This window comes from Bradyrhizobium sp. USDA3010, assembly GCF_056429065.1.
Window position 1 is genome coordinate 1 of record NZ_JBWJZD010000012.1, and the last position, 57,087, is coordinate 57,087.

53 protein-coding genes (1 of these 53 only partly in view) are annotated in these 57,087 nt (G+C 65.1%); 37 read left to right on the plus strand and 16 right to left on the minus strand.

The annotated features are described in order from the left end of the window. Positions 1-316: 316 nt before the first annotated feature. Both AC066Y_RS19640 and AC066Y_RS19645 read right to left on the minus strand, forming a co-directional pair. The gene (locus AC066Y_RS19640) at positions 317-1,375 is read right to left on the minus strand and encodes a helix-turn-helix domain-containing protein (RefSeq protein WP_478275332.1); all 1,059 of its coding nucleotides are present in this window, start codon (positions 1,373-1,375) and stop codon (positions 317-319) included. A 53-nt stretch (positions 1,376-1,428) separates the two neighbouring features. After that, on the minus strand, positions 1,429-2,004 hold the full coding sequence (locus tag AC066Y_RS19645; protein WP_478275333.1) for a GNAT family N-acetyltransferase: 576 nt from the start codon (positions 2,002-2,004) through the stop codon (positions 1,429-1,431). Positions 2,005-2,238: 234 nt separating this feature from the next. Between AC066Y_RS19645 and AC066Y_RS19650 the strand changes: the two genes are divergently transcribed. The 5 genes from AC066Y_RS19650 to AC066Y_RS19670 all read left to right on the plus strand — a co-directional run bounded on the left by AC066Y_RS19650 (position 2,239) and on the right by AC066Y_RS19670 (position 7,410). Then, the gene (locus AC066Y_RS19650) at positions 2,239-3,156 is read left to right on the plus strand and encodes a pirin family protein (protein WP_050406223.1); all 918 of its coding nucleotides are present in this window, start codon (positions 2,239-2,241) and stop codon (positions 3,154-3,156) included. Between the two features lie 85 nt (positions 3,157-3,241). Further along, the gene (locus AC066Y_RS19655) at positions 3,242-4,156 is read left to right on the plus strand and encodes a phosphoribosylaminoimidazolesuccinocarboxamide synthase (RefSeq protein ID WP_478275334.1); all 915 of its coding nucleotides are present in this window, start codon (positions 3,242-3,244) and stop codon (positions 4,154-4,156) included. Between the two features lie 239 nt (positions 4,157-4,395). Beyond that, entirely contained in the window at positions 4,396-5,436 is a 1,041-nt protein-coding gene (locus tag AC066Y_RS19660) for a zinc-dependent alcohol dehydrogenase (RefSeq protein ID WP_478275335.1), read from the plus strand. A gap of 49 nt (positions 5,437-5,485) precedes the next feature. Further along, positions 5,486-6,292: a crotonase/enoyl-CoA hydratase family protein gene (locus AC066Y_RS19665; RefSeq protein ID WP_478275336.1), complete on the plus strand. Its 807-nt coding sequence runs from the start codon at positions 5,486-5,488 to the stop codon at positions 6,290-6,292. Between the two features lie 71 nt (positions 6,293-6,363). Continuing rightward, entirely contained in the window at positions 6,364-7,410 is a 1,047-nt protein-coding gene (locus AC066Y_RS19670; protein ID WP_478275337.1) for an alpha/beta fold hydrolase, read from the plus strand. 98 nt (positions 7,411-7,508) lie between these two features. On the opposite strand, the gene AC066Y_RS19675 is transcribed toward AC066Y_RS19670, so the two are convergent. Next, a complete protein-coding gene (locus tag AC066Y_RS19675) occupies positions 7,509-8,876 on the minus strand; it encodes an NAD(P)/FAD-dependent oxidoreductase (RefSeq protein ID WP_478275338.1) in 1,368 nt (455 codons plus the stop codon). 57 nt (positions 8,877-8,933) lie between these two features. Further along, complete coding sequence (locus AC066Y_RS19680; protein WP_478275339.1) at positions 8,934-9,635, minus strand: GntR family transcriptional regulator; 702 nt, start codon at positions 9,633-9,635, stop codon at positions 8,934-8,936. A gap of 143 nt (positions 9,636-9,778) precedes the next feature. On the opposite strand from AC066Y_RS19680, the gene AC066Y_RS19685 reads away from it, so the two are divergent. After that, complete coding sequence (locus tag AC066Y_RS19685; protein WP_478275340.1) at positions 9,779-10,678, plus strand: amino acid ABC transporter substrate-binding protein; 900 nt, start codon at positions 9,779-9,781, stop codon at positions 10,676-10,678. A gap of 103 nt (positions 10,679-10,781) precedes the next feature. On the opposite strand, the gene AC066Y_RS19690 is transcribed toward AC066Y_RS19685, so the two are convergent. From AC066Y_RS19690 to AC066Y_RS19705, 4 genes are all read right to left on the minus strand, one after another. Next, entirely contained in the window at positions 10,782-12,830 is a 2,049-nt protein-coding gene (locus AC066Y_RS19690; protein ID WP_478275341.1) for a TonB-dependent receptor, read from the minus strand. Between the two features lie 273 nt (positions 12,831-13,103). Then, entirely contained in the window at positions 13,104-13,418 is a 315-nt protein-coding gene (locus AC066Y_RS19695) for a hypothetical protein (RefSeq protein ID WP_478275342.1), read from the minus strand. A 44-nt stretch (positions 13,419-13,462) separates the two neighbouring features. Next, complete coding sequence (locus AC066Y_RS19700; RefSeq protein WP_478275343.1) at positions 13,463-14,959, minus strand: NAD-dependent succinate-semialdehyde dehydrogenase; 1,497 nt, start codon at positions 14,957-14,959, stop codon at positions 13,463-13,465. Positions 14,960-15,177: 218 nt separating this feature from the next. Further along, positions 15,178-15,501: a hypothetical protein gene (locus tag AC066Y_RS19705; RefSeq protein WP_097671264.1), complete on the minus strand. Its 324-nt coding sequence runs from the start codon at positions 15,499-15,501 to the stop codon at positions 15,178-15,180. Between the two features lie 344 nt (positions 15,502-15,845). Between AC066Y_RS19705 and AC066Y_RS19710 the strand changes: the two genes are divergently transcribed. Both AC066Y_RS19710 and AC066Y_RS19715 read left to right on the plus strand, forming a co-directional pair. Next, positions 15,846-17,039: a serine hydrolase domain-containing protein gene (locus tag AC066Y_RS19710; RefSeq protein ID WP_478275344.1), complete on the plus strand. Its 1,194-nt coding sequence runs from the start codon at positions 15,846-15,848 to the stop codon at positions 17,037-17,039. 310 nt (positions 17,040-17,349) lie between these two features. Beyond that, on the plus strand, positions 17,350-19,068 hold the full coding sequence (locus AC066Y_RS19715) for an AMP-binding protein (RefSeq protein ID WP_478275345.1): 1,719 nt from the start codon (positions 17,350-17,352) through the stop codon (positions 19,066-19,068). A gap of 163 nt (positions 19,069-19,231) precedes the next feature. Here the strand turns inward: AC066Y_RS19715 and AC066Y_RS19720 are convergent, their stop codons facing one another. Then, entirely contained in the window at positions 19,232-20,233 is a 1,002-nt protein-coding gene (locus tag AC066Y_RS19720) for an adenosine kinase (RefSeq protein WP_478275346.1), read from the minus strand. A gap of 267 nt (positions 20,234-20,500) precedes the next feature. Here AC066Y_RS19720 and murJ point away from each other — a divergent pair, with 267 nt between their 5' ends. The 16 genes from murJ (at position 20,501) to AC066Y_RS19800 (ending at position 35,562) form a co-directional block, all read left to right on the plus strand. Beyond that, the gene (murJ, locus tag AC066Y_RS19725; protein ID WP_478275347.1) at positions 20,501-22,039 is read left to right on the plus strand and encodes a murein biosynthesis integral membrane protein MurJ; all 1,539 of its coding nucleotides are present in this window, start codon (positions 20,501-20,503) and stop codon (positions 22,037-22,039) included. Positions 22,040-22,105: 66 nt separating this feature from the next. Beyond that, a complete protein-coding gene (gene trpS / locus AC066Y_RS19730) occupies positions 22,106-23,158 on the plus strand; it encodes a tryptophan--tRNA ligase (RefSeq protein ID WP_478275348.1) in 1,053 nt (350 codons plus the stop codon). Positions 23,159-23,245: 87 nt separating this feature from the next. After that, entirely contained in the window at positions 23,246-23,740 is a 495-nt protein-coding gene (locus tag AC066Y_RS19735; protein ID WP_092120638.1) for a universal stress protein, read from the plus strand. Between the two features lie 200 nt (positions 23,741-23,940). Continuing rightward, positions 23,941-24,510, plus strand: coding sequence for a NifU family protein (locus tag AC066Y_RS19740; protein WP_478275349.1), 570 nt, complete (start codon positions 23,941-23,943; stop codon positions 24,508-24,510). A gap of 88 nt (positions 24,511-24,598) precedes the next feature. Then, positions 24,599-25,294: a tRNA (adenosine(37)-N6)-threonylcarbamoyltransferase complex dimerization subunit type 1 TsaB gene (gene tsaB / locus AC066Y_RS19745; protein WP_478275350.1), complete on the plus strand. Its 696-nt coding sequence runs from the start codon at positions 24,599-24,601 to the stop codon at positions 25,292-25,294. Further along, positions 25,291-25,776, plus strand: coding sequence for a ribosomal protein S18-alanine N-acetyltransferase (gene rimI / locus AC066Y_RS19750; protein WP_478275351.1), 486 nt, complete (start codon positions 25,291-25,293; stop codon positions 25,774-25,776). The genes tsaB and rimI overlap by 4 nt, the downstream gene beginning before the upstream one ends. Before the next feature lie 67 nt (positions 25,777-25,843). After that, entirely contained in the window at positions 25,844-26,296 is a 453-nt protein-coding gene (locus tag AC066Y_RS19755) for a Fur family transcriptional regulator (RefSeq protein ID WP_092120651.1), read from the plus strand. A gap of 5 nt (positions 26,297-26,301) precedes the next feature. Further along, positions 26,302-27,000 carry an HAD family hydrolase gene (locus AC066Y_RS19760; RefSeq protein ID WP_478275352.1) on the plus strand — a complete coding sequence of 233 codons (699 nt, stop codon included), beginning with the start codon at positions 26,302-26,304 and terminating at the stop codon, positions 26,998-27,000. Positions 27,001-27,059: 59 nt separating this feature from the next. Further along, positions 27,060-28,448, plus strand: coding sequence for a tRNA (N6-isopentenyl adenosine(37)-C2)-methylthiotransferase MiaB (gene miaB / locus AC066Y_RS19765; protein ID WP_478275353.1), 1,389 nt, complete (start codon positions 27,060-27,062; stop codon positions 28,446-28,448). Positions 28,449-28,453: 5 nt separating this feature from the next. Continuing rightward, positions 28,454-29,524 carry a PhoH family protein gene (locus AC066Y_RS19770; protein ID WP_092120660.1) on the plus strand — a complete coding sequence of 357 codons (1,071 nt, stop codon included), beginning with the start codon at positions 28,454-28,456 and terminating at the stop codon, positions 29,522-29,524. Positions 29,525-29,592: 68 nt separating this feature from the next. Beyond that, entirely contained in the window at positions 29,593-30,090 is a 498-nt protein-coding gene (gene ybeY / locus AC066Y_RS19775) for an rRNA maturation RNase YbeY (protein WP_478275354.1), read from the plus strand. A 1-nt stretch (position 30,091) separates the two neighbouring features. Continuing rightward, positions 30,092-31,204, plus strand: a complete 1,113-nt coding sequence (locus tag AC066Y_RS19780) for a hemolysin family protein (protein ID WP_207834320.1) — start codon at positions 30,092-30,094, stop codon at positions 31,202-31,204. Beyond that, on the plus strand, positions 31,201-32,814 hold the full coding sequence (gene lnt / locus AC066Y_RS19785) for an apolipoprotein N-acyltransferase (RefSeq protein ID WP_478275355.1): 1,614 nt from the start codon (positions 31,201-31,203) through the stop codon (positions 32,812-32,814). The genes AC066Y_RS19780 and lnt overlap by 4 nt, the downstream gene beginning before the upstream one ends. Positions 32,815-33,076: 262 nt before the next feature. Next, positions 33,077-33,493, plus strand: a complete 417-nt coding sequence (locus tag AC066Y_RS19790; protein ID WP_021082652.1) for a helix-turn-helix domain-containing protein — start codon at positions 33,077-33,079, stop codon at positions 33,491-33,493. 207 nt (positions 33,494-33,700) lie between these two features. After that, entirely contained in the window at positions 33,701-34,825 is a 1,125-nt protein-coding gene (locus AC066Y_RS19795) for a M20 family metallopeptidase (protein ID WP_478275356.1), read from the plus strand. After that, entirely contained in the window at positions 34,822-35,562 is a 741-nt protein-coding gene (locus AC066Y_RS19800; protein ID WP_478275357.1) for a tRNA (guanine(46)-N(7))-methyltransferase TrmB, read from the plus strand. Before AC066Y_RS19795 ends, AC066Y_RS19800 begins: the two co-directional genes overlap by 4 nt. A gap of 49 nt (positions 35,563-35,611) precedes the next feature. Here AC066Y_RS19800 and AC066Y_RS19805 read toward each other — a convergent pair whose 3' ends face one another. Together AC066Y_RS19805 and AC066Y_RS19810 are read right to left on the minus strand one after the other, a co-directional pair. Then, complete coding sequence (locus AC066Y_RS19805) at positions 35,612-36,454, minus strand: phytanoyl-CoA dioxygenase family protein (RefSeq protein ID WP_478275358.1); 843 nt, start codon at positions 36,452-36,454, stop codon at positions 35,612-35,614. Between the two features lie 144 nt (positions 36,455-36,598). Then, a complete protein-coding gene (locus tag AC066Y_RS19810; protein WP_478275359.1) occupies positions 36,599-37,669 on the minus strand; it encodes a DUF2336 domain-containing protein in 1,071 nt (356 codons plus the stop codon). A gap of 347 nt (positions 37,670-38,016) precedes the next feature. Here AC066Y_RS19810 and rimP point away from each other — a divergent pair, with 347 nt between their 5' ends. From rimP to AC066Y_RS19865, 11 genes are all read left to right on the plus strand, one after another. Beyond that, the gene (rimP, locus tag AC066Y_RS19815) at positions 38,017-38,793 is read left to right on the plus strand and encodes a ribosome maturation factor RimP (RefSeq protein ID WP_456719828.1); all 777 of its coding nucleotides are present in this window, start codon (positions 38,017-38,019) and stop codon (positions 38,791-38,793) included. 3 nt (positions 38,794-38,796) lie between these two features. Beyond that, positions 38,797-40,410 carry a transcription termination factor NusA gene (gene nusA / locus AC066Y_RS19820; RefSeq protein ID WP_207834312.1) on the plus strand — a complete coding sequence of 538 codons (1,614 nt, stop codon included), beginning with the start codon at positions 38,797-38,799 and terminating at the stop codon, positions 40,408-40,410. Between the two features lie 15 nt (positions 40,411-40,425). After that, on the plus strand, positions 40,426-41,112 hold the full coding sequence (locus AC066Y_RS19825; protein WP_478275360.1) for an RNA-binding protein: 687 nt from the start codon (positions 40,426-40,428) through the stop codon (positions 41,110-41,112). Positions 41,113-41,219: 107 nt separating this feature from the next. Then, positions 41,220-43,922, plus strand: a complete 2,703-nt coding sequence (gene infB, locus AC066Y_RS19830) for a translation initiation factor IF-2 (RefSeq protein ID WP_478275361.1) — start codon at positions 41,220-41,222, stop codon at positions 43,920-43,922. 176 nt (positions 43,923-44,098) lie between these two features. Continuing rightward, entirely contained in the window at positions 44,099-44,509 is a 411-nt protein-coding gene (gene rbfA / locus AC066Y_RS19835; protein ID WP_478275362.1) for a 30S ribosome-binding factor RbfA, read from the plus strand. Beyond that, positions 44,509-45,618: a tRNA pseudouridine(55) synthase TruB gene (gene truB, locus AC066Y_RS19840; RefSeq protein WP_478275363.1), complete on the plus strand. Its 1,110-nt coding sequence runs from the start codon at positions 44,509-44,511 to the stop codon at positions 45,616-45,618. The genes rbfA and truB overlap by 1 nt, the downstream gene beginning before the upstream one ends. 2 nt (positions 45,619-45,620) lie before the next feature. Further along, on the plus strand, positions 45,621-45,890 hold the full coding sequence (gene rpsO / locus AC066Y_RS19845; RefSeq protein ID WP_016844725.1) for a 30S ribosomal protein S15: 270 nt from the start codon (positions 45,621-45,623) through the stop codon (positions 45,888-45,890). A gap of 315 nt (positions 45,891-46,205) precedes the next feature. After that, a complete protein-coding gene (gene pnp / locus AC066Y_RS19850; RefSeq protein ID WP_478275364.1) occupies positions 46,206-48,362 on the plus strand; it encodes a polyribonucleotide nucleotidyltransferase in 2,157 nt (718 codons plus the stop codon). Between the two features lie 190 nt (positions 48,363-48,552). Beyond that, complete coding sequence (locus AC066Y_RS19855) at positions 48,553-49,287, plus strand: superoxide dismutase (protein ID WP_478275365.1); 735 nt, start codon at positions 48,553-48,555, stop codon at positions 49,285-49,287. A gap of 126 nt (positions 49,288-49,413) precedes the next feature. Continuing rightward, entirely contained in the window at positions 49,414-49,875 is a 462-nt protein-coding gene (locus AC066Y_RS19860) for a GNAT family N-acetyltransferase (protein WP_478275366.1), read from the plus strand. Positions 49,876-49,993: 118 nt separating this feature from the next. Continuing rightward, positions 49,994-50,590 carry a glutathione S-transferase family protein gene (locus AC066Y_RS19865; RefSeq protein ID WP_478275367.1) on the plus strand — a complete coding sequence of 199 codons (597 nt, stop codon included), beginning with the start codon at positions 49,994-49,996 and terminating at the stop codon, positions 50,588-50,590. A 114-nt stretch (positions 50,591-50,704) separates the two neighbouring features. Here the strand turns inward: AC066Y_RS19865 and fabV are convergent, their stop codons facing one another. The 3 genes from fabV to fabA all read right to left on the minus strand — a co-directional run bounded on the left by fabV (position 50,705) and on the right by fabA (position 53,744). Beyond that, positions 50,705-51,877 (minus strand): enoyl-ACP reductase FabV, encoded by a 1,173-nt coding sequence (fabV, locus tag AC066Y_RS19870; protein ID WP_478275368.1) that lies wholly within the window; start codon positions 51,875-51,877, stop codon positions 50,705-50,707. Positions 51,878-51,955: 78 nt separating this feature from the next. Continuing rightward, complete coding sequence (gene fabB / locus AC066Y_RS19875) at positions 51,956-53,179, minus strand: beta-ketoacyl-ACP synthase I (RefSeq protein ID WP_092120717.1); 1,224 nt, start codon at positions 53,177-53,179, stop codon at positions 51,956-51,958. A 43-nt stretch (positions 53,180-53,222) separates the two neighbouring features. Then, positions 53,223-53,744, minus strand: a complete 522-nt coding sequence (fabA, locus tag AC066Y_RS19880) for a bifunctional 3-hydroxydecanoyl-ACP dehydratase/trans-2-decenoyl-ACP isomerase (protein WP_092120720.1) — start codon at positions 53,742-53,744, stop codon at positions 53,223-53,225. A gap of 328 nt (positions 53,745-54,072) precedes the next feature. Between fabA and irrA the strand changes: the two genes are divergently transcribed. Then, complete coding sequence (irrA, locus tag AC066Y_RS19885; protein WP_478275369.1) at positions 54,073-54,564, plus strand: iron response transcriptional regulator IrrA; 492 nt, start codon at positions 54,073-54,075, stop codon at positions 54,562-54,564. Positions 54,565-54,692: 128 nt separating this feature from the next. Here irrA and AC066Y_RS19890 read toward each other — a convergent pair whose 3' ends face one another. Continuing rightward, entirely contained in the window at positions 54,693-55,217 is a 525-nt protein-coding gene (locus AC066Y_RS19890; RefSeq protein WP_478275370.1) for an SH3 domain-containing protein, read from the minus strand. A 357-nt stretch (positions 55,218-55,574) separates the two neighbouring features. Between AC066Y_RS19890 and AC066Y_RS19895 the strand changes: the two genes are divergently transcribed. Further along, complete coding sequence (locus AC066Y_RS19895; RefSeq protein ID WP_212312485.1) at positions 55,575-56,579, plus strand: 2-hydroxyacid dehydrogenase; 1,005 nt, start codon at positions 55,575-55,577, stop codon at positions 56,577-56,579. A 297-nt stretch (positions 56,580-56,876) separates the two neighbouring features. On the opposite strand, the gene AC066Y_RS19900 is transcribed toward AC066Y_RS19895, so the two are convergent. Then, a protein-coding gene (locus tag AC066Y_RS19900; protein WP_478275371.1) for a LysR family transcriptional regulator crosses the window boundary here: on the minus strand, positions 56,877-57,087 show its 3' portion. 710 nt of this gene lie beyond the right edge of the window; only the last 211 of its 921 coding nucleotides appear in the window; its start codon lies off the right edge, out of view — the gene reads right to left on this strand; its stop codon occupies positions 56,877-56,879.

Genomic DNA, 57,087 nt, shown 5'->3' on the forward strand with positions numbered 1-57,087 from the left:
CAAATCTTCGAAGCACTCGGCAAATCGTTGCATCGGCCGCTCCCTCTAGATCAGGAGCGACCTTCAGAATCTCTTTCTCCCGATTTGGCAACTACTTGCAGCCGCGCACGTGCGATTCCCCTGCCCTGCGGGGGAGGGTTGGGGAGAGGGGTGAGCCCTGGGCGAGACGGCCAATGCAAGCAGTGTCGTCACAACTCGCTGCACAACACCGAAACTCAAAGTGAGAGACCACCCGTGTGGTACCCCTCTCCCTAGCCCTCCCCGCAAGGGGGCGAGGGAACCCTGCCGCCTATGCGTCCCTCACATCGGCGGCCCCCTACACCGCGCTGGCCTTCAGTTTCCGGTACTCCGTCGGGGTCACACCGGTCGTCGCTTTGAACGCTCGGTTGAAGGGGCCGAGCGACTGGAAGCCGGCGTCCATCGCGATGGTGATGACGGGAACTGCGGACTGGGTCGGATCGGCGAGCGCGGCCTTGGCCTCCTCGATCCGGTGGTTGTTGAGGAAGACGTTGAAATTGCGGTAGCCGAGCCGCTGGTTGATCAGCCGCCGGAGACGATATTCGGGGATCTTCAACCGGGTTGCCAGCGTGCCGATCGTGACGTTGTCGTGGCGATAGATGCGCTCGTCCGCCATCAGCCGCATCAGGGCATCGACCAGTCTCTGGTCCGCCGCCTCCTCGACCGCGGCGGGCTTCGTCAGGACGACGGCCTCCGCCGGCACCGTGAACAGGTCGGCACCGTCGACGCGCATCATCGCCCAGGTGATTGCGGCCGCGATGGCGGTGAGCACGGCCGCGTTCAGCAAATTGGCCCCTTCCACGGTCACGCGGCTGCCGGCATAGGCGATCTGAAGCAGCGCGTTCATGCCGCCGTACAGCGCAGATGCGGCGACGATGAAGACGCGGACACGGCGGCGACGCTCGACCAGATCTGCCGACCACGATCCGATGGTTTGCGCCACCGCGAGCGCAACGAAGACGAGCGTGAGCGAATTGACCATGATGATCGCGATCCGCGCGTGACCGGCCGGTGCGATCCACATGCAATTGACGAAGCTGTAGGCCACGACCGCAGCCCAGATCAGGCCGTGCCACCAGCGCAGCTGAAACGCGTCATCGAACAACGCGCGCGTGAACAGCCAGAACACCACGATATCGCCGGTCGAGAGCGCGATCAGTGGCGCATGCCAGTCCGAGACCGGCGGCCCGGCACCCATCGACGCGGTCACCGCATGCGCGGCCGAGCCGAGCGCGAAGGCGATCGCGAGCCGCCCGGCCAGCACCTTGCGGAAATCTGCGAACATCGAGGCCGCAAGCACCAGCAGCAGCGTCACGGTGGCGGCGCGCAGGCACAGTTCGGTTGCGGCAAAGGTCATCGGTCGATGCGATCTCCAAGGTCAGCAGAGAATCGTCCGTCAGGCGAGATTTTTCAAGAACCATCGCGCGGCCAGCGGCTGCGCTGCGTGACCCAGATATCGACGACATCGCCCTCGAGCTTGCCCGGGCCCTCATTGACAGCACCCAGCCGCCGCGCCACGGCCTGCGAGGCGACGTTGGCCGGATCGATGCAATGGATGATGCGGTCGACCGTGAAGTTGGCGAACACAAAGTCGATCGCGGCGCGCGCGGCCTCCACCGCATAGCCCTTGCCGCGATACTCCTTGGCGATGCCCCAGCCGACCTCGAAGCCCGGCCATTCCGGCGGATAATATGGCCCGACGCGGCCGACATAGCGGGCGGAAGACTTCTCCTCGACCGCGAACATGCCGAAGCCGTGCAGCGCCCAATGGCCCGAGATGACCGCCGCATTGCGCCAGCCCTTCAGCTCCGACGTGACAGGCTGATGATCCGGCGTGATGAAGCGCGCCGTCTCGGGATCGGACAGCATTTTCGTGTTGTCGGCGATATCGGACGCGCGCCACGGCCGCAGGATGAGGCGCGCGGTCTCGATCACGGGACCATCGACACCCAACAGCTTCGCGCCTGGCTTGATCAGAGAAACCATGACGTCCTCCAGTTTCCAAGTTTGTACTTGCTGCCATCGAGAGCAGGTGCAAGCCACAAGTAATTCGTCGTCCCTGCGAAAGCAGGGACCTATAACCACCGATGTGTGTTGCTAGCGAAAGCTGGGGCCCCAGCCTTCGTAACATAAGCATCGGTGGTTGGGTCCCGCTCGCGCTTCGCTTGGCCGGGACGACGATTGGAGTATGATCGCTACACCACTGTTAAGGAGTCCGACATGAGCTGGCAGCCCTCGACCGATCCCGAACTCGGCGATCCCAAGACCTGCGACGCGCTGGATCTGATCATCGTGCCGCGCACCCGCGATCTCGGTGACGGCTTCGCGGTGCGCCGCGCGCTGCCGCATGGCAAGCGGCAGATGGTCGGGCCCTTCATCTTCTTCGACCATTTCGGTCCGGTGCAATATCTCGCCGGCAAGGGCATGGACGTGCGGCCGCATCCGCATATCGGGCTCGCCACGGTCACCTATCTGTTCGACGGCAGCATCATGCACCGCGACAGCGAGGGCAACATCCAGGAGATCCAGCCCGGCGCGATGAATTTGATGACCGCGGGGCGCGGCATCGCGCATTCCGAGCGCACGCCCGACGTGCAGCGCCGCGACGGCCAGAAGATGCTCGGGCTGCAAAGCTGGATCGCATTGCCGGCCGGAAAGGAAGAGATCGCACCGTCGTTCCAGCATTATGGCGCGGGTGACCTGCCGATGATCTCGGAACGCGATTTCACCGCGCGCGTCATCGCAGGCTCGGCGTTCGGCATCAGCTCGCCGGTCAGCATGGTGTCGCCGTGGTTCTACACCGAGGTGACCGCGCAGGCCGGCACCTCGGTGCCGCTCGACCCTGATCACGAGGAGCGCGCGATCTATCTCGTCGACGGCGAGGTCGAGATCGCGGGCGACCGCCACGAGGGCCCGCGGCTCCTGATCTTCCGGCCCGGCGACCGCATCACCGTGAAGACGCTGCGGCCGACCCGCATGATGTTTTTGGGCGGCGACGCCCTGGAAGGGCCGCGCCACATCTGGTGGAATTTCGTCTCCTCCTCGAAGGAGCGGATCGAGCAGGCCAAACAGGACTGGAAAACCGGGCGCTTCGCGCAGGTTCCGCACGAACACGAGTTCATTCCGCTGCCGGAGTGAGCTATTTCCTGTGATAATCTCTCACGCCCGCACGCCTCGTGTGCGGGCGCTCGTGTTTGCAAAGCCACCCGGAAAGACCCCGCCCATGACCGCAATGCTATCCAGCGATTTGCCCCTGCCCCGGATCGGCCGCGGCAAGGTGCGCGATATCTACGCCGTCGGCGACGACCGCGTGCTGCTGCTCACCACCGACCGCATCTCGGCATTCGACGTGGTGATGGCGGAAACCATTCCGATGAAGGGCGCAGTGCTGACCCAGATCAGCGCCTGGTGGTTCCGGCAGCTCGAAGGCACCGTGCCGCACCACATGATCAGCGCCGATGCCGACGAGATCATCCGCGCAGCGCCTGAACTCAAGAACCATCACGCCGACATCCTCGGTCGCGCGATGCTGTGCAAGCGCACCACTGTGTTCCCGATCGAATGCGTGATCCGCGGCTACATCTCCGGCTCGGCCTGGAAGGAATACGCCGCCGAGGGCACCCTCGCCGGCGAGAAGCTGGCGCCGGGCCTGGTCGAAAGCCAAAAGCTCGAGCCCGCGATCTTCAGCCCGGCGACCAAGGCCGAGGCCGGCCATGACGAGAACATCACGGTTAAGCGGGTGCGCGAGATCGTCGGCGCGGACGTTGCTGCGACGCTGGAGAAGATGGCGCGCGACGTCTACGCTTACGGCGAACAGACCAGCCGCGCCCGCGGCATCATCATCGCCGACACCAAGTTCGAATTCGGCCGCGACAGTGACGGCCGCATCATCCTGATCGACGAGGTGATGACGCCGGATTCGTCGCGGTTCTGGGCGGTCGATGCCTACAAGCCCGGCCAGCCGCAGCCGAGCTTCGACAAGCAGCCGCTGCGCGACTATCTCGACGTCGAACGCCACGCCGGCCGCTGGAACGGCGACGCCCCGCCCCCACCGCTGCCGGCGAGCGTGGTGGATGCGACCAGCAAGCGCTACCTCGAAGCGTATCGCCGCGTGACCGGGACCGAACTGAAGGTCTAGCGGCATCGTCGGCGCGTTCGCTCTATCACCGTCACCCTGAGGAGGCCGCAACGCGGCCGTCTCGAAGGGTCGACGGCCACCAGCGGGGCCGTGCATCCTTCGAGGCTCGCCGCGCTCACACCTCAGGATGACGGAAAAGAGAGAGAGACCAGGTGAATCCCATTCACCCCTGTTGAAGACATACCTTTTGTCGGTACATCCGCCTCCCTGCATTCTCGGCGCAAAGCGGAGAGTGCACGATGCGGCAATTGACTTATATCGGCGGCAACAAGGTTGAATGGTGGGACGTTCCCCCGCCGAGGCTTCAGGATGACCGCGACGCGCTGGTGCAGCCGCTCGCGGTGACGCGCTGCGATCTCGATCTTGCGATCGTGCACGGCCGATCGGGCCTCGCCGGCCCATTTGCGCTCGGACATGAGACCGCGGGCCGCATCGTCGACATCGGCGGCGCCGTGAGGAATTTCGCGCCCGGCGATCTCGTCATCGTTCCGTTCCAGATCAGTTGCGGGGCCTGCGACCGCTGCCGGCGTGGCCACACCAATGCCTGCACGGCGGTGCCGTTCCGCTCCTCCTACGGGCTGAAGCCGGTCTGCGGCGTGGAGTACGGCGGCGGCCTGTCCGACCTCATCCGCGTGCCGTTTGCCGATCACATGCTGGTGCGCCAACCGAACGGCCATGCCCTCTCGCAAACCGCGGGACTGGCCGACGGCGCGACCGACGGGTTCAGCGCGGTGGCGCGCTGGCTCGCGCAACGGCCCGGCGCCGATGTCCTCGTGATCGGCGGCTTCGCGCAGTCGCTCGCACTGTTTGCGGTGCAGGCGGCGGTGGCGCGCGGCGCGGGCCGCGTCGTCTATCTCGACGACCACGCGCCGCGCCTCGCCAAGGCGAAGTCGCTCGGTGCCGACATCATCGAAGCCCCTAGCGGCCTGTCGATGGAGCCGCCCCGCCTGTTTCCGATCGTGATCGATGCGGCCGCGACCGGCGCCAGCATCCTGCTGGCATTCCGCGCGACGGAACCGAACGGCATCTGCCAGCGCATGTATGGCGACTTCGCCGAGACCACGCCGGTGCCGCTGCGGCATATGTATGGAGTCGGGATCACGCTGAAGGTCAGCCGCGTCAATGTGCGCGCCGAACTGCCCGACTGCGTTGCGCATGTGACGGCAGGACATTACCACCCAGAACATGTCATCACCCGCCGTGTCCGTTTCGAGGATGCGCATGAGGCGATCGGGGACCCGACCATCCGCGTCGCCTTTGTTCGCGATGGCATCGCGTGATCAACAGGGTTAGGCTCGGCTCAACCAACAAGCCCAAGGGAGCCAGCCCATGACCGAAGCCGATAGCGTGCTCGTCGAGCGCGATGGTGACATCGCCATCATCTCCATCAACCGTCCGCATTGCCGCAACGCCGTCAACGGCGCGACCGCGCGCAAGCTATATGACGCGTTCCTGGCATTCGATGCGGATGCGAGTGCATCGGTCGCCGTGTTCACCGGCACCGGCGGCTATTTCTGCGCCGGCGCCGACCTGAAGGCTGTGGCAGCAGGCGATCCCGAGAAGAAGCGCGAGGTTCGCGGACACAACACGATCGCGCCGATGGGACCGAGCCGGCTGCGGCTGTCGAAGCCGGTGATCGCCGCGATCGAAGGCTTCGCGGTCGCCGGCGGCATGGAGCTTGCGCTGTGGGCCGACATGCGCGTCGTCGCCGAGGACGCAACCTTCGGCGTGTTCTGCCGCCGCTTTGGCGTGCCGCTGATCGACCTCGGCACCATCCGCCTGCCGCGGCTGATCGGCCATTCGCAGGCGATCGATCTGATCCTCACAGGACGTCCGGTCGCAGGCCCCGAGGCGCTTCGCATCGGGCTCGCGAACCGCTTGGTGCCGAAGGGCGAGACGCGCGCGCACGCCATCGCGCTCGCCAAGGACATCGCGAAATTCCCGCAGACATGTTTGCGCGCCGACCGGCTCTCGGCGTTGCGGCAATGGGACCTCGACGAGGAAGAGGCGATCCGGAACGAAATGCGTGGCGGGCTCGAGGTCATCGCTTCAGGCGAGACGCTATCCGGCGCGGCGCGCTTCGCCTCCGGTATCGGCCGCCACGGCGCATTCGGCAATGAGGGCGGCAATGGGTAGTCCCACAGCGCCAGCCTTTGCGTTCCTGCTGCCGACGTGCTGAGCTGTCGTACCATTCCGAAAGCAAGACGATGCCCGCGCAATCGATCGCAACCGAGCTGAAGAACTTCACGACATCTAATTTCCGCCTGGAGAACGGCAGCGTGCTGGGCGAAGTCACCGTCGCGTACCGCACCGTCGGCACGCTGGCGCCTGACCGCGACAATGTCGTGCTAATCACCCACGGCAACACCAGCGGGCCGCAGATGATCGATCCCGGAGGATCGACCGGCGAAGGCAGCTGGAACGAGATCGTCGGCCCCGGCAAGGCTGTCGACACCAACCGCTACTTCGCGATCTGCCCGAACATGCTGGGCTCGTCCTACGGCTCGACCAATGCGGCGAGCATCGATCCGCGGACCGGCCGGCGTTACGGGCCGCGCTTCCCGGACATCACCGTCAGCGACATCGTCGCCACCCAGCGCGCGATGCTCGATGATCTCGGGATCGACAAGCTCGTTGCGATCGTCGGTCCGTCCTATGGCGGTTTCCAGGCGCTGCAATGGGCGGTGAACTATCCCGACGCCATGCGCGGCATCGCCGCTGTCGTCACCGCGCCGCTGGTGCCGCGCGAGCGCGCCGAAGGCAATGTCGCGCGCCTGATGGCGGTGCTGTCGCAAGATCCGAACTGGAACGGCGGCGACTATTACGATCACGGCGGCGTGCTCGAAAGCATGATCCAGATCCGCGCCGCGACGCTGAAGAGCTACGGCATCGAAACGCGGCTGCGCGACACGATGACCGATCCCGCTGACATCGAGGCCGCGATCCGCGCCGAGGCGGCGGAATGGGCCAGGGGGTTCGACGCCAATTCGCTGCTGACTCTGGCCAAGGCGCTGCGCGGCTTCGACGTCACGGCGCGGTTCGGACAGATCAAGGCCAAGCTGCTCTATGTCCTGTCGCGGACCGACAGACTGTTCCCGCCGGAGCTTGCGCCGCAGGTGATGCCGGCACTGAAGGCCGCCGGCGTCGACGCCGATTATTTTCTGCTCGACAGCGACTACGGCCATTCGGCATCGGGCCGCGACGCGCACAAATGGGCGCCGCGGTTGCGCGCATTCATGGACAGCCTCGGCTAGAGCGTTTTCGAGCGAAGTGGACACCGGTTCGCGTGAAGAAAACGCGTCAAACAAGAGTCTAGAGCTTCGGTTCTGATTCAATCAGAACCGAAATTGCTCTAGAGCAAGCCGCTGGCGGTCGCCTCAAGTTGCTCCATCAGCGCCTTGTCCTGGTACCGCGCGAGCGAGAGGCCGCGGGCGAATTCGGGCACGGGCGCACCGACCACGGCGCGGGCGCAGAGATCGCCGGTGGCGCAGGCGCCCATCGTGCCGTAACCCGACAGCGCGGTGGCGAGGAAGACGCCCGGCGTCTTCGCCGGGCCGATTAACGGCCAGTTTTCCTTCGTCATCGGGTAGTAGCCGCCGTAATGCACGCGGTCGCGCGGCAGCGCGCCGAGATATTGCGCGAGGCGCGGCTGCAGCCGGCTCGCCGCGCGCAGCACGACTTCGGGGAAATATGGATTGAGCTCCGGCTCGCGCACCGGCGCCGTGGTCTGCTCGGCATTGAAGGCCCAGCCGAGCTTGACCCACTCGCCGTGATCGCCGCCGTCAGGCCGGCAATGGATGCTGCCCGGCATCGGCGCCAGCAGCCGCGCGAATTCCGGCGCCGCGGACAGCGCCTCGCGCTCGTCATCGGACCAGGCCAGCGTCTGGCCGTCGAGGTCGATCGCAAACGGCATTTTGCGATCGACCGCGCGGTTGCGATCGGCGAACGCGATCTTCTGCTGCAGCACGTTGACGACCGGAAGCGCTTCGCCATGCATCGCCGCGACATGCGCGGCGAACGGGCCCGCGGCGTTGACGATGATGTCCGCCTTGATGGTCCGCCTCGCGCCATCGGCCAGCACGTCGACGGCGAAGCGATCGGTCTTCGCGATGCCGACCACCTTGGCCTGCTGGAATTGCGCGCCCAGCGGCCGCATCGTCTCCAGCATGTACTGGCCGAGCTGCTGACCGCTGATGTCGCCCGCCCGGCGGATGTGCAGCGCAGTCGAGATCTCCTTGTCGAAGGTCGGGTAATGCGCCGCAATCAGATCGCGGCCGAGCAGAACGTCGACGCCGTCGGGTGCGTTTTGCCAGTCCGCCGAATGCGGCGGCACGTAGCCGCGGCTCGATCCTTCATGCAGGCGGATCAGCTTCGCGGCTTGCTCGCCATAGCCGGCGTAGAGCTGCTGCAGCAATTCCTCAGGTTTCTCCTCGCGCGTGACCAGCAGATATCCGCGTCGCGTCATGTGGATGCGGTTGTCGCTGCGGCGTGCGATCTCCTCCATCAGGTCGGTGGAATGATCGGTGAAATCGGCCATCGTCGGATGCGGCCACCAGTTGCGGTAGTTCTCGCCCGACTGCGCCGAGGTCAGCGCCATCGGCTGGCCTTCGTCGACGATCAAAAGACGCGCACGCTTGTGCTGAACGGCGAGGTAGTACGCCGTGGCGATGCCGACGATGCCCGCACCGATCACCAGGATTTCGACGTCATTGGTCTTCACGCGTGGTCTCCCAAAGGCCCGCAGTGGGGCCTGCGATGATTTGAATTGTCACAGCGATCAGACCGGGCGTTCGGGGCCCGCATCGCGCAACGCCTGGCGCTGCGCCGAGCGCAGCGTCTTCTGCGTCTCCTCGATGTGATCGCGCAGCAGGCGGACGGCCTTCTTGACCTCGCCGTCGCGGCAGAATTCGAGCAGCCGGTAGTGCTCGCGCTGCGGACGCTCCTTGCCGGTCGCCTGCGACACCAGCGCCCGCGTGAAGCGGCCAACGTGGCCGTAATTCGCCTCGATCATGCTGAGCAGCCGCGGACGATTGCACGGCGCGTAGAGCGTGGCGTGGAATTTCCAGTTGAAAGCGCCCCATTGCGCCGGATCAGGCTCGGCGTCGTAAGCACGAAGGATTTTCGTCGCCGCCTCGAGATCGATCTCGCCCATCGCGGGGATCGCCAATCGCAAGGCGTGGCATTCGAGCGCAATACGTATCTCGAGCAGCTCGATCACCTCGTCGATCGACAGGTCGGAGACGACGGCGCCGCGGTTGGGCAGGAAGGTCACAAAACCCTCGGCCTCGAGCTGGCGCAGCGCCTCGCGCACCGGGATGCGGCTGGTGCCGAACCGGGCAGCGAGCTCGTCCTGACGCAGCTGCAGTCCGGGCGCGAGCTCGCCGGAACTGATCGCGGCCCGCAGCGCCTCACGCACGGCGTCCGGCGCGGAACCGTGAGGTCCGGGCCCTCGATGGCTGGCGGCGGTCGCTGGTTCCATCCGACTTTCTCTTCTCGCTGGTGAGCCAAGCCAAGATATCCGGCTTGGTCATGATTGTATAAAATCAGATTGCCGATTATGCAATCCTATGTATAAAATCTTGATCGATCGTATCCAATTCTGCCGGCGTCCGCGAGCACCTGATGAACAAAGCATTCGAGCAATTGATCTACCTAGCCTTTCTTGCGACGACGGCATCAACACAGGCGCATGCCCAATCGCCCGGCGGGACGCTGGCCAAGATCCGCGACATCGGCGAAATCCGGCTCGGACACCGCGACGTCTCGGTCCCATTCTCCTATCTCGACGACAACCAGAAGCCGGTCGGCTTCGCGATGGACCTCTGCGCGCGGATCGTCGAGGTGGTGAAGAGCGAGCTCAAGCTGCCGGCGCTGCAGACCAGGCTGCAGCCGATCCAGCTCTCCACCCAGATACCGCTGATCGAGAACGGCACCATCGACATTGTCTGTGGTCCCGCCACCAACACGCTGGAGCGGCAGAAAGTCGTCGCCTTCAGCACCACGATCTTCGTGTCGAGCATCCGCGCGGTGGTGCAGAAGGACGCGCCGATCAAGACCTTCGAGGATCTCGGCGGAAGGCCGGTCTCGCTGACCTCGGGCTCGACCTCGATCGGTCTATTGAGCGCACGCGCCCAGGCGAAGAACTTTCAGACCAAGAACATCCTGACCCCGGATCATGCCGCATCGTTCCTCGCGCTGACCACCGGGCGCAGCGACGCCTTCGTGATGGACGACATCCTGCTCGCCAGCCTGATCGCGGGCAGCCCCAATCCGTCCGACTGGCGCATCATCGACGACAGCCTGCGCACCGAGCCGTACGGGCTGATCATCCGCAAGGGCGATCCGGAGTTCAAGGCACTGGTTGACCGAACGCTGGCTGCCATGATGAAGAGCAACGAATTCCAGGAGCTCTACGCAAAATGGTTCACGCGGCCGATCCCGCCGAAGAACGTGAACCTGAATTTCCCGATGACGGCGCCGCTGAAGGACGCGGTCGCCGATCCGAACGACAAGGGCGTGTGATCGGCAATCGCGGGCGCGCGGCGGATGTTTCGCAGCGAAATCGCGACAACGAATGGCCGCCGCGGCACCAGCTTGTAGCGCGCGACGGCCTTTCGACGCTTCCCTAGAAGTCGACCGTCATGGAGAGCCACAGCGTGCGCGGCATGCCGCTGATCACATAGCCGGTTGGATTGCCGATCCAGTAGTGCTTGTCGAACAGATTGGTCAGTGACGCCCTGAACGTGGTCGGGCGTCCCGCGAGGGTCGTGGCGTAACGCGCACCGATATCGAAGGTCGCCCAGGCGGGGACGCTCTGGAAATTGTCGGCGCTGACATAGGCCCGGCTGGTGTAGATGGCGCGCGCCGTCGCGGTGAGGCCCGGCACGAAGGGCGTATCCCATTCGACGCCCAGATTGCCCTGCAGGTCGGGCGCGCCGATCGCCCGATTGCCGTCGTAGAGGTGGCCTTGCGTCTGGGTGAGCCGGGCATCGAGCCAGGTCACGCCGCCGAGGACGCGGACGCCGGGCGCGACCTCGCCAAAGGTATTGAGCTCAACGCCGCGGTTTCTCTGTTCACCATCGAGGCTGTAGATCTTGGTGATGGGATCGATCACGCCGCTCGGCAGGCTGATCTGGAATGCCGAGAGGCTCGCGCCGAAGCCTCCGAGATCGAGCTTCGTGCCGACTTCGGCCTGCCGGGTCTTGAAGGGGGCGAACACCGCATTGGTGTTCACCGCGCCGGACGGCGGCGTCGGCCCCGGCGTCAGGCCTTCGATGTAGTTGGCATAGAACGAGAGCTGTTTGATCGGCCGCACCACCAGCGCGATCGAAGGCGACGTTGCGCTGTCGTCGTAGTGCGTCGTTTCCAGCCCGGTGACAGGATTGAAGCTGTTGGCGATCACCTGCTGTTGGCGTGCGCCCACGATCACTTGCAGAATGCCCCCCATGGTCGTGATGGTATCGGCAACGCCGACGCTGCGCAGCCCGAGGAAGTCCGACTTGCCCTCCGGGAACGCCGATACCGGGATGCCAGCGGTCGCCAGCAAGGTCGGCCGGTAGATGTTAGTCAGGTAGGTCGCGTAGTTGGTCTGGCCGAGCCAATCGGTCCGGTCGAGCGCGCTGCCGCTGACGACGACCTCGTGGCCGACGGGCCCCGTGTCGAAACGCGCACGGACGCCCGCCTCGCCGGAGACGCCCTCCGACTTGCCGGTCTGGAATCGGGATGTGCCCAAGGCATCGCCCGCGGTATTGAGAATCGTTGCGCCGGGATCTTCCTGCTTGTCGTAGCGGAACTGGTTGGCGCCGATCGCGCCAAACACGGTGACGCTGTTGCTGAGATCGTATTCGGCCCTGGTCAAGCCGGTCAGGCTCTGCGAGCGCGCACGATCGAACGGCTGCGCGAGATTGATGCGCGGATCGGGGGCCTTCGGCATGGCGATGCCGGGCACCGGCGTGTAGCCGCGCTGGGCCGCCTTCATCCAGTCGTCCTGGGAGATGATGTCCGCGGACCAGCGAAAGCGTTCGCCATGATAGTCGACGCCGAGCGAACCAACGCCGTTGCGCGTGGACTGCCGATCGATTGAGGTGTTGCCGCCGTCGATTCCGCCGTTGAAGCGAACGCCCCACTCCTTCTGTTCGCCATAGCGGCGGGCGAGGTCGAGCTCCGTTCCGAAACGTCCATCCGAAATGTAGCCCGCGGTCAGGCGCGTGAGGTCTTCCGCGGCCCGCTTGGTCACGACATTGACGGTCCCGCCGATGCTGCCTTGCGGGGCCATACCGCTGAGGAAGGCACCCGGCCCCTTGAGCAGCTCAATGCGTTCGATCGGCGCCGGGTTGACGCGATAGGCCGGAACGAGGCCGTAAAGTCCGTTCAAGGCGATTTCGCTGTTCTCGACCCGGAAGCCGCGGATGGTCAGCGCGTCGTAACGGTTGCTGCTGCCGATCGCAGCGCGCACCGACGGATCGGAATTCGTCAGCACTTCGGCAACGCTGGTTGCCTGCTGATCGCGGATCGTCTTCTCGGTGTAGCTCGTCAGGCTGTACGGCGTGTCCATATAATCCCTGTTGCCGAGCAGGCCGAGTTGTCCGCCGCGCGCGACCTGGCCGCCGATATAGGGCACGGGCAACGCCGCTTGCTGCGCACCGGCCGTGGGCGTGGCCGCGGGTGCCTGCACGTGCTCACGCCTGCTCGCCTGATGCGATGCCGACGAACGCGCCGACCGTGACGATGACGGCCTCCGAACCGGCGTGGCGCGATGCTGTGGCGCGGCCACGACGACCGGCGGAAGCGGCGCAGCACCGCTTGCGGGTGGTTGCTCCGGCGACTGCGCGAGCGAAGGGACCGCGGTCAGGAGGAGCGACGCGCACACGAGTCGGAATGCGCACGGAACGTTTGAAGTGACGAGCATGAGGTCCCCGGGTTCTTCTTGGTTTCGTCTCGAACATCGTCAGAGTTCGAGCGCGACCACCGGGGCATAGGCATCACGCAGTGTGACGCCAACTAGAACGCATCTAAGAGAGGGGATGAAGCTTGCTGCGCGAGGCGACATCGATGCGGTAGATTCCGCGTTTCGATTATTCCTTCGTTGGGTGGCGGCGCGCGTATGCAGCTTGATTCTGACGGCGAACCTCAGATTAGAAAGGTTCCTGGCGCGATCGTCGTCGCGATGAGAACGATCCATTCGGCGATCGCGGTGAATTGTCGCAGCCTGATAAATGCCGCCGGGAGCGATCGACAATGACGACTGACGGATCTCCGGCATGTGTCCCCTCGCCCATGAGAGCGAAGGGACACAGTACTCCGCGATCAGACGCCGGCCATCATCACGTATTTGATCTCGACATACTCATCCATGCCGTGGCGCGAGCCTTCGCGGCCGAGGCCGCTTTCCTTGACGCCGCCGAACGGTGCGACCTCGGTCGTGATCAGGCCGGAGTTGACGCCGACCATGCCCGACTCCAGTGCCTCGGCGACACGCCAGACGCGGCCGATGTCACGCGAATAGAAGTAGGAGGCGAGACCGAACGGCGAAGCGTTGCACATCGCGATCACGTCGGCCTCGTCCTTGAAGCGGATCACCGGCGCGAGCGGGCCGAAGGTCTCCTCCTGCGCGACCAGCGCGTCGGGTCTCACATCCGACAGCACGGTCGGCTCGAAGAAGCTGCGGCCCAGCGCCGACCGCTTGCCGCCGGTCACGATCTTCGCGCCGCCCTTCACGGCGTCGGCAATGTGCCGCTCGACCTTTTCGATCGCCTTCATGTTGATCAGCGGCCCCTGGGTCACGCCGGCCTCGGTGCCGTCGCCGATCTTCATCTCGGCGACCTTCTTCGACAGCTTCTCGACGAACTGGTCGTAGATCTTGTCCTGCGCGTAGAGACGGTTGGCGCAGACGCAGGTCTGGCCCATGTTGCGGTATTTGGAGACGATAGCGCCTTCGACCGCGGCGTCGATGTCGGCATCGTCAAACACCACGAACGGCGCATTGCCGCCGAGCTCGAGGCCGAGCTTCTTCACGCCGACCGATGCTTGCCGGTACAGTATCTTGCCGACATTGGTCGAACCCGTGAAGCCAACGAACCGCACCGCCGGATGCTCGCACAGCACCTTGCCGATCGGCGGCGCATCACCGGTGATGATGTTGAGTACGCCCTTCGGCACGCCAGCCTTTTCGGCCAGCACAGCGAGCGCGAGCGCGGACAGCGGCGTCTCGTTGGCGGGCTTCAGCACCACGGTGCAGCCGGCGGCCAGCGCCGGCGACACTTTTCGCGTGATCATCGAGTTCGGGAAATTCCACGGCGTGATGGCGCCGCAGACGCCGATCGGCTGCCGGATCGCGAGCAGGCGGGCATCCGGACGCTGGGTCGGGATCGTCTCGCCATAGACGCGGCGCGCTTCCTCCGCGAAGAACTCGACATAGGCCGCGCCGATATCGACCTCGCCGAGCGCTTCCGCCAGCGGCTTGCCCTGCTCGGAGGTCAGGATCAGCGCGAGGTCCTCGCGGTTGGCGATGATCAGGTCGAACCATTTACGCACGATGTTGGAGCGCTGCTTGGCGGTCAGCTTGGCCCAGGCCGGAAACGCGCGCTGGGCGGCCTCGACGGCCCTGGTCGCGTCGTCGGCGCCCAGCTGCGGGATCCTGATCAGCTCGATGCCATTGGCCGGATTGTTGACGGCGAACTCCGGCGTGCCGACCCAGGCGCCGTCGATGTAGCAGCGGTCGCGCAGCAGCGAGGGGTCCTTCAGGCGGCTTTGCAGGGAGGATGCTGCGGATTGCGTGGCGCGTGCGGCAACGGGCGGGGTCATGGCGTTACTCCTGGAATTTCTTTGGAGGGGTATTCGCCGCCTATATAGGCGGAAAGCCGCGGTAATGCACTGGCGGCCAGCGCGACCCTGCTTGGACGCAAACGCGGCGCCGTTACGGAACACTATCATTTGGGATGGTCCGAAGGAACGGACCTCAGGTGCGCCCTTGTTCATCCGAGGTTCGATGCTGGGCATCGCCCCGGAATGACAGCAGCGCGTCAGATCGCGCCGCCCGACATGTAGGTTTCGCGGCGGCCGATCATGCGCTCGGCCGCAGCCTTGGCGTCTGCCTTGGTCGAGGTTGCGCAGGTCCGGTATTCGAGGTCGGCTTGCGCCCGCGCATCGCGGCGGCCGAACCAGGACTTGGCGCCGGTCTGCAGCAGCGCCAGCGCCTGGGCGACATTGTCGACCGCCTCGAACGAGTGCAGCGCACCGGTACCCGCGTAGCGAACTTCGTAGAGACCTGGGCTGATCGGCGCCTCGATATTCTCGCCACGGCCCGGCCGCGGATAGCGCTTCCATTCACTCCATGTCGAAATCATTGCTGCGTCCCCGCAAGGCGCGAAATGACGAATCTTTTCGTCAAATCCATCCCAATTCGCTGCACCGTTTATGCAGCGATCTGAATGCGTTAATGCAAATAATCAGGTACGAAAATCATTCCTTGATCACGTTACCGTGGCCGTCGTCGGAGGTCACCGGGACTTGTGCGGAGTCCACTGCAAAATCTGCGCGCGTGGTGAACATCCCCTGATCATGGCATCTCGATGGCCCCGGCTGTCACGACATCGCGACAGCACCGCATCGCGCCCGCCTTGCAGGAGCGGAAAAGCGGGAGGATGATCCCCGCACTTCAAAACAATAAACCCACCGGAGGACGCCCCCAATGCAGAGCAAGGCTCAGATCGATCAGGTATTGCGGCAGAAGAGCGAGGCAAAGGAGATTCCCGGCGTGGTCGCCATCGCGGCCACCGGCAAGGACGTGATCTACGAGGGCGCGTTCGGCAAGCGCGACCTCTCCAAGAGCGATCCCATGACCGCCGACAGCGTGTTCTGGATCGCCTCGATGACCAAGGCGGTGACCTCCGCGGGCGCGATGCAGCTCGTCGAGCAGGGCAAGCTCTCGCTCGATGAGCCGATCGGCAAGCTGCTGCCCGATCTCGCCGCCGTGCAGGTGCTCGACGGCTTCGACGCCAAGGGCGAGCCGAAGCTGCGGCCTGCCAAGGGGCCGATCACACTGCGCAAGCTCATGACCCACACTGCCGGCTTCTGCTACGACCTGTGGAACGCCGACATGGGGAAATATATGGAGAAGACCGGTACGCCCGGGATCATCTCCTGCTCGAATGCCGCACTGAAGACGCCGCTGGCAAGCGATCCCGGCACGCGCTGGGAATACGGTATCAATATCGACTTCGTCGGCAAGGCCGTGGAGGCAGCATCCGGCAAGAAGCTCGATGAGTACTTGCGCGACCACATGTTCGCGCCGCTCGGCATGAGCGACACCGCCTTCAAGATCTCCGACGACATGCGCAAGCGACTGGTCGGCATGCACGCCCGCGGCGAGGACGGCACGCTCGCCGCGATCCCCTTCGAGCTCGAGCAGAACCCTGAATTCCACATGGGTGGCGGCGGCCTCTATTCGACCGCGGCCGACTACATCAAGTTCTGCCAGATGATCCTCAACAAGGGCAAAGGCAACGGCAATCAGGTGCTGAAGGCTGAGACCGTAGCTTTGATGGGGCAGAACCACATCGGCGATCTCACCGTCGGCAAGATGACGACGGCGGCGCCGATGTATACCAACGACGTCGATCTCTGGCCCGACATCGTCAAGAAGTGGGGCCTGAGCTTCCTGATCAACACCGCCAAGACGCCGGAAGGCCGCAGCCCTGGCAGCCTCGCCTGGGCGGGCCTCGCTAACACCTATTACTGGATCGATCCGTCGCGTGACGTCTGCGGCGTGATCCTGACCCAGCTATTGCCGTTCGCGGACAAGCACAGCCTGGAGGCCTTCGCAGGCTTCGAGAAGGGCATCTATGCCGGCCTCGATGCCGGCAGCGGACAGCGGGCGGCTTAGGGACGCGAGCGCGATCAACTCCCTCTCCCCGTTCTTACGGGGAGAGGGTTGGGGTGAGGGGCTGCTTCCGAGAGTTGTGATCGCGGTGAGACCTGTACCCCCTCACCCGGAACGCATCTTCGATGCGCTCCGACCTCTCCCCGCAAGCGGGGCGAGGTGAAGCGGAACCTGCTATTCGAATCGATCCAATCCCTCCCCTCACAGGGAGGGATTTTTCATACCCGCCATAGGTCGGGCCTGTCCTGCCGGCGCCAAACGACTAAGATCGCGCAAAAAAGCGCGACGACACGAAGACGACACGAACACGACCATGAGGAGGACGATCTTGGCACCCCCAGCACCCAAGGCAGACAGCTATGTCTGCGGCATTTCCGATACGCCGCTGCTCGGTGAAACCATCGGCCGCAGCCTCGACCGCGCACGCGCGCGCTGGGGTGATCGCGAGGCACTGGTCTCGCCCAGCCACAATGTGCGCTGGACCTGGAACGAATTCGCCTGTCACGTCGAAGCGCTGGCGGCGGGCTTCCTCGCGCTCGGGCTGCAACGCGGCGAACGGATCGGCATCTGGTCGCTGAACCGGCCGGAATGGACGCTGACGCAATTCGCCGCCGCGAAAGCCGGCCTGATCCTCGTCACCATCAATCCGGCCTATCGGCTGAGCGAGCTCGAATTCGCGCTCGGCAAGGTCGGCTGCGCCGCGATCGTGACCGCGACCGCGTTCAAGACCTCGGCCTATATGGAGATGCTGAACACGCTGCTGCCGGAGCTTGCGAGCTCGGAGCCCGGCCATCTGCGATCGGCGCGGCTGCCGCAGCTGCGCGCCGTGATCCAGATCGGCGGACCGGCGGCACCAGGCACGATTCCGTTCGAGCAGGCGTCGCAGATGGGCGGGGAGCGCCATCGCGAGCAGCTCGCGGCGCTCGGCGACAGCCTGCAATTCGACGATCCCGTCAATATCCAGTTCACCAGCGGCACCACCGGCTTGCCCAAGGGCGTGACGCTGACCCATCACAACATCCTCAACAACGGCTACTTCACCGGCCGCGCCATGCGCCTGACCGAACAGGACCGCATCTGCATTCCGGTGCCGCTCTATCACTGCTTCGGCATGGTGATGGGCAATCTCGCCTCGGTCACGCTCGGCACCACCATGGTGTATCCCGGCGAAGGTTTCGATCCGCTAGCGACGCTTGCGACGATCGCGCAGGAGAAATGCACGACGCTGTACGGCGTGCCGACCATGTTCATCGCCGAGCTCGACCATCCCGAGTTCAAGCGCTTCGATCTGTCCTCGCTGCGCACCGGCATCATGGCCGGCGCGCACTGCCCGATCGAGGTGATGAAGCGCGTCAACACCGAGATGAACATGCGCGAGGTGACGATCGCCTACGGCATGACCGAGACCAGCCCGGTGAGCTTTCAGAGCGCGACCGACGATCCGCTGGAGCGCCGCGTCTCCACCGTCGGCCGCATCCATCCGCATGTCGAGGTCAAAGTGGTCGACCTCGACGGCAAGGTGGTGCCGCGCGGCGAACGCGGTGAGCTCTGCACCCGCGGCTACAGCGTGATGCTCGGCTATTGGGACGAGAAGGAAAAGACAGGCGAGGTGCTCGACGCCAATGGCTGGATGCACACCGGCGATCTCGCCGTGATCGACGACGAGGGCTATTGCAACATCGTCGGCCGCATCAAGGACCTGGTGATCCGCGGCGGCGAAAATCTCTATCCGAGAGAGATCGAGGAATTCCTCTATCGCCATCCGAAGATCCAGGACGTGCAAATCTTCGGCGTCGCCGACGCGCGCTATGGCGAGGAGCTGTGCGCCTGGGTCCGTGTGCGGGCTGGCGAAGCGCTCACCGCGGACGAGGTCCGCGCCTTCTGCCAGGGCCAGATCGCCCACAACAAGATCCCGCGCTATGTGGAATTCGTCGACGAATTCCCGATGACGGTGACCGGCAAGATCCAGAAATTCGTGATGCGCGACGCGGTCGAGCAGCGGCTGGGATTGAAGGCGGCGAAGACGGCGTAATCTTTCTTCCCCCTCGCCCCGTTCTTACGAGGAGAGGGTCGGGGTGAGGGGCTGTCTACGCGAATGCGATACAGATGCGTGTGCGGAGACTCCCCCTCACCCGGAACGCATCTCTGATGCGTTCCGACCTCTCCCCGCGAGCGGGGCGAGGTAAGAGGCGCCCTTACACCAGCAGCCCCTTCTCCTTCGCCAGATCCTTCAGCGAGACCAGCGGCCGGGCGCCGATGTGCTGGATCACTTCGGCGGCGGCGAGCGCGCCGAGGCGGCCGGCATTCTCATGGCCGACATTGCGCACGAGACCAACCAGGAAGCCCGCGGCGAACAGGTCGCCGGCGCCGGTGGTGTCGACGAGCCTGTCGATCGGGGAGGCGGGCGCCGATACGACGCCATCACCTGAGATCACCACGCAGCCTTTCTCGCTGCGGGTGACGACGCCGAGTTTCGTATCCTTGCCGAACTGCTTCAGCGCGGTGTCGAAATCCGAGGTCTGGTACAGCGAGTGCAGCTCAGACTCGTTGGCGAACACGAGATCCACCGTGCCCTTGCGCATCAGACCGAGGAATTCGTCGCGGTAGCGATCGACGCAGAACGAATCCGACAGCGTCAGCGCGACCTGGCGGCCCGCGCCATGCGCGATATCGGCCGCCTTCACGAAGGCGTCCTTGGCGTTCTTCGGATCCCAGAGATAGCCCTCGAGATAGATGATGCCGGCAGCTGCGATCTGGGCCGGATCGATGTCGTCGGGCGTCAGGTCCTGCGCCGCGCCGAGATAGGTGTTCATGGTGCGCTCGCCATCCGGCGTCACCAGGATGTAGGAGCAGCCGGTGGCCGGGCCGGACTTGGCCGGCGCGGTGTCGAAGGTGACGCCGGCGGCGCGGATGTCATGGACGTAGAGCTTGCCGATCTGGTCGTCCTTGACCTTGCCGACATAGGCGGCGCGGGCGCCGAGATTGCCGACGCCGACGATGGTGTTGGCAGCCGAACCGCCCGACATCTCGGTCGCCACGCCCATGTCGCTGTAGATCGCGGTGGCGCGCGCCTCGTCGATCAGCTGCATCGAGCCCTTGGTCATGCCATGACGGGCAAGGAATGCCTCGTCGGTCTGCACCAGCACGTCGAAGATCGCATTGCCGATCCCGAGAACGTCGTATTTTGCGTCAGCCATAGACCTGCCCTGTGTTAACGCCACCCAACAAGAGCCGCGACCTATCACGTTAGGCCTCGGGGCAGCAAGGGAAGCTGTTTGGATGAAACCTGTCCGAGCCTCCTGCCAATCCGTCATCCTGAGGAGCCTGCGAAGCAGGCGTCTCGAAGGATGAATCGGCCCCGCTCGTGGCCGTCGACCCTTCGAGACGCGCTTCGCGCTCCTCAGGGTGACGGGTTTAGTAGGGCGGCCGCTGGCAGCAAAGCGCGCGGCTGCTATACAGGCCCGATGTTCCGCTCCTTCCTCACGGTCTCCACGGGAACGCTGGCCTCGCGACTGCTCGGCTTCGTGCGCGATTCCGTGATCGCGGCGCTGCTTGGCGCGGGGCCGGTGGCGGATGCCTTCCTGGCGGCATTCCAGCTTGTGAACGTGGTGCGACGGCTGCTGGCCGAGGGTGGATTGAATGCCGCTCTGGTGCCGGCGTGGTTGAAGACGCGCGACGCCGACGGCATGGCCGCGGCGACCGCCTTTGCCGGCCGCGTGCTCGGCACCGTCAGCGCCGCGGTCATTGCGGCCGCGCTCCTGATCGGCGTACTGATGCCGCTGGTGATCGCGGCAATCGCGCCGGGCTTCGTCGGCCGCGACACGCTGCAATTCGCCGTCGACGACGCCAGGCTGATGCTGCCCTATCTCGCCTTCGCCGGCCCTGTCACCGTGATGATGGCGCTGCTCAATGCGCAGGGGCGCTTCGCGCTGACGGCGTTCTCGCCGCTGCTGTTCAACATCGCGCTAATATCAGTGATGGCCGTGCTGCTGGTGCGGCAGCAGGAGCCGGTGCAGGCCGCGCTTGTCATGGCCGCAACGATTGGCGTCGCCGGCTTCCTGCAACTCTCGATGCTGACGCTGCGCGGGATAAAACTCGCCGCGCCGCTCCGCATCTCCTTCGCCCTCGAGATGCGCGGCTTTCTTGGCCGCGCGGTCCCCGGCATGGTCGCGAGCAGCGCGCCGCAATGGCTCATGGTGGCGGGCGCGGTGATCGCATCGACCTCGCCATCGGCGGTGTCCTGGCTCTATTTCGCCAACCGCCTGCTCGAGCTGCCGCTCGGCATCGTCGGCGTCGCCATGGGCACCGTGCTGATCCCGGAGATGACCCGCGCGGTGCGCAGCGGCGAATCTATTGCGATCACGCATGCGGAATCGCGCGGGCTCGAACTCGCGGTCGGGCTGGCGCTGCCGGCAACGCTCGGCCTGATGGTGCTGAGCGAACCGATCGTGCGGATGCTGTTCGAGCATGGCGCGTTCACCGGGCAAGATACCGCGGCCACCGCGCAGGCCCTGATCTGGCTGACGCTTGCCCTCCCGGCGCATGTGCTGGTGAAGGCGCTGTCGCCGGCGTTCTTTGCGCGCGAGGACACGCTGACGCCGCTGTTTGCGACGTTGAAGGCCATCATGGTCGCGATCGCGGCGGCCTTCCTGCTCGGTCATGTGTTCGGCGCGAGCGGAATTGCCGCCGGCATTGCGCTCGGCGCCTGGAGCAATGCGCTGGCGCTGATCCGCAAGGGCGCTGCGACCTTCGGCTTTTCGATCGATGCCGGGGCGCGCCGCCGGCTGCCACGCATCCTGGCCGCAGCGCTCGCGATGGGCGGCCTGCTCTGGCTCGCGGCAGGCGCGCTGCCGGCCGCCGGCCGCCACGATTTCGTGCAGGCGGCCTCCCTTCTCGTGCTGATCGCGGCCGGGATCGCCAGTTACGGGCTCCTCTTGCAGCTTTTCGGCGTCACAGGCTGGCGGGAGGCGGTTAACGCCGTCAGGCAAAGACGCCCGGCCTGACTTGCGCACCCGGGGCTTAAGTGGCAAACGACGCCGCCAAAGCCGCAATTTCCGGGAATCGAGACCATGGCGTTCGTTGAACGGGTTTTCTCAGGCGTCCAGCCGACGGGCAATCTGCACCTCGGCAACTATCTCGGCGCCATCGTCAACTTCGTGAAGATGCAGCAGACCCATAACTGCATCTATTGCGTCGTCGACATGCACGCGATCACGCAAGGCGTCGAGGTCTGGGGCGGTCCGGCCGAGCTCGCGCGCAACACCCGCGAGGTGACCGCGGCCTTCATCGCCGCCGGCATCGACGCCAAGAAGCACATCGTGTTCAACCAGAGCCAGATCGCCGGCCACGCCGAGCTGACCTGGATCTTCAACTGCGTCGCGCGCATCGGCTGGCTGAACCGCATGACGCAGTTCAAGGAGAAGGCCGGCAAGGACCGCGAGAACGCCTCCGTCGGCCTCTACGACTATCCGGTGCTCATGGCCGCCGACATTCTCTTGTACCGCGCCACCCATGTGCCGGTCGGCGAGGACCAGAAGCAGCATCTGGAGCTGTCCCGCGACATCGCGCAGAAGTTCAACAACGACTTCGGCGATTCAATCCGTGGCCACGGCTTTGCCGACGGCCTGTTCTTCCCGCAGCCGGAACCGCTGATCACGGGGCCCGCGACGCGGGTGATGAGCCTGCGCGACGGCACCAAGAAGATGTCGAAGTCGGATGCCTCGGACAATTCGCGCATCAACCTCACCGACGACGCCGACACCATCGCGCAGAAGATCCGCAAGGCGAAGACCGATCCGGAGCCGCTGCCGTCGGAGAAAAAGGGCCTCGAGACCCGCCCCGAGGCCGACAATCTGGTCGGCATCTACGCGGCGCTCGCGGGCGTCTCCAAGCAGGAGGTGCTGACGCAGTTCGGCGGCGGCCAGTTCTCCAGCTTCAAGAACGCGCTGGTCGAAGTTTGCGTCGCAAAACTGGCGCCGATCGCCTCCGAGATGAAGAAGCTGGTCGCCGATCCCGGCCATGTCGATTCGATCCTGATCGACGGCGCTAACCGCGCCCGCGGCATCGCCGACGAGACCATGCGCATGACCAAGGACATCGTCGGCTTCATCCGCCCGCGCTGACATCACCGGCAGAACTGCGCGCGCCCTCTCCCCAACAGGGAGGGAGTGTGGCAGCATGGGTTGGTTTGGTTCAGCACCGGGACATGCATGACCGCCCAGCGACGAAGTTACGAGACAGGTCACAAGCCGAAATGCCTCGTCATCGTTGACGACACCGCGGAATGGGACCGTGCGGTCTATTACGCCAGCCGGTGGGCCATCCGGGTCGGCGGCGGCGTCCTGATGCTGCGGGTGATCGAGACCGAGGACCAGAACCAGCAATGGCTGGGGGTCGCCGACATCATGCGCGCGGAGGCCGAGGAAGCCGCCAATGAGGCGCTCGATCGCGCCGCAGGCCGCGCCAACGGGATCGCCGCGATCACCCCGGAGCGGGTGATTCGCGAGGGCGACCCGACCGAGCAGATCCTCGACGTGATCGACAAGGACGTCGATATCGCGATGCTGGTGCTGGCCGCCAATCCGGGCGCCGAGGGGCCCGGACCGATCATCACCACCATGGCCAAGACCATGGGGGCATTCCCGATCCCGGTGACCATCGTGCCCGGCGGCCTGACCGACGCCGAGATCGACGCCCTGTCCTAGCGTTATCGGCCTCGAAGCCGCTCCAGAGCATGGATTGGGGCCTGGAACCGCGGTTTTGCAGCTTGATCGCGGGCTTTTTGATTGCCATCTGACTCCTTGATTTGACGCGTTTTCTTCACGCGACCGGTGTCGTTTCGCTCGAAAGCGCTATAATGGAACCCAACGCGCCGGCCTTGAACCGGCGACGCCGGAGACAGCAAATGTTCATTCAGACCGAAGCCACGCCCAATCCCGCCACCCTGAAATTCATCCCGGGCCGCACGGTGCTCGACAGCGGCACCATGGAATTCTCCTCGCCCGAATCCGCCGCGCGCTCGCCGCTCGCCGAACGGCTGTTCGCCGTGTCAGGCGTCACCGGCGTGTTCTACGGCTCCGACTTCGTCACCGTGACCAAAGCCGACGGCGACTGGCAGCACCTCAAGCCCGCGATCCTCGGCGCCATCATGGAGCACTACATGTCCGGCGCGCCGCTGCTCGCCGACGGCACCGCCGGGAGCGACGACGCCCGTGACGAGGAAGGCGAGTTCTTCGACGAGGCCGACGCCGAGACGGTCGAGCAGATCAAGGACCTGATCGAGACCCGCGTTCGTCCGGCGGTTGCCAATGACGGCGGCGACATCACTTTCCGCGGCTTCAAGGACGGCATCGTCTATCTCAACATGAAGGGCTCCTGCGCCGGCTGCCCGTCATCGACCGCGACCCTGCAACACGGCATCCAGAACCTGCTGCGGCACTTCGTGCCCGACGTGCAGGAAGTCCGGCCGATGTGATGGAGCGGCGAATGGCGCATGGCGGATCGCGAATAGCGTTCTCCTCGAACTCCCTGTCCGCCATTTCGTATTCGCCATTCGCCCTCCCATGATGATTCTCGCGATCGATACGGCGCTCGACGCCTGCTCCGCGGCGGTGCTCGACACCAACTCCGGCAATACCATCGCCATCGAATCGCAGGCGATGCAGCGCGGCCATGCCGAGGCGCTGATGCCGTTGATCGCGCGGGTGATGAAACAGAGCGGCATCGGCTTTGCCGGGCTTGACCGCATCGCCGTCACCACCGGCCCCGGCAGTTTCACTGGCCTCCGCGTCGGGCTCTCGGCAGCGCGTGGCCTCGCACTCTCTGCGGAAAAGCCGGTCGTCGGGCTATCGACGCTCGCCGCCTACGCCGCGCCCGTGGTTGCCGAGAATGGCGCGCACGCGATCCTGTCGGCGATCGATGCGCGGCACGATCACGTCTATTTCCAACTCGTGGGCGGCGACGGCAGCTTGATGCTCAAGCCGAAGGTTGCGCCGATCGCAGAAGCGCTCGAGGCCGCACAGTTCGGCGCGCTGCATCTGGTCGGCAACGCCGCCAATATCCTTGCCGAGCGCTGGCCCGCGGATGCCGCTCCGCCGGTCAAGGTCGACAGGCAGCCCGCACCCGACATTATTTGGGTCGCCTGGGTCGGGGCGGCGGTGGATCCCGACACCGCGCCGCCGCGTCCGTTCTATCTGCGCGCACCCGACGCGAAGCCGCCGAAGGATCGCCTGGTCATCAGCGCGCCGCCATCGACATGATCGGCTGGCTGTCGCGATGGTGGAGCGGCGGTCCGCCCGCGGTCGAGCCCGCGTCGCTGCGCGATGCAGCGCGGCTTGCCCAGTTGCACGGCGCCTCGTTTCATCGCGGCTGGGGCGAAGGCGAATTCGAGGCGATGCTGACCGAGCGCAACACGCTGGTGCACCGGCTGCGTCAGGGCCGCAGGGTGATCGGCTTTGCGGTCTCGCGAATGGCGGCGGACGAGGCGGAAATCCTGTCGATCGCGATCGATTCCAATCAGCGCGGGCGCGGCCTGTCGCGCGAGCTGTTGCTGACCCATCTCGGCCACCTTGCCGGCCGCGGCATCCGCACCATCTTCCTCGAAGTGGAAGAGAACAATCAGCCGGCGCGGCGGCTCTATGAAAGGGCCGGATTCGGCGTGATCGGCCGCCGCGAGCGCTATTACAAACAGCCCGGCGGGGAACATTTGAACGCGCTTCTGATGCGGCGCGACTTGTCGTAACATCGGCGCGATGGCAGAACACTCTCCGCTCTGCCACCCAAGGTTTGAAGAATACGGCCCGAAACCCATGACCACGGTGAAAATCCCGCCTGCGCATAAAAATACCGGCATCGAGGCGCGCTGCGCCGCGACCGGCATGCGCATGACCGAACAGCGCCGCGTGATCGCGCGGGTGCTGGCGGAAGCCATGGATCATCCCGACGTCGAGGAACTCTACCGCCGCTGCGTGGCGGTCGACGACAAGATCTCGATCTCGACGGTCTATCGCACCGTCAAGCTGTTCGAGGATGCCGGCATCATCGAGCGTCACGACTTCCGCGAGGGCCGCGCGCGCTACGAGCAGATGCCCGAGAGCCATCACGACCATCTGATCAATCTGCGCGACGGCAAGGTGATCGAGTTCACCTCCGAGGAAATCGAGAAGCTGCAGGCCGAGATCGCGCGCAAGCTCGGCTACAAGCTGGTCGATCACCGTCTCGAGCTCTATTGCGTCCCGCTCGACGACGACAGCAAGTCGTAAGCCGGGTGAGCTTCGACCTCGTCATCTTCGATTGCGACGGCGTGCTTGTCGACAGCGAGGTGATCTCCTGTCGCGCGCATGCGGACACGCTGACACGTCACGGCTTTCCGATCACGCCCGACGGCGTGCTGAAGCGTTTCCTCGGCGTATCCGACCGCGAGGCGCGGCGGATCGTCGAAAACGAGATTGGCCGCGCGCTCCCAGAGAGCTTCGAGGCCGAGGTCAAACACGCGACGCTCAGTCTCTATGCCGACGATCTCAGCGCGATCGCGCATGTCGGCGAGGCGATCGCCGCGCTCGATCTGCCGAAATGCGTGGCGTCGAGCGGCACGCCGGAGAAGATCCATCACGGCCTGACCTGTGCCGGGCTCTACGACCAGCTCGCGCCGCATATCTTCTCCGCCACGCAGGTCAGGCGCGGCAAGCCGGCGCCCGATCTGTTCCTGTTCGCGGCCACCCGGATGGGCGCCAGCCCCGCGCGCTGTGTCGTGATCGAGGACAGCGTGGCCGGCGTCACCGGCGCCCGCGCCGCCGGGATGACCGTGCTCGGTTTCTACGGCGGCAGCCACTGCACGGCGGGACATGAGGACCTGCTGCGCCAGGCCGGCGCGGCCATAACCTTCGCAGATATGCGCCAATTGCCTGATTTGATCGCCCAAGCCGGCCAAAAACACGGCTCGATCGCTGGATTTTCCCCGGTTTAAGCTATATTTGAGCAACGGCGCCCTGATGGCGCCGTTTCCATTTCCGCATTCAGGGTTCCATGACGACGCCGCGCAAGCTGCACATCAAGTCCTATGGCTGCCAGATGAATGTCTACGATGCGCAGCGCATGGTGGACACGCTGGCCGGCGAGGGCTTTGTCGAGACTGCGAGCGCCGAAGACGCCGATCTCGTGATCCTCAACACCTGCCACATCCGCGAGAAGGCGTCGGAAAAGGTCTACTCCGAACTTGGACGGCTCCGCGTCGCCAAGGATGAGGCAGCGCGCCAGGGCCGCGAGATGAAGATCGCGGTCGCCGGCTGCGTCGCGCAGGCCGAAGGCGCCGAGATTATCCATCGTGCGCCGACCGTCGACATCGTGGTCGGGCCGCAGAGCTATCATCATCTGCCTGCGCTCCTGAAGCGCGCCCAGGAAAACGGCCGCGCGCTCGAAACCGAATTCCCGGTCGAGGACAAGTTCAGCTTCCTGCCGCAGCCGAGGCCCGACGCGATCCGCGCCCGCGGCATCTCCGCCTTCGTCACGGTGCAGGAAGGTTGCGACAAGTTCTGCACCTTCTGCGTGGTGCCCTATACGCGCGGCGCGGAAGTCTCGCGGCCGGTCGCGAAGATCATCGACGATGTGAAGCAGCTCGCCGACAACGGCGTGCGCGAATTCACGCTGATCGGACAGAACGTCAACGCCTATCATGGCGAAGGACCCGACGGCCGCGCCTGGCCGCTCGGCAAATTGTTGCAGCGGCTCGCCGAGATCCCCAGCGTCACGCGGCTGCGCTATTCCACCAGCCATCCGCGCGACGTCGACGACGACCTGATCGCGGCGCATCGCGATTTGCCCGAACTGATGCCGTTCGTGCACCTGCCGGTGCAATCGGGGGCGGACCGGATCCTTGCCGCCATGAACCGGAAACATACCGCCGATGACTACCGGCGCGTCATCGACCGGTTCCGGGCCGCGCGGCAAGACATTGCTTTTTCATCAGATTTTATCGTGGGCTTCCCCGGCGAGACTGCGGAAGAATTTTCCGCCACTCTCGCGCTTGTCACGCAAATCGGGTACGCTGCGGCGTATTCATTCAAGTATTCGCCTCGGCCAGGCACGCCGGCGGCGGAGATGCGGGAGACGGTGTCAGCAGCCGAGATGGACGAGCGCTTGGGGCGGCTTCAAGAATTGATCGACAGCCAGCAATCAGCCTTCAACCGGGCTGCGATTGGCACAACGGTCGATGTGCTGTTCGAGCGCGCCGCGCGCAATCCGGGCCAGATTGTCGGCCGGACCGCCTATCTGCAGCCCGCCCATGTGATGGCGTCACCTGACATCATCGGCAAGGTCCTCCCGGTAAGGATCGACAGCCTCGAGCGCTACAGCCTGATCGGCGAGCTCACGTCCCAATCCGCACCCGGCCTCATTTCGCAGACCATTGGAGCCTGAAATCCTTGCCCAAAAGCGCATCGGATTCGCCTTCGCTCGCTCCCAGCCGCAAACCTGACCGCGACATGCAAATGCCACCTGAGACCCGGCCCCCTGAAACTCAGGTCGTCATCGATTTCGACGACAACCGTGCCGCATCCGCGCTGGTCGGCCCCTACGGACAGAATCTGGCGCTGATCGAGCGGCGGCTCGGCGTCGTGGTCGATTCCCGCGGCAATCATCTCACCATCGCGGGCTCGCGCGACGGCTGCGACGCGGCACGGCGCGTGCTCGAGACCCTTTATGCGCAGGCCGTCGAGGGGCACGACCTCGATCAGGGCGAAGTCGAAGGCGCCATCCGCGCCGTGATCGCGCAAGGCTCGCTGTTCGAATTCGACAACAAGACTGCCAAGCCGACCTTTGAAACGATCAATCTGCGCAAGCGTCCGGTGCGCGCCCGCACCGCGGCGCAGGATTCCTACATCCGCGCGCTGAAGCGGCACGAGCTGGTGTTCGGCATCGGCCCGGCCGGTACCGGCAAGACCTGGCTCGCGGTCGCCCACGCGGCACAGCTGTTCGAGCGCAAGGAGGTCGATCGCATCATCCTGACGCGGCCCGCGGTCGAAGCCGGCGAGCGGCTCGGCTTCCTGCCCGGCGACCTCAAGGAGAAGGTCGATCCGTATCTGCGTCCGATCTATGACGCGCTGTACGATCTGATGGATGCCCGCGTCGTCGAGCGCGCGCTGCAGGGCAACGAGATCGAGATCGCGCCGCTCGCCTTCATGCGCGGCCGCACCCTGACCAACGCCGCCATCATCCTCGACGAGGCGCAGAACACCACGACGATGCAGATGAAGATGTTTTTGACGCGTCTCGGCGAGAACAGCCGGATGATCGTCACCGGCGACCCGTCGCAGGTCGACCTGCCGCATGGCCAGGCTTCGGGGCTCACCGAAGCCGTGAAGCTGCTCGACGGCGTCGAAGGCATCGCGCAGGTGCATTTCAAGGCCGAGGACGTCATCCGCCATGAATTGGTGGCGCGCATTGTGGCCGCCTATGAGGGATTGCCGCAAAAGCCGGCAAACGCCAGATCTTGAGACCAATAGCTTCGGCCGCGAGCCCGCGCGATGCGGGTTCCGGCCATAACGCAGATTTTGAAACCAACGTGTCCGCTTTTCCTGCAACCGAGGTTCTCGTCACCGCCGAATGCTGGCAGGCCGAGCCCGATGCCGACGCGGTGATTCACCGTGCCATCGAGGCCGCCGCCGCAATCGTCGACGCCGATGTCGCGGATGCTGAGCTTGCGGTGATGTTGACCGACGACGCCGGGATCCGCACCCTCAACGCCAACTGGCGCAGCATCGACAAGCCGACCAACGTGCTGTCGTTTCCGGCGCTGCAGCCGGAAGGCGCCGGCGGACCCGACGATGCCCCGCGCATGCTCGGCGATATCGCGATCGCCTATCAGACGACGCGGCGGGAAGCCGATGAAGAACAGAAACCGTTCGACCACCATTTGAGCCATCTCGCGGTGCATGGCTTCCTGCATCTGATCGGTTATGACCACGAGAACGACGACGATGCCGAGGACATGGAGGCGCTCGAGCGCGAGATCCTCTCCTCCCTCGGCATTCCCGACCCCTATGCGGACCGGATCGCCTGACATGCCGGATTCCGACCCGACCCATGACAATCCGCGCAACGTGAGCAACCTGCCCGCCGTCGTGCACGAAGGCGAGGTGCAGCGCCCGGCGGCCGAAGGCTGGCTGGTGCGCGCGATCCGCACGCTGTTCGGCTGGAAGGCCGGCTCGGTGCGCGACGATTTGCAGGTGGTGCTCGACGCCTCGACGCCCGACGACGTCGGCTTCTCGGCGATCGAGCGCACCATGCTACGCAACATCCTGTCGCTGAACGAGCGGCGGATCGCCGACGTCATGATCCATCGCGCCGACATCGTCGCGGTCAAGCGCGACATTCCGCTCGGCGAATTGATGAGCCTGTTCGAGAGCGCCGCGCATTCGCGGCTCGTCGTCTACAACGAAACCCTCGACGACCCCGAGGGCATGGTGCACATCCGCGACCTGCTCGCCTTCATGACCGCGAAGGCGCGGGTCACCGACGCGACCAAGACGAAGCGCAAGAAGCCGTTCCCGGCCGGGCTCGATCTGCGCAGCGTCGATCTCGCGCTGCCGCTGGCGGACGCCCATATCATCCGCAAGCTGCTCTACATTCCGCCGTCGATGCGCGCGATCGACCTGTTGGCGCAGATGCAGGCCTCGCGCATCCATCTCGCGCTGGTGGTCGACGAATATGGCGGCACCGATGGGCTGGTGTCGATCGAGGATATCGTCGAGCAGATCGTCGGCGAGATCGACGACGAGCACGATTCCGACGAGCCGCCGTCGATTGTCCGCCAGCCGGACAACTCCTTCATCGCCGACGCGCGCGCCAGCCTCGACGATGTCCGTTCGGTGATCGGCGAGGACTTCGTCACCGGCGAGGCCGGCGAGGAGGTCGAGACGCTGGGCGGCTATCTCGTGTCGTTCGTCGGCCGCCTGCCGGTGCGCGGCGAGGTGATTTCCGGGCCGGGCAATTACGAGGTCGAGGTGCTCGACGCGGATCCGCGTCGGGTCAAGCGTGTGCGGGTCACGACCCGCAAGGAACGGCCGGCGCCGCGCAAGGAGCGCGAGCGGCGCCGCGAGCAGGCACCGGATTCCGGCAACCCGCAGGCGAATGACAACATGCCGCCGCCCGGCGAGGGGGCCGGTCCGCAGTGAGGCTTTCCGACAAGCTCCGATCGATCGGTCTCGCCGTCATCCTGACCTGGGGATGGAAGCGCGTCGTGCTTGCGCTCGCGGCCGGCGCCTTGTCCTCGCTGGCGATGGCGCCGTTCAACGCCTGGCCGGTGCTGTTTCTGACGTTTTCGATCGCGGTCTGGCTGATCGACGGTAGCGCTGCGGGACGCTGGCGCGGCGTACCCGCCGCAGCGCTGTCCGGCTTCTGGTTCGGCCTCGGCTATTTCGTGCCGGGACTGTACTGGATCGGTTACGCCTTCTTCGTCGATGCCGACACCTTCGCCTGGCTGACGCCGTTCGCGGTGCTCGGCCTGCCCGCCTATCTCGCTTTGTTCACCGCCTTCGGCTTCGCGCTCGCACGGCTGATCTGGCCGCGCGACGCTTCGCGCGTGCTGGCGCTGGCGGTCGGGCTGACGATTTCGGAATGGCTGCGCGGCCATCTCCTCAGCGGCTTTCCGTGGAATGCGTTCGGCTACGCACTGACCGAACCCCTGGCGCTGGCCCAGACCGCATCGCTGATCGGCCTGTGGGGCATGACGTTCCTCAGCGTCGCGATCTTCGCAAGTCCCGCCGTGCTGATCGACGGCGCCTCGCGCGGCCGCAAGCCGTGGCGCGCGCCGGTGGCCGCGGTGCTGGCGCTCGCCGCGATGCTGGCGTTCGGCGCGGCGCGCCTCTCGCAGCAGCCGACCAGCATGGTCAGCGGCGTCAAGCTGCGCATCATGCAGCCCGATTTGCAGCAGGACGCCAAGTTCAACTACTCCGCCAAGGCGGCGGTGATGCAGAAATATCTCACTCTGTCGGATCGTGCGTCCGGGCCGCATTCGACCGGCGTGAGCGACGCCACCATCCTGATCTGGCCGGAATCCGCGTTTCCGTTCTTCCTGACCAAGGAAGCCGATGCGATGGCGCAGATCGCCGACTTGCTGCCGAAGGGAACCGTGCTGATCACCGGCTCGGTGCGCGCGCCCGATCTGCCGGCCGGCGTCCGCGTCACGCGCGCATATAATTCGATCTACGTCATCGACCATGACGGCAGCGTGCTCGCGGTCTACGACAAGCTGCACCTTGTCCCGTTCGGAGAATATCTGCCGTTCCAGGACTGGATGGAGAAGCTCGGCTTCGTGCAGCTCACCAAGGTGCAGGGCGGCTTCATTCCCGGCACGATCCGCCGGACGCTCGATATTCCGAACGCGCCGCGCGCGCTGCCCTTGATCTGCTACGAGGCGATCTTCCCCGGCAATGTCGTGAGCCGCGACGACCGCCCCGGCTGGATCATCAACGTCACCAATGACGGCTGGTTCGGAATCTCGACCGGCCCCTATCAGCATCTGCAGCAGGCCCGGCTGCGCTCGATCGAGGAAGGCCTGCCGATGGTGCGCGCCGCGAATACGGGCATCTCGGCCATCATCGACCCGCTCGGGCGGATTGTCGCCCGACTCGGGCTCGGCATCGAAGGCGTGCTCGATGCCGGCCTGCCGGCGGCCATCGCGCCGACGATCTATGCGCGTGTCGGCAATATCCCCGCCGCTGTGATTGTGTTAGTTGCCCTCGCAATCGTACTGCGGAGGCGTTTTGTCAGGCGAAAGGCCTGACGGCGCTTATCGCCGGTTGTCACACGAACCCGAAAAAGTGTCGAAATTTACCTCAGCGTGATTCCACCTGTTGACAGATCGACCGTGCACTTCGCATTGTACGGGTCCACGCGAAATCACAAGCCAAGTCAGCCCCTTTGCGCAAATTGTCCGCATTTCGTCCCGATCCTCCTTGCAGGATTTGACGGCACCGGCGCCTGAGGCATACTCCACGTCCAACTTGCCTCACCCCCGGGCGCGCAATCCCTTAGGAGAGTTGGAGATGTCCACCAAAGCGCCCAATCCTGTTGACAAATATGTCGGCAGCCGCGTCCGTATGCGACGCATCATGCTCGGCATGAGCCAGGAAAAGCTGGGCGAGGCGTTAGGCCTGACGTTCCAGCAGGTGCAGAAATACGAGAAGGGCACCAACCGTGTCGGCGCCAGCCGGCTGCAGCAGATCTCCGAAATCCTGCAGGTGCCGGTCTCTTTCCTGTTCGATGGCGGCCCGAGCGGGGTCAAGACCGCTGACGGCTTCAGCGAGGGCTCCTCGCCGGCCTATGTGTCCGATTTTCTGGCAACCGCCGAAGGCCTGGCTCTGACCCGCGCGTTCACGCGGATCGCGGACGCCAAGCTCCGTCGCAGCATCGTCGAGCTGGTCGAGCAGATCGCGGCGCGCGAGGCGGCCGAGCAGGTCTGATCCGGCCATATCCGTTTGAGAGATCGTCAAATCTGGAATATGTCATTCCGGCATGCGTTAGGGCGTGACGAGTTCCGACGGAATCTCGTCGCGCTCTAGCTCCTTGATCGAGCATGATCTTTTCGGAAAACCGCGTCACACTTTTCCGGATCATGCTTCGACGCGTGCGCTGAATGACAAAGCGAATTCACAGGCGACGACAACAGCATGGCCAGCAACCCGTTCGAAACCGCTGATATCCTCGACGGCATTCGCCGTTGGGTCGAGATCGAATCTCCGACGGAGCGGCCGGATCAGGTCAACAAACTGGCTGATCTCGTCGCGTCTGAATATCGCGACCTGCCGGCCACCGTCGACCGCGTTGCGGGACGCGACGGCTGCGGCGATCACCTGGTGACGCGCTCGTCCTGGGGGCAGGACGCGCCGGGCATTCTGGTGTTGAGCCATCTCGACACAGTTCATCCGATGGGATTCATCGAACGGTTACCATTCAAGATCGAAGGCGACAGTGCGTTCGGCCCGGGCATCTACGACATGAAGGGCGGCGCCTATCTCGCCTTTCACGCGTTCCGGCAGATCTGCGCCGATGACGCGCGCCCGCCGCTTGGCATCACCCAGCTCTACGTCTCGGACGAGGAAATCGGCAGCCCCACCTCGCGCGCTTTGATCGAGGCCGAGGGACGCAAGGCCAAATACGTGCTGGTGACCGAGCCGGCGCGCGACGGCGGCAAGATCGTCACCGGGCGCAAGGGCGTCGCGCGCTTCGACGTGCATATCAAGGGCGCGCCGGCACATGCCGGCACCCGCCCCGAGGATGGCCGCAGCGCGATCCGGGAGCTCGGCCATGTGATCCTGGCGCTGGAGGCGATGAACGATCTCAAGCGCGGCGTCACTGTCAATGTCGGCGTGGTCCGCGGCGGCACCAAGCCGAACGTGATCGCCGAAGAGGCCTACGCCGAAGTCGACCTGCGCGTGCCGACCATGGCCGATGCCGACGAGCTGGTGCCGAAGATCCTCGGCATCACCTCGCGCACCGACGGCGTCACCGTCAAGGTGACCGGGGAATTGAACCGTCCGCCCTATGAGAAGAGCAATGCCGGCGCCGCGCTCTACGAGCATGCCAGGGAGCTTGCAGGCGAACTCGGCTTCGAGCTGATCGATGTGTTCACCGGCGGCGGCTCCGACGGCAATTTCACCGCACCGCATACCGCAACCCTCGACGGCCTCGGTGTCGACGGCAAGGGCGCGCATACCCATTACGAGCAGCTCTACATCTCGTCGATCGAGCCCCGCGCGCGCCTGCTCTACCGTCTCTACCAGACGCTGCGATGACACCGGCTCCGAACGACAGCGGCGATCGCGATTCGTCCGACGATGGCGCGATGGCCCATTCGCGCGGCTCGTTCTTCGGGCGGCGCAAGGGCCACAAACTGCGCGCGCACCAGGCCGACCTGATCGACAATCTGCTGCCGCATCTGTCGCTCGACATCGCGGCGCCCGCGCCCGAGGCGCTGACCGAACTGTTCGATGACGGCATCGCGGATGTCAGGCTCGAGATCGGCTTCGGCGGCGGCGAGCATTTGATCGTGGAAGCGCAGGCATTCCCGGCGACCGGCTTCATCGGCTGCGAGCCCTACGTCAACGGCATGGCCAAGATCCTGACCCAGATCGAGGCGCACAATATCGGCAACATTCGCCTGTTCGCCGGCGACGCCGCCGAGCTGCTGGCCTGGGCGCCGGCGCGCTCGCTGACGCGTATCGACCTGATTCACCCCGATCCCTGGCCGAAGCGACGGCACTGGAAGCGGCGCTTCGTGCAGGATGCAACGGTAGCGGCGATGACCCGGCTGCTGCCGGCGGGTGGCGAATTCCGCTTCGTCAGCGATATCGACGATTACTGCGCCTGGACGCTGGCACATCTGATGCGCTCGCCTGACTTCGCCTGGCTCGCCGAGCGCGCGATCGACTGGCAGCAGCCGTGGCCGGACTACACCATGACGCGCTACGGCGCCAAGGCCGAGCGCGAAGGGCGCAAGGCGGCTTATTTGCGATTCAAGCGCTTGCCCTAATCGTCATTCCGGGGCGCGACGCAGTCGCGAGCCCCCGAATGACGACCAGTTACCCCTGCCCCGCCGCCCGCGCCTTCCTGACGTCGGTCGCTTCCCAGACCATGCGCTTGCCGCGTTCGCGACCGAGCAGCTCGATCGGATCGTGATTGTCTATGTGGCCGAACTGGCCCTTGTAGACGCTGTAACCGCACAATTCCTGCAGGCGGCGCGGGAAGCGCGCCGCGGTCTCGCGCGGAATGCCGAGCTGCAGATTCTCCTGCTGGCGCATCCAGCCCCAGCAATAGGCGCAGGAAAACGCAAAGCGCCGGGCGTCGCTGGTGTTGGCGCCGCCGCCATGCCACAGCGCGCTGTCGAACAGCATCACGCTGCCCACCGGCATGGTCGCGGTGACCGCGTCGTAGTCCTTGCCGTATTCCGGCGACGCATCGAACTTGTGGCTGCGCGGAATGATCCGTGTCGCGCCGTTGTCGTCGCGGAAATCGGACAGCGCCCAGATCGCATTGATCGTGATCGGAATGTGCGGCCGCGGCAGCGGGATCAGTTGGGTGTCTTCGTGGATCGGCTGCGCCTCCTGGCCGGGGCCGAGCACCAGCGAACAGAACGACGACAGCAGGCATTCTTTGTCCAGCACCCGCTCGACCACCGGCAGCACGTTCTCATGCAGCGGCACCTCCCAGAACAGATCGTCATAGGTCAGGAGGTTGTTGATGCGCAGGGTCTTGAAGCCTTCGAACGACGTCCTGGCGGGACCGAGCTTGTGCTCGGTCTCGATTCTCAGCACCGCGTCCTTCAACCCCTCGACCAGGTCCGGCGAGGCGGCGCGCTCGATCACGGTGTATCCGTCGTCGCGGATCCGCTCGGCGTGCGATTGGATGTCGGCGTCCGTCAGCATGGCGATCTCCCCGTTGGCGCTGTGTCGCGCCTTGCGGAAAGCATAGCGGAACCACTCTAGCCCGTCACCCTGGCCGTGCATCCTTCGAGACGCGCGCAAAAGCGCGCTCCTCAGGATGACGGATGCCAAGCGTTGGCGCTTGAACTACCGCGACTTCCAGAAATCCACGACACGCTGCGCGGTCGACGGCATCAGGCGGACGAAGTTCACCCGCGCGCCTTCGATGTCGGCCGGCGACGGCACGCGGTTCGGCCCGAGCCGCATCAGGATCAGGGCGCGCACGGTCGGCCATTCGAACCCGATCGTCTTGCTGGCGATCAGGATCGGATCGTAGCGATCACCGGCGATCAGGCGATCGAGCGTGACGATCTTCACGCCGGTCATCGCAGCGAGCGCCGCCACGCATTCCTCGTATTTGAAGGCCTTGGCGAAGCCTGCCACCGCGGCCTCGTTCAATTCGCCGGCGCGATGCAGCACCAGGATCGCGCGCTGAGCGGCAGCGAAATCGCGGCCCTCGACCTGCGCGACGACGCCTTCGATCTCGTTCATCGCCAGCTTGATCTCGGCCTGCCGTTCCGGCTTGGCGACGACCTGCAACCGGCGGCGGATCACGTCGATCGAGCCGGCCAGCAGGCTCTTCAGATGCACGGGCGGAAGATCGTCGCGGCGGCCGATCCGCAGCGTCAGCACGCCATCCTGACCGGCGCGCCGCACCAGCGTCGTGAAGGACGCGTCCGAGAACGCCGCGCCCGCATTGCCGGCTGCGCATCGGATGACATCACGATCGCCGCGACGGACGATGACATCGGTCAGCGCGGTCGAGAGCTTTGACCGTTCGGCCATGGCAAGCAGATGGCCCTGGCCCTTGGCATTGGCGATCTCGACCAGCACCTTTTCGTCAATCACCGGCGACTGGCGCAGCACCGGTCCCGCGATCGCGACCTCGTCCTCGCGGGCGAGTTGCCCGACCAGATGCCGCGGCGCGTTGACGAGCGGCGCAAGCCGTTCGGCGAGATCGATCCGCGCAGCAAGGTCGGCATGCGGGACCAGACTGGTCAGCACCCCGTCGAACAGGTCGATATGGTCCGGGCGAAAGCTCGCGGCACCCTGCAGGAACAGCTCGCCGAGCCGCCGCGCGGCCTCGGCGCGGCGCTTGGGGTCGCCGCGGCGAACGATGTCGTCGAGTTCCGGGATCAGCGCCGGGGCTGTCGTCATGAGCCTTGTCCAACCGGCGACTTCTGCCGATTTTCGGCAATCTATGGCCCCGTTCGTAAACGGAGGGTTAGGTCAAACCTGCACCCCGGAGCCCGCAAAATCGCCCTCCGCCTGATACGGAGGCCTTGCCGGACCCGGGCAAAAGGGCTATATCCACCGCAACTTATGGTATCTCATACGATCGCGTAGGAGAGTGGGCCCCCCGGGACCCGCTCTTTTTTATTACCTGACGGGACCCAGCGAGGCCGGGTCCAGTTTAGGTAGCGTTAGCGGCCCCTTAAGGCCACCTGAACAACACAACAGACCGCAGACAACCCATAGACCTTAGACAGCCTTTGACACTGGATATGACCGATCCGACCGCCACGTCCGTGGACACCGAACTGCTCGCCGAGCCGCGGCTTGTCGTCGAGCCCGGGGTCGCGGCGCGCGTCGCCGCCGTCGCGGTCCCGGTGCTGCAGGGCATGGGCTATCGCCTGGTCCGCATCAAGGTCTCGGGCGACGCCGGCTGCACCGTGCAGATCATGGCGGAGCGTCCCGACGGCTCGATGCAGCTCGAGGATTGCGAGGCGATCTCGCGCGCGCTGTCGCCGGTGCTCGATGTCGCCGACCCGATCGAGCGCGCCTACCGGCTGGAAATCTCGTCGCCCGGAATTGACCGGCCGCTGGTGCGCCGCTCCGACTTCGAGCGCTACACCGGGCATCTGGTGAAGATCGAGATGGCGGTGGCGCATCAGGGCCGCAAGCGGTTCCGCGGCCTGCTCGCCGGCGTCGAAGGCAATGCGGTGCGCATCAAGCGCGACGATTCACGTCCCACCGAGGACGCTGAAGTTCTCTTGGTGATGGAGGACATTTCGGACGCGCGGCTGGTGCTGACCGACGAGCTGATCGAGGAATCGATGCGCCGCGGCAAGGCCGCCGAGCGCGAGCTGCGCCGCGAGCTCGGCCTCGCGCCGCCGCAGCCGGCCCACGCCAAGAAGAACGATCCTGCGAAGAGTCAGAAGCCGAAACCCAAGCCTGCTCTCAAGCCCGGCACCAAGCCGGCCCCGACCAACACCAAAAAGCACCGCCTGGCCGCCGAACGCGCGCGCCGTGGCGAGATCGATCCATTCGAAGGAGACTAAGCCATGGCAGTCAGCGCCAACAAACTCGAACTGCTGCAGATCGCAGACGCAGTTGCGCGCGAAAAGTCGATCGACCGCTCCATCGTGATCGCGGCCATGGAAGACGCCATCGCCAAGGCGGCGCGTGCCCGCTACGGCAGCGAGACCGACGTCCATGCCGAGATCGACGCCAAGAAGGGCGAGCTGCGATTGACCCGCCACATGCTGGTGGTCGATGTCGTCGAGAACTCGTCGAACCAGATTTCGCTGCACGATGCGCAGCGCGCCAATCCCGGCGCCCAGGTCGGCGACACCATCGCCGACACGCTGCCGCCGCTGGAATATGGCCGTATCGCCGCGCAGTCCGCCAAGCAGGTGATCGTGCAGAAGGTGCGCGAGGCCGAGCGCGACCGGCAGTACCAGGAATTCAAGGACCGCATCGGCGACATCGTCAACGGCATCGTCAAGCGCGTCGAATACGGCAGCGTGATCGTCGATCTCGGCCGTGGCGAAGCGATCGTGCGCCGCGACGAGATGCTGCCGCGCGAAGTGTTCCGCAACGGCGACCGCGTCCGCGCCTACATCTTCGACGTCCGCCGCGAGACCCGCGGTCCGCAGATCTTCCTGTCGCGCACCCATCCGCAATTCATGGCGAAGCTGTTCGCGCAGGAAGTGCCCGAAATCTACGACGGCATCGTCGAGATCAAGGCGGTCGCCCGCGATCCCGGCTCGCGCGCCAAGATCGGCGTGATCTCGCGCGATTCCTCGGTCGACCCGGTCGGCGCCTGCGTCGGTATGCGCGGCTCGCGCGTGCAGGCCGTGGTGAACGAGCTGCAGGGCGAGAAGATCGACATCATCCCGTGGTCGCCCGACATTGCGACCTTCGTCGTCAACGCGCTGGCGCCGGCTGAAGTCGCCAAGGTCGTGATCGACGAAGACCGCGAGCGCATCGAGGTCGTGGTTCCCGACACCAACAACCAGCTGTCGCTGGCGATCGGCCGCCGCGGCCAGAACGTTCGTCTCGCCTCGCAGCTGACCGGCTGGGACATCGACATCCTGACCGAGCAGGAAGAGTCGGAGCGCCGCCAGGCCGACTTCGAGAACTCGACCCGCGTGTTCATGGAAGCACTTAATGTCGACGAGGTGGTCGGCCAGCTGCTCGCCTCCGAAGGCTTCACCTCGGTCGAGGAACTCGCGCTGGTCGATGTCAAGGAACTCGCCGGTATCGAAGGTTTCGACGAGGAGACCGCCACCGAGCTGCAGACCCGCGCCCGCGAATATCTGGAGCAGCTTGAGGCCGAACTCGAGGCCAAGCGCAAGGAACTCGGCGTCGAGGACGCCATGAAGGACGTGCCCGGCGTCACCGGCAAGATGCTGGTGAAGCTCGGCGAGAACGACGTGAAGACCGTCGAGGATCTGGCCGGCTGCGCCACCGACGACCTGGTCGGCTGGACCGAGCGCAAGGAAGGCGGCGAGCCGACCAAGCATGCCGGGTTCCTCGATGGCATCGAGGTCTCGCGCGACGAGGCCGAGGCCCTGATCATGCAGGCCCGTCTGAAGGCCGGCTGGATCACCGAGGCCGACCTTGCCAAGCCTGCCGAGGAGGCCGAGGCCGCCGAAGCAGAAACGGCCTCGTAAGGAGATGCCCCACGGATGCTCGCTCAGGCTGACCCCGATCTCGACGATGGGCCGCGGACGCAGAAGTCCGCGACCACGCGGATGTGCGCGGTCAGCCGCGAGGTGCGTCCGATCGACGAGCTGATCCGGTTCGTCATCGCGCCCACGGGCGAGGTGATCCCGGACCTCAAGCGCAAGCTGCCCGGCCGCGGAATGTGGGTTTCCGCATCGCGGCGCAGCGTTGCGGAAGCGGTCCGTCGTCACCAATTTAGCAAGGGATTCAAGCGCGATGTCCGCGTCGCACCGACCCTTCCCGCCGACACCGACGCCCTCCTGGTCCGCAGCGTCACCGAGGCCCTGGCGATGGCCGCCAAGGCCGGTCAGGTCGTCGCGGGCTTCGGCAAGGTCGAGGACGCACTCAACCGGAGCGAAACTGCAGCCCTGATCCACGCTTCGGACGGCGCAGCGGACGGAATCCGCAAATTGGACGCGATCGTCAGGCAAAGGGGCGAAAAACGTGGTGAATCGGCGGTAGTCGCCGTCGTCAATGTTTTGACGTCGGATGAATTGGATTTGGCACTTGGGCGGTCAAATGTGATACATGCTGCGCTGCTCGCGGGCCCGGCGAGCAAGACGTTCCTGTCGCGCTGCCAGTTGCTGGTCCGATACCGGATGGCCGACGACGACAAGACCGCCGAAGCGGCCAGAAATTCCAGAGCCTGATCCAGGAGGGCGGATGCCGTCTTTCCGACCGGATCATGCTCAGCAAACGACGACAGTTGAAGGATTTGTGCGGCATACGCACAGCGAAACGAGATTAGGACTGCTGAATGGTTGATACCAAGACCCCTGGCGACAAGACTTTGAGTGTCCCGAGCAAGACGTTGTCGCTGAAGCCGCGCGTCGAGACGGGCACCGTGCGCCAGAGCTTCAGCCACGGCCGGACCAAGCAGGTCGTGGTCGAGAAACGCGGCAAGCGTCGCGTCGGTGGCGATGGCCCCGGCGAGACGCATGCGCCGGAGCCCGTGGTTGCAAAGCCGGTGGCGCCCGCCCCGAGGCCGCCGCAGGGCCGCCCCTCGGGTCCGCCTTCCGGCCAGCAACAGCGCAACACCCGCTCCGGCGTGGTGCTGCCGACCTTGACCGAAGACGAGCGTTCCGCACGTGCCAGCGCGCTTGCCGACGCGCGTCAGCGCGACATCGAGGAGCGCCGCCAGGCCGAAGAGGAAGCCAAGCGCCGCGCCGCCCGCGAGGCTGCCGAGAAGGTCGAGCGCGAGGCCGCCGAGGCCCGCCGCAAGGCGGAAGAGGAGCGTCACCGCCACGAGGAAGAGGCCAAGCGCAAGGCCGAGGTCGAAGCCAAGCGCCGTTTCGGCGAGGGCGAAGCCAAGCCCGGCGCGGCGCCCGCCGCTGCACCGGCCAAGCCCGCCACAGCCGCACCCGCATCTGCTCCGGCTGCCCGCGCGCCCGCTGGCCGCCCGACGACCACGACAACCGCGCGCGCGCCGATCTCTGCGGCGACGAAGCCGCCGGCCGTTGCCGCCGAAGCTGACGAAGATGAGGGTCCGCGTCTGGTGCGCCGCCCCGGCGGCATCGTGCGCCCCGCCGCTGCGCCGAAGACCACCCACAAGCCCGGCCCGCAAAAGCAGCGCGGCCGTCTGACCGTGACCACCGCGCTCAACGTCGATGAAGTGCGCGAGCGTTCGATCGCCTCGTTCCGCCGCCGCACCCAGCGCCTGAAGGGACATGCGTCGAACGAGCAGAAGGAAAAGCTGGTCCGCGAGGTCATCATTCCGGAAGCGATCACGATCCAGGAACTCGCGAACCGCATGTCGGAGCGCGCGGTCGATGTCATCCGCATGCTGATGAAGCAGGGCGCGATGCACAAGATCACCGACGTGATCGATGCCGACACCGCGCAACTGATCGCCGAAGAACTCGGCCACAGCGTCAAGCGCGTCGCCGCGTCCGACGTTGAGGAAGGCCTGTTCGACGTTGTCGACGATTCCACCGACACCGAGCCGCGTTCGCCCGTGGTCACCGTCATGGGCCACGTCGACCACGGCAAGACCTCGCTGCTCGACGCGCTGCGCCACGCCAATGTGGTGTCGGGTGAGGCCGGCGGCATCACCCAGCACATCGGTGCCTATCAGGTGACTTCGCCGGAAAGCGGCAAGAAGATCACCTTCATCGATACGCCGGGCCACGCCGCGTTCACCGCGATGCGCGCCCGCGGCGCCAAGGTCACCGACATCGTCGTGCTGGTGGTCGCGGCCGATGACGGCGTGATGCCGCAGACGATCGAGGCGATCAACCACGCCAAGGCGGCCAAGGTGCCGATGATCGTGGCGATCAACAAGATCGACAAGCCCGATGCGCGGCCGGAGCGCGTGCGCACCGAATTGCTGCAGTACGAGGTGCAGGTCGAATCGCTCGGCGGCGACGTCGTCGACGTCGAAGTCTCGGCCAAGAACAAGACCAATCTCGACCGGCTGCTCGAGATGATCGCGCTGCAGGCCGAAATCCTCGACCTGAAGACCAATTCGCAGCGTCCGGCGGAAGGCACGGTGATCGAAGCCAAGCTCGATCGTGGCCGCGGTCCGGTCGCGACCGTGCTGGTGCAGCGCGGCACGCTGCGGATCGGCGACATCATCGTGGCCGGCGCCGAGATGGGCCGCGTCCGCGCCTTGATCTCCGACCAGGGCGAGAATCTCGACGAGGCCGGCCCGTCCGTGCCGGTCGAGGTGCTCGGCTTCAACGGTCCGCCGGAAGCCGGCGACCGTCTCGCTGTGGTCGAGAACGAAGCCCGCGCCCGCCAGGTCACGAGCTACCGCGCGCACCAGAAGCGCGAGAACGCGGCTGCCTCGATCTCCGGCATGCGCGGCTCGCTCGAGCAGATGATGTCGCAGCTCAAGACGGCGGGCCGCAAGGAGTTCCCGCTGATCGTCAAGGCCGACGTGCAGGGCTCGCTGGAAGCGATCCTGGGCTCGCTCGAGAAGCTCGGCACCGACGAAGTCGCCGCCCGCATCCTGCATGCCGGCGTCGGCGGCATCTCGGAGTCCGACGTCACGCTGGCGGAAGGCTTCAACGCCGCGATCATCGGCTTCTCGGTCCGAGCCAACAAGGAAGCGGCGGCCGCAGCCAAGCGCAACGGCATCGAGATCCGCTACTACAACATCATCTACGACCTCGTGGATGATATCAAAAAGGCGATGTCCGGCCTGCTCGCGCCCACGCTGCGCGAAACCATGCTGGGCAACGCGCAGATCCTGGAAGTGTTCAACATTTCCAAGGTCGGCAAGGTCGCGGGTTGCCGCGTCACCGACGGCACCGTGGAACGCGGCGCCAATGTTCGCCTGATCCGCGACAACGTCGTGGTGCACGAAGGCAAGCTGTCGACGCTGAAGCGCTTCAAGGATGAAGTGAAGGAAGTGGTCGCCGGCCAGGAGTGTGGCATGGCATTCGAGAACTACGGCGACATGCGTGTCGGCGACGTGATCGAATGTTACCGCATCGAGACGATCCAGCGCTCTCTGTAAGTCCAAATCTTACGAAGCGCAGGTCTTACTAGGCGTCTGGGTCCATTTAACTGAAAATGCGACGACGTGGCCGGACTTTTAGTCCGGCCACCGGCGCATCGTCCGATTGAAAGCAAAGCTAGGACATTGATGCCCGCGGCCAAGGCCGGCGGGCGCGACGATTTTGGAAGAAGGTCATGCCCCGTCAAAAGAAGAGTTCCAGCCCCGGCGGATCGCAACGTCAGCTGCGCGTCGGCGAAACGGTTCGCCATGCGGTTGCCGAGATTCTGTCGCAGGGTGAGGTCCACGATCCCGATCTGGAAGGCCGCATCATCACCGTTCCCGAGGTGCGCATGTCGCCGGACCTGAAACTCGCCACGGTCTATGTGATGCCGCTCGGCGGACGCGACACCGACGCGGTGATCGCCGCGCTCGAGCGCAACAAGAAGTTCCTTCGCGGCGAGATCGCGCATCGCGTCAACCTGAAATTTGCACCCGACATTCGCTTCCGCGTCGATGAGCGATTCGACGAGGCGGAGCGCATCGAGAAACTACTGCGGACACCTGCGGTGCAGCGAGACCTTGCACCCGATTCGGACGACGAGTGATGACTGTGATGACGACCAACAGCGTGATCGACGCGAAGGATGCCGACGCGCGCGACGCTGAGCGGGATGCTTTTGCCGGGCCGCGCACCGACGATGCGCGCCGCACCAACAACGACCCGCGCCAGAAGCAGGGCAAGCAGAACCAGCAGCCGCGCCGCGACAAGCGCGACGTCCATGGCTGGGTGGTGCTCGACAAGCCGATCGGAATGACCTCGACGCAGGCCGTCGCCGTGCTCAAGCGGCTGTTCCAGGCCAAGCGCGCCGGCCATGCCGGCACGCTCGATCCGCTCGCCTCCGGCGGCCTGCCGATCGCGCTGGGCGAGGCCACCAAGACGGTGCCGTTCGTGATGGACGGCCGCAAGCGCTACCGCTTCACGGTCAGCTGGGGCGAGGAGCGCGACACCGACGACACCGAGGGACGGCCGGTCCGGACCAGCGAGAGCCGGCCGACCCCCGATTCGATCCGCCAATTGCTGCCGCGCTTCACCGGGGTGATCGAGCAGGTCCCGCCGCAATATTCGGCCATCAAGGTGCAGGGTGAGCGGGCCTATGATCTGGCACGCGACGGCGAGACCGTGGAACTGAAGCCCCGCCCGGTCGAGATTCACGAATTAACCCTTGTGGAACACGGAGATAACGGACAATCCGTGTTCGAAGCCGAATGCGGCAAGGGAACCTATGTCCGAGCCCTGGCCCGCGATATGGGCCGGATTCTGGGCTGTTTCGGCCATATCTGCGCCCTGCGGCGGACCCTGGTCGGTCCGTTTACCGAGCGGGACATGATTCCGCTGGAACAGTTGGAGGCTTTATGCAATAGAGCCGCGTCTGGCGAGGGCAGCCTCGCCGACGCGCTTTTGCCCGTTGAGACCGCGCTGGACGACATCCCGGCACTGGCCGTCACACGGGCTGATGCGGCAAGGCTCCACCGGGGCCAGGCCGTTTTGTTGCGCGGACGGGATGCGCCCAATACCAGCGGCACAGTCTATGTCACGGTGGCAGGCCGGCTTCTCGCGCTTGCCGAGATTGGCAATGGCGAACTCATCCCCAAGCGCGTGTTCCACCTGAACGGACTGACTGCCGGTCCGGCTCGCAACAACGAAAGTAACTGACGATGTCGATTACCGCCGAACGCAAAGCGGAAGTCATCAAGACGAATGCCAACAAAGCCGGCGACACCGGCTCGCCCGAGGTTCAGGTCGCGATCCTGTCGGAACGCATCAATAACCTCACCGAGCACTTCAAGAGCCATGTGAAGGACAACCATTCACGCCGCGGCCTCCTGAAGCTGGTGTCGACGCGTCGCTCCCTGCTTGACTACATCAAGCGCAAGGACGAGGCGCGCTACAAGGCGCTGCTCGAGAAGCACAACATCCGTCGTTGATTTAAGAAGCACGCGCGCGAGGTTCGCGCGCGTTTTCGCATGGTCGTCCGTGAATCGGACTTTCGAATTGTCGAAAGATGATCATGCGCAACAGCATGGCCATCGCGCCATGCGCACTAGCGTCCAGCAGCAATCCGGCCGCTGGACCGGGCAAGATGCCCAGATGACCGAAAGGATGGACGCCATCCGAAATCCAGGGACCATGGCAGGATCGCCGGATGCTGACCGCAGCAGCGCATCAGTGTCTCGCCGTCTTGGCATGGTCTTTGTATTTCAGGGCGCCGTGCTTTCGTGAAACCATGAAAGAAAACCGAAATGTTCAATTCGCATTCCGTCGAGATCGACTGGGGTGGACGTCCCCTCAAACTTGAAACCGGCAAGGTCGCCCGCCAGGCCGACGGCGCCGTGATGGCCACCTACGGCGAGACCGTGGTGCTCGCCACCGTCGTCGCGGCGAAGACGCCGCGCGAAGGCGTCGACTTCCTGCCGCTCACGGTCGACTACCAGGAGAAGACCTACGCCGCGGGCCGCATTCCCGGCGGCTATTTCAAGCGCGAAGGCCGTCCGACCGAGAAGGAAACGCTGGTCTCCCGTCTGATCGACCGCCCGATCCGTCCGCTGTTCGTCGACGGCTGGCGCAACGAGACCCAGGTGATCGTCACCGTCCTGTCGCACGACATGGAGAACGATCCGGACATCGTGTCGCTGGTCGCCGCCTCTGCCGCCCTGACGCTGTCGGGCGCGCCGTTCAAGGGCCCGATCGGCGCCGCGCGCGTCGGCTTCGCCAATGACGAATACGTGCTCAACCCGACGCTCGACGAGATGACCGAGACCCAGCTCGATCTCGTCGTCGCCGGCACCGCCGACGCCGTGCTGATGGTCGAATCGGAAGCCAAGGAGCTCAACGAAGACGTGATGCTCGGCGCGGTCATGTTCGGCCACCGCCACTTCCAGCCGGTCATCAACGCGATCATCGAGCTCGCCGAGAAGGCCGCCAAGGAGCCGCGCGAAGTCACCACGATCGACAATTCGGAGATCGAGAAGGAAATGCTCGGCATTGCCGAGCAGGATCTCCGCAAGGCCTACGCGATCCCGGTCAAGCAGGAACGCTATGCCGCGGTCGGCGCCGTCAAGGAGAAGGTGCTGGCGCACTTCTTCCCGGAAGGCCAGGAGCCGAAGTACGACAAGCTCCGCGTCGCCGGCGTGTTCAAGGAACTGGAAGCCAAGATCGTCCGCTGGAACATCCTCGACACCGGCAAGCGGATCGACGGCCGTGACGCCAAGACCGTGCGCAACATCATCGCCGAAGCCGGCGTGCTGCCGCGCGCCCACGGCTCGGCGCTGTTCACCCGCGGTGAGACCCAGGCGATGGTGGTGACCACGCTCGGCACCGGCGAGGACGAGCAGTACATCGACGCGCTGTCGGGGACGTACAAGGAAACGTTCCTGCTGCACTACAACTTCCCGCCCTACTCGGTCGGTGAAACCGGTCGCCTCGGCGGCACCAAGCGCCGCGAGATCGGCCACGGCAAGCTCGCCTGGCGTGCGATCCACCCGGTGCTGCCGCCGCATCACGAGTTCCCGTACACGATCCGCGTGGTCTCCGAGATCACCGAGTCGAACGGCTCGTCCTCGATGGCCTCGGTCTGCGGCGCCTCGTTGTCGCTGATGGACGCCGGCGTGCCGCTGAAGCGGCCGACCGCCGGTATCGCCATGGGCCTGATCCTCGAAGGTCAGCGCTTCGCGGTGCTGTCGGACATCCTCGGCGACGAGGATCATCTCGGCGACATGGACTTCAAGGTCGCCGGCACCGACCAGGGCATCACCTCGCTCCAGATGGACATCAAGATCGAGGGCATCACCGAAGAGATCATGAAGGTGGCGCTCGGCCAGGCCAAGGAAGGACGCATCCACATCCTGGGTGAGATGTCCAAGGCCCTGACCGCCGCGCGTGCCGAGCTCGGCGAATACGCGCCGCGCATCGAGACCTTCAAGATCGCAACCGACAAGATCCGCGAAGTGATCGGCACCGGCGGCAAGGTGATCCGCGAGATCGTCGAGAAGACCGGCGCCAAGGTCAACATCGAGGACGACGGCACCGTGAAGGTCGCCTCCAACGATGGCGAGGCGATGAAGGCTGCGATCAAGTGGATCAAGTCGATCGCCTCCGATCCGGAGATCGGCCAGATCTACGACGGCACCGTCGTCAAGGTGATGGAGTTCGGCGCGTTCGTGAACTTCTTCGGCGCCAAGGACGGTCTCGTCCACATCAGCCAGCTCGCGGCCAGCCGCGTTCAGAAGACCTCCGACGTCGTCAAGGAAGGCGACAAGGTCAAGGTCAAGCTGCTCGGCTTCGACGATCGCGGCAAGACCCGCCTGTCGATGAAGGCGGTCGACCAGGAGACCGGCGAGGACCTCGAGGCCAAGCAGAAGACCGACGCCCCGGCCCCGCGCGAAGCTGCCGGCGAGTAGCCGGGGCGGACTGATAGTTAGCAGAGGGCGGCCCCAGCGGCCGCCCTTTTTCGTTGGTGCAACTCGAACGCAAATCAATCTCCGCTGATCGGCATGCGCGGTTTTGACCCGGCAATGTGACCGGAATCGCTGGAACCCGTTCACAACTCGCGCCTAACATCAGGACGCTTTCCCAGCACGGAGAACCACGATGTCCTCGATGTCCCGACGCCATTTGATCATCGCAGCAGGCGGCATCGCCGCGGCCGCCATCTCGTCGCGCGCAGCGTTCGCGCAGGCCGCAACGCAGGCCCCGAGCGGACCGTTCAAGATCGATCCGCTCCCCTATCCCGCCAATGCGCTGGAGCCGCATATCGATGCCAAGACGATGGAAATCCATCACGACCGGCATCATCAGGCCTATGTCACCAACCTCAACACATTCGCGAAGGACAATCCCCAGATCGCGGAGAAGCCGGTCACCGAGGTGCTCGCCAATCTCGGCAGCGTGCCGGACGCGATCCGCACCGGCGTGCGCAACAACATGGGTGGCCACGCCAACCATACGATGTTCTGGCAGATCATGGGACCGAACGGCGGCAAGCCCGACGGCGATGTGCTCGCCGCGATCGACCGCGACCTCGGCGGCTTGGAAAAACTCCAGGCCGATTTCAACGCCGCCGGCGGGCGCGTGTTCGGCTCCGGCTGGGTGTTCGTCACCGTGACCAAGGACGGCAAGCTCGCGATCGAGACGCGGCCGAACCAGGACAATCCAATCATGGACGGCAAACGCGCGCTGCTCGGCAACGACGTCTGGGAGCACGCCTATTACCTGACCTACCAGAACCGCCGGCCCGATTACCTCAAGGCGTGGTGGAATACGGTGAACTGGAAGGCCGTGGCCGAGCGTTATGCCGCAGCCAAGGCCGGCACGCTCGGCGTGTGAGCCGCGGGCTCGCCGGTCGCAACGAACTGCGTTAGGCTTGAAAGCCCCGCGATCGCTTCGCGGGGCTTCCACCTTTATACGTCCGCAGCTTCGCGCCGCCGGTGCCGAACGCCAAGGGGATCGACGATGACGCTGCCGATCATCCGCCCTGCCCGTGCTGACGAACTTGATGCGATCGCGCGCGCCTGGATGGACAGCTGGGTCTCGACCGGGCTCTCGCAGGCAAGCGAAGGTCTGTTGAACAACCTGCGCGCCCGTCTGCCGCGCGAGATCGCGGGCGGCTGGAGCCTGTTCGTCGCCGACGATCACGGCACCATCGCCGCCATGCTGGCGCTGCACCTGCCGACCTTTTTGCTCGACCAGCTGATGGTCGTGCCCACCCATCAGGGCCAGAGCCTCGGACGCCATCTGCTCGCCTTCACGCGCCAACAGATGCCCGACGAGATCTGGTTGAAATGCGTCCGCGAGAACGCGAAGGCCTGGCGCTGGTACGAGCGCGAAGGCTTTGTCTTCGAGAAGGAAGCGCCCAATCCGGTCACCGGTTTCATGATGAAGCACTACCGGTGGAAGAGAGCGAAAGTCGCCTAATTGACCAACATCTCGACCTGAGGTCACGCGATTTGCCCATCCGTCGTGCGTTGCCAATTCGTGGCGGACGCGCGATGTAACGGACGCCGTTCGTCCATGCCAAAGAAGGGACCGCACCATGATCAAGCTGTACTGGTCGCCGCGCTCGCGCTCGTTCTCCGCCATCTGGCTGCTGGAAGAATCCGGCCTGGCTTACGAACGGGTGCTGACCGATATCAGCACCGGCGCACAGAAGGCGCCGGACTTCCTCAAGATCAACCCGATGGGCAAGGTGCCGGCGTTGACCGACGGCGATGCCCGGCTCGCCGAGGCCGCCGCGATCTGCGCCTATATCGCCGACCGCTATCCGGAGACCAAGCTCGCGCCGGCCACGAACGATCCGAAGCGCGCACGCTATCTGCAATGGCTGTTCTTCTCACCGAGCTGCATCGAGCCGGCGCTGATCCAGCTCTTCACCAAGCTCGAGGTGCCGACCAGCACCGCGGCATGGGGCAGCGCGGCGCAGGTGTTCGACGTGCTCGATGCCGAGTTGCGGAAGGGGCCATGGATTCTCGGCGATCAGTTCTCCGCCGCCGACATCGCGATCGGGGCGGGACTGAACTTTGCGGTGCGCGTGTTCAAGATGGTGCCGCCGCGGCCGTCATTCGAGGCCTATATCGACCGCTGCGTGGCGCGGCCCGCGTTCCAGCGCGCGGAGAAGATTGCGGCGGGGTAACGCAGCGACGTAGCCCGGATGAAGCGAAGCGAAATCCGGGAAACTATCTCCACGTCAACGTCTGTCTCGGATTGCGCTCCGCTCCATCCGGGCTACGGAGCGGTGGTTCCGGCCCTAACCCGGGACGACGCGCGGATCGACGTCCTGCGTGTAGTCGACGCCATCGATGCCAAAGCCGAACAGGCGGAGGAACTGGCTCTTGTATTCGCCGAGGTCCGCCAACTCGCCGAGCGTCTCGGTGGTGAGCAGCGGCCAGCGCCGCGACACTTCCGTCTGCACTTCGGGCGAAAGCTCCCAATCGTCGACCCGGATGCGCTGCGCATCGTCGAGCTCGACACCCTTGCCGAGGCGGGTGCGGAACAGGCGGTCGATCTGCTCGATGCAGCCCTCATGGAGCCCGAGCTGCTTCATCACCTTGAACAGCACCGTGCCATAGAGCGGCACCACCGGAATGGCCGAGCTCGCCTGGGTGACCACGGCCTTCAGCGCGACGACGCGGGCGGCGTCCGCACCGAGCCGGCCCCGGATCGCTTCCGCCTTGCTGTCGAGATCGACCTTGGCGCGGCCGAGGGTGCCGTTCCAGTAGATCGGCCAGGTCAGTTCGCTGCCGATATAGGTGTAGTTGAGCGTGCGGAAGCCCGGCGCCAGCACGCCGGCATCGGCGAGCTGGTCGATCCAGCGCTTCCAGTCATCGCCGCCCATCACCGCGACCGTGGCCGCGGTTTGCTCCTCGTTCGCAGGCTCAAGGGTGGTCTGGAACACCTCGCCGGTCTCGGTGTCGAGCGTCTTGATCTCGACCGGCGCGCCCAGCGGCTTGATGACCGAGCGATAGGTCTTGCCCGTGTCCGGATCGGTGCGGACCGGCGCTGCCATGCTGTAAACCAGCAAGTCGAGCTGTCCGAATTTTTCGCGCACGCGCTCGATGAAGTCTTTCTTCATCTCGTCGGAGAAGGCATCGCCCTCCAGCGTGAGCGGCGAGCGCCCGATCTTCTGGGCCTCGATCTCGAAGGCGCGGTTGTTGTACCAGCCGGCGCTGGCGCTCCTCTTTTCCGACGGCTCGCGCTCCAGCGATACGCCGATCGTGTCCGCGCCGCCGGCGAAGGTCGCGACGATGCGGCTCGCCAGGCCGTAGCCCGTCGAGCAGCCGAGCACGGCAACGCGTTTCGGGCAGTCCGCGACCGGACCCTGCTTGAGAACGTAGGCGATCTGTTCGCGGACATTCGTGGCGCAGCCGACGGGATGTGCCGTCGTGCAGATGAAGCCTCGCACGCGCGGTTCAATAATCATTCCCACCCCATTCCGGATCGTTGCAATATCCCCATTCGCTGCCTGCGGACCTCCCTCAGCAAGCGAGGAGAGACGAAATCAGGCATCAAGCCGCCTGAATACCAGCGTGGCGTTGGTGCCGCCGAAGCCGAACGAGTTCGACAGCACGGTCGTGAGCTTGGCGTTGTCGATGCGCTTGCGCACGATCGGCATGTCGGCGAACACCGGATCGAGCTCGGTGATATGCGCGCTCTCGCAGATGAAGCCGTTGTTCAGCATCAGCAGCGAGTAGATCGCTTCCTGCACGCCGGTGGCGCCGAGCGAGTGGCCGGTCAGCGCCTTGGTCGCGGAGATCGGCGGGCACTTGTCGCCGGTGCCGAACACCTTGCGGATCGCCTCGATCTCGGGCGGATCGCCGGCCGGCGTCGAGGTGGCGTGCGGATTGATGTAGTCGACCGGCGTATCCACCGTCGACATCGCCATGCGCATGCAGCGCTCGGCGCCCTCGCCCGACGGCGCCACCATGTCGTACCCGTCCGAGGTCGCGCCGTAGCCGACGACCTCACCGTAGATCCGCGCGCCGCGCGCCTTGGCATGCTCGAGCTCTTCGAGCACCACGACACCTGCGCCACCGGCGATCACGAAACCGTCGCGGCTGATGTCGTAGGGACGCGAGGCGGTCGCCGGCGTGTCGTTATACTTCGACGACATCGCGCCCATGGCGTCGAACAGCACCGACAGCGTCCAGTCGAGTTCCTCGCAGCCACCGGCGAAGATGATGTCCTGCTTGCCGATCTGGATCGTCTCGTAGGCATTGCCAATGCAATGGTTCGACGTCGCGCAGGCCGAGGAGATCGAGTAGTTCACGCCCTTGATCTTGAACCAGGTCGCGAGCGTCGCCGACGCGGTCGACGACATCCCCTTCGGCACGGCGAACGGGCCAACGCGCTTCGGGCCCTTGGCGCGCGCGATGTCGGCGGCCTCCACCAGCGTTCGCGTCGACGGTCCGCCAGATCCCATGATGATGCCGGTGCGGATGTTGGAGACCTCGTTCTCCTCGAGGCCGGAGTCGCGGATCGCCTGCTCCATGGCGACGTGATTCCACGCAGCACCTTCGGCGAGGAACCGCATCGCGCGGCGATCGATCACCTCGGCGGGATTGAGCGTCGGCGCACCGTGCACCTGCGAACGGAAGCCAAGCTCCGCAGCCTTCTCCGCACGCGAAATGCCCGACTTCGCCTCGTAGAGGCTCGCAAGCACTTCCTGGGTGTTGTTACCGATGGACGAGACAATCCCCATCCCCGTGATGACAACCCGCCTCATGTTCGCCTCGCCCTGCCCTTATGTTGCCGCATGATGATCCTGCTCAAGATGGCGCCGTGCCCTGCTTGAACAATCCGACCTTCAAGTCCTTGGCGCGATAGATAATCTCGTCGTCCATGGAAAGCCACCCGTCAGCAATTCCAAGCACGAGCTTTGACCGCATCACGCGCTTGATATCGATGTTGTACACAACCTTGCGCGCGTGCGGCAGCACCTGTCCGGAGAACTTCAGCTCGCCGAGGCCGAGCGCGCGGCCATGACCTTCGCCACCGATCCAGCCAAGGTAAAAGCCGACCATTTGCCACATGGCATCGAGGCCGAGGCAGCCCGGCATCACCGGATCGTTCTTGAAATGGCAGCCGAAGAACCAGAGATCCGGCTTCACTTCGAGCTCGGCGCGCACCAGCCCCTTGCCGTACTCGCCGCCGGTTTGCGAGATCTCACTGATGCGATCGAACATCAGCATCGGTGGCAGCGGCAACTGGGCGTTGCCGGGACCGAAAAGCTCGCCCCGCCCGCAAGCCAGCAAATCCTCGTATTCGTAACCGCCGCGCCGATCCAGCATCCTCTTTCACCTCTGATGTCCCGATGAAGCGCTTTGCTTGGTCGGACCTTAATCTACCCACGGGAACCGGAATATCCCGTCCCGCATCTTGGCGCTACCTGGGTACGCTACCGGCCTGTTATCTCTGCCGAAAGCGCATATGTGGTCCGCGCGCTCTCTAACATAGGGCCAATCGGGCGGCAAAGCGGCATTCCGATGATAAATTGCCGTTTCTCCTTAGGTTTCTACCGCAGCTTGGATTCGTTCTAGTTGCGAAAAACTTGCATCTGATGGGCATCCTTTTTATATTTATGAGGAATATTGCCTGAGTTGGGTGCATAGAGTGGATATGAACGACGAAGTACCGGCTGCGAACGATGATGCCGTGCACCCGGCTGCCCGGGGCGCTGGGCACCACCCTGCCCTGACCGGTTGTCCGTGGCATGACGTCAACGAGATGCTGCAGTCTGCCGGCCTCCGGCCGACCCGTCAGCGCATGGCGCTGGGTTGGCTGCTGTTCGGCAAGGGTGCCCGCCACCTGACCGCTGAAATGCTGTACGAGGAAGCCACGCTGGCCAAGGTTCCGGTGTCGCTGGCGACCGTCTACAACACCCTCAACCAGCTGACCGATGCCGGCCTGCTGCGCCAGGTCAGCGTCGACGGTACCAAGACCTATTTCGACACGAATGTGTCGACGCATCACCACTTCTATCTCGAGCACAACCACGAGCTGGTCGACATTCCCGACCCGAACCTCGTGCTGTCGAAGATGCCCAACGTGCCTGAGGGCTACGAGATTTCCCGTGTCGACATGGTCGTGCGGCTGCGCAAGAAGCGCTAACTCGTCGTCCCGGCGAAAGCCGGGACCCATAACCACAAATTCGTTTTCTACTAGGGCGACTCCCCAGCGCGCGCTATCGAGAGATCACGCGGTATGGGTCCCGGCCTTCGCCGGGACGACAACAGACGTCAGTCCACCTTCTCGTCGGCGTAGACGCCCCACAGGCGTTGCTGCTCGATCCAGCCGTCGAACCCGTTGCCGGTGACCCGGCACCAGTTATTGGCGCATTTCTTGACCTGTGCGACGACGCCGGCCTGCAGGCGTGCCGCGATGGCGCTGGTGGCGTCGGGACGATCGTACAACGAGGCCAGATCGTCCTTGTTCTTCATCGTGACGACCGCGGTGCGGCGGCCGGACAGCAGGGAGTGATAGACCCAGCCTTCGGCGCCCTCGGAATCGCGCACCCGGCGCCAGTTCTCGAACTCCGCGGTGATTTCGACCGGCAGCCCCGACCGCGTGTAGACCCAGGCGACGTCATTGTCCTTGGTCGGGCCGGCCCGGACGTTCACATGATCGGATTTCAGGCTGACATAGCGCGGAATCGGCAGGCCGCTGGTGGTGGGGCTCAAATCCTTGGCGGTATGTCCGGGGATGACCGACGCGCTCAGCATGCTCCCGACCAGAGCCACCAATGAACCGAAACGCCAGACCATCAACTCGTCTCCTGCCGAGATGCCCAACCCGCATTCGGCGAGCTGCAACCCAAACCCAAATTCAAACCCGTGCCCGAAGGCCCCCGCGCCGGCGCTGTTCGTTCCCTGCCCGCATCGATCCGAGGGGTTCTTGTCTTGGCCCGGCCTTCTGCTAGAGAGGACGGAACGCCTGAGAGCCAGAACACCCGAATTTCCCGTTGTCTCCCCTTGGCGACAGCCGGGGCAAGTATCGGGGAACCCTAGGAAACGCGAAGGAAACGCCGGGACAGCGCGGCTATCAGCAGTGTCGAACAACCGGGTTAATGAGGCCTCAACGGCTCGGTTTTTGACGGGCCGCGCGCCTCATGAAAGCAGGACATGTCGGTGAAGAAAAAGCCTCTCGTCGTCGTCACCCGCAAGCTGCCGGACTCGATCGAGACCCGGATGCGCGAGCTGTTCGATGCCAGACTGAATCTCGACGACACGCCGATGACGCCGGAACAGATAGCCGAGGCGGCGAGGACCGCCGACGTGCTGGTGCCGACCGTGACCGACATGATCCGCGAGGACGTGATCAATCAGCCCGACTGCAAGTTGAAGCTGATCGCCAATTTCGGCAATGGCGTCGACAATATCGACGTCACCGCCGCGCATGCCCGCGGCATCACGGTGACCAATACGCCGAAGGTGCTGACCGAAGACACCGCCGACATGACGATGGCGCTGATCCTTGCCGTGCCGCGCCGCATGATCGAAGGCGCCGCGATCCTGACCGAAGGCAAGCAACACTGGGCCGGCTGGTCGCCGACCTGGATGCTGGGCCACCGCATCGGCGGAAAGCGGCTCGGCATCATCGGCATGGGCCGCATCGGCCAGGCCGTGGCGCGCCGCGCACGCGCCTTCGGCCTGCAGATCCACTATCACAACCGCCGGCCGGTGGCGCCCGTCATCGCCGAGGAGTTAGGGGCGACCTATTGGGAAAGCCTCGACCAGATGCTGGCGCGGATGGACATCATCTCGGTGAACTGCCCGCACACGCCGGCGACCTATCACCTGCTCTCGGCGCGGCGGCTCAAGCTGATCCGGAAGGAAGCCTATATCGTCAACACCGCGCGCGGCGAGGTGATCGACGAGGACACGCTGATCAAGCTGATCGAAGCCGGCGATGTCGGAGGCGCGGGTCTCGACGTCTATGAGCACGAGCCCGCGGTGAACCCGAAGCTGGTGCGGCTCGCCAGGGCCGGCAAGGTGACGCTGCTGCCGCATATGGGCTCGGCCACCATCGAAGGCCGCGTCGAGATGGGCGAGAAGGTGATCATCAATATCCGAACCTTCCTCGACGCCCACAAGCCGCCGGATCGCGTGCTGCCGAGCATGCTGTGATTCCGTAGCCGGGCTTGCGTCGCGCTCCATCCAAGCCACGCAGTTCCAACCTCCCCTTGAAAAGGGGAGGTCGCTTTGCTCATCAGAGCAAAGCGGGTGGGGATCCCGCTCTCTCCACGCGCAGCGGCGTCTGCGGCTGACCCCCCATCCCGACCTTCCCCCTTTCAGGGGGAAGGGGAAGAGAGCGGCTGGCAAAAATATCGAAAACAACCCCATGCAAAGGAGACGGCGCGGGTCGGCACTCGCTGTAAATACATACCGGCGCGTCCCGGCCTTCGCCGGGACGACGATGTGGGACTAGCTCGACTTCGTCTTCCGCCGCGCCTGCTTGCGCCAGTCGGCGACGAACGACACGAACGCGGCGAGCGCCGGTGGCGGCTGACGCCGGCTCGGGTAGTACAAAAACGGCCCGTCAAACGGCGGACACCAGTCGTCGAGCACGCTGACGAGCGCACCCGATTTGATGCCGTAGCGGACATAGCCCTCGAATGTCGCCCAGTAGCCGACG

What these genes read in the sequence shown, in the direction of transcription:
- AC066Y_RS19640 (WP_478275332.1), bottom strand. Translation starts at nt 1,375, where the DNA reads ATGACCTTTGCCGCAACCGAACTGTGCCTGCGCGCCGCCACCGTGACG.
- AC066Y_RS19645 (WP_478275333.1), bottom strand. Translation starts at nt 2,004, where the DNA reads ATGGTTTCTCTGATCAAGCCAGGCGCGAAGCTGTTGGGTGTCGATGGT.
- AC066Y_RS19650 (WP_050406223.1), top strand. Translation starts at nt 2,239, where the DNA reads ATGAGCTGGCAGCCCTCGACCGATCCCGAACTCGGCGATCCCAAGACC.
- AC066Y_RS19655 (WP_478275334.1), top strand. Translation starts at nt 3,242, where the DNA reads ATGACCGCAATGCTATCCAGCGATTTGCCCCTGCCCCGGATCGGCCGC.
- AC066Y_RS19660 (WP_478275335.1), top strand. Translation starts at nt 4,396, where the DNA reads ATGCGGCAATTGACTTATATCGGCGGCAACAAGGTTGAATGGTGGGAC.
- AC066Y_RS19665 (WP_478275336.1), top strand. Translation starts at nt 5,486, where the DNA reads ATGACCGAAGCCGATAGCGTGCTCGTCGAGCGCGATGGTGACATCGCC.
- AC066Y_RS19670 (WP_478275337.1), top strand. Translation starts at nt 6,364, where the DNA reads ATGCCCGCGCAATCGATCGCAACCGAGCTGAAGAACTTCACGACATCT.
- AC066Y_RS19680 (WP_478275339.1), bottom strand. Translation starts at nt 9,635, where the DNA reads ATGGAACCAGCGACCGCCGCCAGCCATCGAGGGCCCGGACCTCACGGT.
- AC066Y_RS19685 (WP_478275340.1), top strand. Translation starts at nt 9,779, where the DNA reads ATGAACAAAGCATTCGAGCAATTGATCTACCTAGCCTTTCTTGCGACG.
- AC066Y_RS19695 (WP_478275342.1), bottom strand. Translation starts at nt 13,418, where the DNA reads ATGCCGGAGATCCGTCAGTCGTCATTGTCGATCGCTCCCGGCGGCATT.
- AC066Y_RS19700 (WP_478275343.1), bottom strand. Translation starts at nt 14,959, where the DNA reads ATGACCCCGCCCGTTGCCGCACGCGCCACGCAATCCGCAGCATCCTCC.
- AC066Y_RS19705 (WP_097671264.1), bottom strand. Translation starts at nt 15,501, where the DNA reads ATGATTTCGACATGGAGTGAATGGAAGCGCTATCCGCGGCCGGGCCGT.
- AC066Y_RS19710 (WP_478275344.1), top strand. Translation starts at nt 15,846, where the DNA reads ATGCAGAGCAAGGCTCAGATCGATCAGGTATTGCGGCAGAAGAGCGAG.
- AC066Y_RS19715 (WP_478275345.1), top strand. Translation starts at nt 17,350, where the DNA reads ATGAGGAGGACGATCTTGGCACCCCCAGCACCCAAGGCAGACAGCTAT.
- AC066Y_RS19720 (WP_478275346.1), bottom strand. Translation starts at nt 20,233, where the DNA reads ATGGCTGACGCAAAATACGACGTTCTCGGGATCGGCAATGCGATCTTC.
- murJ (WP_478275347.1), top strand. Translation starts at nt 20,501, where the DNA reads ATGTTCCGCTCCTTCCTCACGGTCTCCACGGGAACGCTGGCCTCGCGA.
- trpS (WP_478275348.1), top strand. Translation starts at nt 22,106, where the DNA reads ATGGCGTTCGTTGAACGGGTTTTCTCAGGCGTCCAGCCGACGGGCAAT.
- AC066Y_RS19735 (WP_092120638.1), top strand. Translation starts at nt 23,246, where the DNA reads ATGACCGCCCAGCGACGAAGTTACGAGACAGGTCACAAGCCGAAATGC.
- AC066Y_RS19740 (WP_478275349.1), top strand. Translation starts at nt 23,941, where the DNA reads ATGTTCATTCAGACCGAAGCCACGCCCAATCCCGCCACCCTGAAATTC.
- tsaB (WP_478275350.1), top strand. Translation starts at nt 24,599, where the DNA reads ATGATGATTCTCGCGATCGATACGGCGCTCGACGCCTGCTCCGCGGCG.
- rimI (WP_478275351.1), top strand. Translation starts at nt 25,291, where the DNA reads ATGATCGGCTGGCTGTCGCGATGGTGGAGCGGCGGTCCGCCCGCGGTC.
- AC066Y_RS19755 (WP_092120651.1), top strand. Translation starts at nt 25,844, where the DNA reads ATGACCACGGTGAAAATCCCGCCTGCGCATAAAAATACCGGCATCGAG.
- miaB (WP_478275353.1), top strand. Translation starts at nt 27,060, where the DNA reads ATGACGACGCCGCGCAAGCTGCACATCAAGTCCTATGGCTGCCAGATG.
- AC066Y_RS19780 (WP_207834320.1), top strand. Translation starts at nt 30,092, where the DNA reads ATGCCGGATTCCGACCCGACCCATGACAATCCGCGCAACGTGAGCAAC.
- AC066Y_RS19790 (WP_021082652.1), top strand. Translation starts at nt 33,077, where the DNA reads ATGTCCACCAAAGCGCCCAATCCTGTTGACAAATATGTCGGCAGCCGC.
- AC066Y_RS19795 (WP_478275356.1), top strand. Translation starts at nt 33,701, where the DNA reads ATGGCCAGCAACCCGTTCGAAACCGCTGATATCCTCGACGGCATTCGC.
- AC066Y_RS19800 (WP_478275357.1), top strand. Translation starts at nt 34,822, where the DNA reads ATGACACCGGCTCCGAACGACAGCGGCGATCGCGATTCGTCCGACGAT.
- AC066Y_RS19805 (WP_478275358.1), bottom strand. Translation starts at nt 36,454, where the DNA reads ATGCTGACGGACGCCGACATCCAATCGCACGCCGAGCGGATCCGCGAC.
- AC066Y_RS19810 (WP_478275359.1), bottom strand. Translation starts at nt 37,669, where the DNA reads ATGACGACAGCCCCGGCGCTGATCCCGGAACTCGACGACATCGTTCGC.
- rimP (WP_456719828.1), top strand. Translation starts at nt 38,017, where the DNA reads ATGACCGATCCGACCGCCACGTCCGTGGACACCGAACTGCTCGCCGAG.
- nusA (WP_207834312.1), top strand. Translation starts at nt 38,797, where the DNA reads ATGGCAGTCAGCGCCAACAAACTCGAACTGCTGCAGATCGCAGACGCA.
- AC066Y_RS19825 (WP_478275360.1), top strand. Translation starts at nt 40,426, where the DNA reads ATGCTCGCTCAGGCTGACCCCGATCTCGACGATGGGCCGCGGACGCAG.
- infB (WP_478275361.1), top strand. Translation starts at nt 41,220, where the DNA reads ATGGTTGATACCAAGACCCCTGGCGACAAGACTTTGAGTGTCCCGAGC.
- rbfA (WP_478275362.1), top strand. Translation starts at nt 44,099, where the DNA reads ATGCCCCGTCAAAAGAAGAGTTCCAGCCCCGGCGGATCGCAACGTCAG.
- truB (WP_478275363.1), top strand. Translation starts at nt 44,509, where the DNA reads ATGACTGTGATGACGACCAACAGCGTGATCGACGCGAAGGATGCCGAC.
- rpsO (WP_016844725.1), top strand. Translation starts at nt 45,621, where the DNA reads ATGTCGATTACCGCCGAACGCAAAGCGGAAGTCATCAAGACGAATGCC.
- pnp (WP_478275364.1), top strand. Translation starts at nt 46,206, where the DNA reads ATGTTCAATTCGCATTCCGTCGAGATCGACTGGGGTGGACGTCCCCTC.
- AC066Y_RS19855 (WP_478275365.1), top strand. Translation starts at nt 48,553, where the DNA reads ATGTCCTCGATGTCCCGACGCCATTTGATCATCGCAGCAGGCGGCATC.
- AC066Y_RS19860 (WP_478275366.1), top strand. Translation starts at nt 49,414, where the DNA reads ATGACGCTGCCGATCATCCGCCCTGCCCGTGCTGACGAACTTGATGCG.
- AC066Y_RS19865 (WP_478275367.1), top strand. Translation starts at nt 49,994, where the DNA reads ATGATCAAGCTGTACTGGTCGCCGCGCTCGCGCTCGTTCTCCGCCATC.
- fabV (WP_478275368.1), bottom strand. Translation starts at nt 51,877, where the DNA reads ATGATTATTGAACCGCGCGTGCGAGGCTTCATCTGCACGACGGCACAT.
- fabB (WP_092120717.1), bottom strand. Translation starts at nt 53,179, where the DNA reads ATGAGGCGGGTTGTCATCACGGGGATGGGGATTGTCTCGTCCATCGGT.
- fabA (WP_092120720.1), bottom strand. Translation starts at nt 53,744, where the DNA reads ATGCTGGATCGGCGCGGCGGTTACGAATACGAGGATTTGCTGGCTTGC.
- irrA (WP_478275369.1), top strand. Translation starts at nt 54,073, where the DNA reads ATGAACGACGAAGTACCGGCTGCGAACGATGATGCCGTGCACCCGGCT.
- AC066Y_RS19890 (WP_478275370.1), bottom strand. Translation starts at nt 55,217, where the DNA reads ATGGTCTGGCGTTTCGGTTCATTGGTGGCTCTGGTCGGGAGCATGCTG.
- AC066Y_RS19895 (WP_212312485.1), top strand. Translation starts at nt 55,575, where the DNA reads ATGTCGGTGAAGAAAAAGCCTCTCGTCGTCGTCACCCGCAAGCTGCCG.